This is a genomic window from Streptomyces sp. NPDC001920 (assembly GCF_053594495.1).
Map to the genome: position 1 here is coordinate 1 of NZ_JBSFEP010000008.1, position 56,618 is coordinate 56,618.

General features: G+C 71.8%; 50 protein-coding genes and 1 pseudogene (1 of these 51 running past the window's edge). 31 read left to right on the forward strand and 20 right to left on the reverse strand.

Annotated elements, in window-relative coordinates; all coding sequences use genetic code 11:
• Positions 1-88: 88 nt before the first annotated feature.
• The 7 genes and pseudogenes from ACWCPI_RS15070 to iolC all read right to left on the reverse strand — a co-directional run bounded on the left by ACWCPI_RS15070 (position 89) and on the right by iolC (position 9,558).
• Positions 89-955, reverse strand: a complete 867-nt coding sequence (locus ACWCPI_RS15070) for an ABC transporter permease (protein ID WP_451038535.1) — start codon at positions 953-955, stop codon at positions 89-91.
• Complete coding sequence (locus ACWCPI_RS15075; protein WP_451038536.1) at positions 952-3,609, reverse strand: CocE/NonD family hydrolase; 2,658 nt, start codon at positions 3,607-3,609, stop codon at positions 952-954. Before ACWCPI_RS15075 ends, ACWCPI_RS15070 begins: the two co-directional genes overlap by 4 nt.
• A 239-nt stretch (positions 3,610-3,848) precedes the next feature.
• On the reverse strand, positions 3,849-5,351 hold the full coding sequence (gene mmsA / locus ACWCPI_RS15080; RefSeq protein WP_451038537.1) for a CoA-acylating methylmalonate-semialdehyde dehydrogenase: 1,503 nt from the start codon (positions 5,349-5,351) through the stop codon (positions 3,849-3,851).
• A 14-nt stretch (positions 5,352-5,365) separates the two neighbouring features.
• Positions 5,366-7,249, reverse strand: coding sequence for a 3D-(3,5/4)-trihydroxycyclohexane-1,2-dione acylhydrolase (decyclizing) (gene iolD, locus ACWCPI_RS15085; RefSeq protein ID WP_451038538.1), 1,884 nt, complete (start codon positions 7,247-7,249; stop codon positions 5,366-5,368).
• A pseudogene (locus ACWCPI_RS15090) lies at positions 7,246-7,680 on the reverse strand (5-deoxy-glucuronate isomerase); the annotation flags it as partial. The gene iolD and the pseudogene ACWCPI_RS15090, both read right to left, overlap by 4 nt.
• 37 nt (positions 7,681-7,717) lie before the next feature.
• Positions 7,718-8,611, reverse strand: a complete 894-nt coding sequence (locus ACWCPI_RS15095) for a Cgl0159 family (beta/alpha)8-fold protein (RefSeq protein ID WP_451038539.1) — start codon at positions 8,609-8,611, stop codon at positions 7,718-7,720.
• Positions 8,608-9,558, reverse strand: a complete 951-nt coding sequence (gene iolC, locus ACWCPI_RS15100) for a 5-dehydro-2-deoxygluconokinase (protein ID WP_451038540.1) — start codon at positions 9,556-9,558, stop codon at positions 8,608-8,610. The genes ACWCPI_RS15095 and iolC overlap by 4 nt, the downstream gene beginning before the upstream one ends.
• Before the next feature lie 123 nt (positions 9,559-9,681).
• Here iolC and ACWCPI_RS15105 point away from each other — a divergent pair, with 123 nt between their 5' ends.
• From ACWCPI_RS15105 to ACWCPI_RS15120, 4 genes are all read left to right on the forward strand, one after another.
• A complete protein-coding gene (locus ACWCPI_RS15105; protein ID WP_451038541.1) occupies positions 9,682-10,599 on the forward strand; it encodes a sugar phosphate isomerase/epimerase family protein in 918 nt (305 codons plus the stop codon).
• 132 nt (positions 10,600-10,731) lie between these two features.
• Positions 10,732-11,667: a helix-turn-helix domain-containing protein gene (locus tag ACWCPI_RS15110; protein ID WP_451038542.1), complete on the forward strand. Its 936-nt coding sequence runs from the start codon at positions 10,732-10,734 to the stop codon at positions 11,665-11,667.
• A gap of 458 nt (positions 11,668-12,125) precedes the next feature.
• Positions 12,126-12,326, forward strand: a complete 201-nt coding sequence (locus ACWCPI_RS15115) for a helix-turn-helix transcriptional regulator (RefSeq protein WP_388799766.1) — start codon at positions 12,126-12,128, stop codon at positions 12,324-12,326.
• Positions 12,327-12,392: 66 nt separating this feature from the next.
• Entirely contained in the window at positions 12,393-12,983 is a 591-nt protein-coding gene (locus ACWCPI_RS15120) for a GNAT family N-acetyltransferase (RefSeq protein WP_451038543.1), read from the forward strand.
• A 3-nt stretch (positions 12,984-12,986) separates the two neighbouring features.
• Here ACWCPI_RS15120 and ACWCPI_RS15125 read toward each other — a convergent pair whose 3' ends face one another.
• Together ACWCPI_RS15125 and ACWCPI_RS15130 are read right to left on the reverse strand one after the other, a co-directional pair.
• A complete protein-coding gene (locus tag ACWCPI_RS15125; RefSeq protein ID WP_451038544.1) occupies positions 12,987-14,030 on the reverse strand; it encodes a zinc-dependent alcohol dehydrogenase family protein in 1,044 nt (347 codons plus the stop codon).
• 146 nt (positions 14,031-14,176) lie between these two features.
• A complete protein-coding gene (locus ACWCPI_RS15130) occupies positions 14,177-16,405 on the reverse strand; it encodes an MMPL family transporter (RefSeq protein WP_451038545.1) in 2,229 nt (742 codons plus the stop codon).
• 161 nt (positions 16,406-16,566) lie between these two features.
• Between ACWCPI_RS15130 and ACWCPI_RS15135 the strand changes: the two genes are divergently transcribed.
• The 3 genes from ACWCPI_RS15135 to ACWCPI_RS15145 all read left to right on the forward strand — a co-directional run bounded on the left by ACWCPI_RS15135 (position 16,567) and on the right by ACWCPI_RS15145 (position 20,123).
• Entirely contained in the window at positions 16,567-17,238 is a 672-nt protein-coding gene (locus ACWCPI_RS15135) for a TetR/AcrR family transcriptional regulator (protein ID WP_451038546.1), read from the forward strand.
• 324 nt (positions 17,239-17,562) lie between these two features.
• Positions 17,563-17,802 carry a heavy-metal-associated domain-containing protein gene (locus ACWCPI_RS15140; protein WP_451038547.1) on the forward strand — a complete coding sequence of 80 codons (240 nt, stop codon included), beginning with the start codon at positions 17,563-17,565 and terminating at the stop codon, positions 17,800-17,802.
• 8 nt (positions 17,803-17,810) lie between these two features.
• Positions 17,811-20,123 (forward strand): heavy metal translocating P-type ATPase, encoded by a 2,313-nt coding sequence (locus tag ACWCPI_RS15145; protein WP_451038548.1) that lies wholly within the window; start codon positions 17,811-17,813, stop codon positions 20,121-20,123.
• Positions 20,124-20,760: 637 nt separating this feature from the next.
• Here the strand turns inward: ACWCPI_RS15145 and ACWCPI_RS15150 are convergent.
• Both ACWCPI_RS15150 and recD2 read right to left on the reverse strand, forming a co-directional pair.
• On the reverse strand, positions 20,761-22,050 hold the full coding sequence (locus ACWCPI_RS15150; RefSeq protein ID WP_451038549.1) for a citrate synthase: 1,290 nt from the start codon (positions 22,048-22,050) through the stop codon (positions 20,761-20,763).
• Positions 22,051-22,314: 264 nt separating this feature from the next.
• Complete coding sequence (gene recD2 / locus ACWCPI_RS15155) at positions 22,315-24,564, reverse strand: SF1B family DNA helicase RecD2 (protein WP_451038550.1); 2,250 nt, start codon at positions 24,562-24,564, stop codon at positions 22,315-22,317.
• 527 nt (positions 24,565-25,091) lie between these two features.
• Between recD2 and ACWCPI_RS15160 the strand changes: the two genes are divergently transcribed.
• Positions 25,092-25,262: a hypothetical protein gene (locus ACWCPI_RS15160; RefSeq protein WP_019756725.1), complete on the forward strand. Its 171-nt coding sequence runs from the start codon at positions 25,092-25,094 to the stop codon at positions 25,260-25,262.
• A 91-nt stretch (positions 25,263-25,353) separates the two neighbouring features.
• Here ACWCPI_RS15160 and ACWCPI_RS15165 read toward each other — a convergent pair whose 3' ends face one another.
• Positions 25,354-26,226 carry an alpha/beta fold hydrolase gene (locus ACWCPI_RS15165; protein ID WP_451038551.1) on the reverse strand — a complete coding sequence of 291 codons (873 nt, stop codon included), beginning with the start codon at positions 26,224-26,226 and terminating at the stop codon, positions 25,354-25,356.
• Between the two features lie 123 nt (positions 26,227-26,349).
• On the opposite strand from ACWCPI_RS15165, the gene ACWCPI_RS15170 reads away from it, so the two are divergent.
• On the forward strand, positions 26,350-26,799 hold the full coding sequence (locus tag ACWCPI_RS15170; RefSeq protein WP_451038778.1) for a MarR family transcriptional regulator: 450 nt from the start codon (positions 26,350-26,352) through the stop codon (positions 26,797-26,799).
• Between the two features lie 315 nt (positions 26,800-27,114).
• Here ACWCPI_RS15170 and ACWCPI_RS15175 read toward each other — a convergent pair whose 3' ends face one another.
• Positions 27,115-27,480 (reverse strand): hypothetical protein, encoded by a 366-nt coding sequence (locus ACWCPI_RS15175; protein ID WP_451038552.1) that lies wholly within the window; start codon positions 27,478-27,480, stop codon positions 27,115-27,117.
• A 231-nt stretch (positions 27,481-27,711) separates the two neighbouring features.
• Between ACWCPI_RS15175 and ACWCPI_RS15180 the strand changes: the two genes are divergently transcribed.
• From ACWCPI_RS15180 to ACWCPI_RS15250, 15 genes are all read left to right on the forward strand, one after another.
• On the forward strand, positions 27,712-28,728 hold the full coding sequence (locus ACWCPI_RS15180; RefSeq protein WP_451038553.1) for a LacI family DNA-binding transcriptional regulator: 1,017 nt from the start codon (positions 27,712-27,714) through the stop codon (positions 28,726-28,728).
• Positions 28,725-30,254, forward strand: a complete 1,530-nt coding sequence (locus ACWCPI_RS15185; protein WP_451038554.1) for a sugar ABC transporter ATP-binding protein — start codon at positions 28,725-28,727, stop codon at positions 30,252-30,254. The genes ACWCPI_RS15180 and ACWCPI_RS15185 overlap by 4 nt, the downstream gene beginning before the upstream one ends.
• Positions 30,244-32,199, forward strand: coding sequence for an ABC transporter permease/substrate-binding protein (locus ACWCPI_RS15190; protein WP_451038555.1), 1,956 nt, complete (start codon positions 30,244-30,246; stop codon positions 32,197-32,199). Before ACWCPI_RS15185 ends, ACWCPI_RS15190 begins: the two co-directional genes overlap by 11 nt.
• Positions 32,200-32,318: 119 nt before the next feature.
• Complete coding sequence (locus ACWCPI_RS15195) at positions 32,319-33,308, forward strand: ribokinase (protein WP_451038556.1); 990 nt, start codon at positions 32,319-32,321, stop codon at positions 33,306-33,308.
• The gene (gene rbsD, locus ACWCPI_RS15200; protein ID WP_451038557.1) at positions 33,305-33,694 is read left to right on the forward strand and encodes a D-ribose pyranase; all 390 of its coding nucleotides are present in this window, start codon (positions 33,305-33,307) and stop codon (positions 33,692-33,694) included. The genes ACWCPI_RS15195 and rbsD overlap by 4 nt, the downstream gene beginning before the upstream one ends.
• A 254-nt stretch (positions 33,695-33,948) precedes the next feature.
• The gene (locus tag ACWCPI_RS15205; protein ID WP_451038558.1) at positions 33,949-34,380 is read left to right on the forward strand and encodes a DUF937 domain-containing protein; all 432 of its coding nucleotides are present in this window, start codon (positions 33,949-33,951) and stop codon (positions 34,378-34,380) included.
• Between the two features lie 44 nt (positions 34,381-34,424).
• Positions 34,425-34,754 carry a gas vesicle protein GvpO gene (locus tag ACWCPI_RS15210; protein ID WP_451038559.1) on the forward strand — a complete coding sequence of 110 codons (330 nt, stop codon included), beginning with the start codon at positions 34,425-34,427 and terminating at the stop codon, positions 34,752-34,754.
• Positions 34,755-34,801: 47 nt separating this feature from the next.
• Positions 34,802-35,275, forward strand: a complete 474-nt coding sequence (gvpJ, locus tag ACWCPI_RS15215) for a gas vesicle protein GvpJ (RefSeq protein ID WP_451038560.1) — start codon at positions 34,802-34,804, stop codon at positions 35,273-35,275.
• A gap of 8 nt (positions 35,276-35,283) precedes the next feature.
• The gene (locus tag ACWCPI_RS15220; protein ID WP_451038561.1) at positions 35,284-35,997 is read left to right on the forward strand and encodes a GvpL/GvpF family gas vesicle protein; all 714 of its coding nucleotides are present in this window, start codon (positions 35,284-35,286) and stop codon (positions 35,995-35,997) included.
• Positions 35,998-36,046: 49 nt separating this feature from the next.
• The gene (locus ACWCPI_RS15225) at positions 36,047-36,313 is read left to right on the forward strand and encodes a gas vesicle protein GvpG (protein ID WP_451038562.1); all 267 of its coding nucleotides are present in this window, start codon (positions 36,047-36,049) and stop codon (positions 36,311-36,313) included.
• Between the two features lie 57 nt (positions 36,314-36,370).
• Complete coding sequence (locus ACWCPI_RS15230; protein WP_451038563.1) at positions 36,371-36,898, forward strand: ABC transporter substrate-binding protein; 528 nt, start codon at positions 36,371-36,373, stop codon at positions 36,896-36,898.
• A gap of 77 nt (positions 36,899-36,975) precedes the next feature.
• A complete protein-coding gene (gene gvpJ / locus ACWCPI_RS15235) occupies positions 36,976-37,488 on the forward strand; it encodes a gas vesicle protein GvpJ (RefSeq protein WP_451038779.1) in 513 nt (170 codons plus the stop codon).
• Positions 37,485-38,375 (forward strand): GvpL/GvpF family gas vesicle protein, encoded by an 891-nt coding sequence (locus ACWCPI_RS15240; protein WP_451038564.1) that lies wholly within the window; start codon positions 37,485-37,487, stop codon positions 38,373-38,375. The genes gvpJ (ACWCPI_RS15235) and ACWCPI_RS15240 overlap by 4 nt, the downstream gene beginning before the upstream one ends.
• Positions 38,376-38,467: 92 nt before the next feature.
• Complete coding sequence (locus ACWCPI_RS15245) at positions 38,468-38,677, forward strand: gas vesicle protein (protein ID WP_451038780.1); 210 nt, start codon at positions 38,468-38,470, stop codon at positions 38,675-38,677.
• Positions 38,661-39,059 carry a gas vesicle protein K gene (locus ACWCPI_RS15250; protein WP_451038565.1) on the forward strand — a complete coding sequence of 133 codons (399 nt, stop codon included), beginning with the start codon at positions 38,661-38,663 and terminating at the stop codon, positions 39,057-39,059. Before ACWCPI_RS15245 ends, ACWCPI_RS15250 begins: the two co-directional genes overlap by 17 nt.
• 57 nt (positions 39,060-39,116) lie before the next feature.
• Here the strand turns inward: ACWCPI_RS15250 and ACWCPI_RS15255 are convergent, their stop codons facing one another.
• Positions 39,117-40,163 (reverse strand): LacI family DNA-binding transcriptional regulator, encoded by a 1,047-nt coding sequence (locus tag ACWCPI_RS15255; RefSeq protein ID WP_451038566.1) that lies wholly within the window; start codon positions 40,161-40,163, stop codon positions 39,117-39,119.
• A 272-nt stretch (positions 40,164-40,435) separates the two neighbouring features.
• On the opposite strand from ACWCPI_RS15255, the gene ACWCPI_RS15260 reads away from it, so the two are divergent.
• The 3 genes from ACWCPI_RS15260 to ACWCPI_RS15270 are packed head-to-tail and all read left to right on the forward strand — an operon-like array spanning position 40,436 to position 43,601.
• Entirely contained in the window at positions 40,436-41,593 is a 1,158-nt protein-coding gene (locus ACWCPI_RS15260; RefSeq protein WP_451038567.1) for a Gfo/Idh/MocA family protein, read from the forward strand.
• Entirely contained in the window at positions 41,590-42,741 is a 1,152-nt protein-coding gene (locus ACWCPI_RS15265) for a dihydrodipicolinate synthase family protein (RefSeq protein WP_451038568.1), read from the forward strand. Before ACWCPI_RS15260 ends, ACWCPI_RS15265 begins: the two co-directional genes overlap by 4 nt.
• Positions 42,742-42,800: 59 nt before the next feature.
• Positions 42,801-43,601, forward strand: coding sequence for a sugar phosphate isomerase/epimerase family protein (locus ACWCPI_RS15270; protein ID WP_451038781.1), 801 nt, complete (start codon positions 42,801-42,803; stop codon positions 43,599-43,601).
• A 77-nt stretch (positions 43,602-43,678) separates the two neighbouring features.
• On the opposite strand, the gene ACWCPI_RS15275 is transcribed toward ACWCPI_RS15270, so the two are convergent.
• Positions 43,679-44,257 carry a TetR/AcrR family transcriptional regulator gene (locus ACWCPI_RS15275; RefSeq protein ID WP_451038569.1) on the reverse strand — a complete coding sequence of 193 codons (579 nt, stop codon included), beginning with the start codon at positions 44,255-44,257 and terminating at the stop codon, positions 43,679-43,681.
• Positions 44,258-44,470: 213 nt separating this feature from the next.
• Between ACWCPI_RS15275 and ACWCPI_RS15280 the strand changes: the two genes are divergently transcribed.
• Positions 44,471-45,079, forward strand: a complete 609-nt coding sequence (locus tag ACWCPI_RS15280) for a dihydrofolate reductase family protein (protein WP_451038570.1) — start codon at positions 44,471-44,473, stop codon at positions 45,077-45,079.
• A gap of 256 nt (positions 45,080-45,335) precedes the next feature.
• A complete protein-coding gene (locus ACWCPI_RS15285; protein WP_451038571.1) occupies positions 45,336-46,136 on the forward strand; it encodes a sugar phosphate isomerase/epimerase family protein in 801 nt (266 codons plus the stop codon).
• 15 nt (positions 46,137-46,151) lie between these two features.
• On the opposite strand, the gene aroA is transcribed toward ACWCPI_RS15285, so the two are convergent.
• Positions 46,152-47,390 carry a 3-phosphoshikimate 1-carboxyvinyltransferase gene (gene aroA / locus ACWCPI_RS15290; protein WP_451038572.1) on the reverse strand — a complete coding sequence of 413 codons (1,239 nt, stop codon included), beginning with the start codon at positions 47,388-47,390 and terminating at the stop codon, positions 46,152-46,154.
• Between the two features lie 414 nt (positions 47,391-47,804).
• On the opposite strand from aroA, the gene ACWCPI_RS15295 reads away from it, so the two are divergent.
• Positions 47,805-49,655 carry a glycoside hydrolase family 3 protein gene (locus ACWCPI_RS15295; RefSeq protein WP_451038573.1) on the forward strand — a complete coding sequence of 617 codons (1,851 nt, stop codon included), beginning with the start codon at positions 47,805-47,807 and terminating at the stop codon, positions 49,653-49,655.
• A 142-nt stretch (positions 49,656-49,797) separates the two neighbouring features.
• Complete coding sequence (locus ACWCPI_RS15300; protein ID WP_451038574.1) at positions 49,798-50,466, forward strand: hypothetical protein; 669 nt, start codon at positions 49,798-49,800, stop codon at positions 50,464-50,466.
• An 18-nt stretch (positions 50,467-50,484) separates the two neighbouring features.
• On the opposite strand, the gene ACWCPI_RS15305 is transcribed toward ACWCPI_RS15300, so the two are convergent.
• From ACWCPI_RS15305 to ACWCPI_RS15320, 4 genes are all read right to left on the reverse strand, one after another.
• Positions 50,485-50,874 (reverse strand): hypothetical protein, encoded by a 390-nt coding sequence (locus ACWCPI_RS15305; protein WP_451038575.1) that lies wholly within the window; start codon positions 50,872-50,874, stop codon positions 50,485-50,487.
• Positions 50,875-50,968: 94 nt separating this feature from the next.
• The gene (locus ACWCPI_RS15310) at positions 50,969-54,688 is read right to left on the reverse strand and encodes an ABC transporter ATP-binding protein (RefSeq protein WP_451038576.1); all 3,720 of its coding nucleotides are present in this window, start codon (positions 54,686-54,688) and stop codon (positions 50,969-50,971) included.
• 90 nt (positions 54,689-54,778) lie between these two features.
• Positions 54,779-55,810 carry an esterase-like activity of phytase family protein gene (locus ACWCPI_RS15315; protein WP_451038577.1) on the reverse strand — a complete coding sequence of 344 codons (1,032 nt, stop codon included), beginning with the start codon at positions 55,808-55,810 and terminating at the stop codon, positions 54,779-54,781.
• Between the two features lie 53 nt (positions 55,811-55,863).
• Positions 55,864-56,618: the 3' portion of a serine hydrolase gene (locus ACWCPI_RS15320; protein WP_451038578.1), read on the reverse strand. The gene runs 145 nt beyond the window's last position; 755 of the gene's 900 nt are visible here — the last part of the coding sequence; its start codon lies beyond the right edge, outside the window; its stop codon occupies positions 55,864-55,866.

Sequence of the window (56,618 nt, forward strand, 5' to 3'; positions counted from 1 at the left end):
CTCGTACTGGTTGTACGTGGGCTTTCGCCCGGTGCGGCGAGAGTGCGTGCCAGGCGTCGCGGGGCAGGCGGGACTTTGCGGACACGACCTAGGACACGATGTCCTTGCGGGCGAAACCGCGGAAGGCCAGCGCGAACAGCACGAGGGCGTACGTTACCGACAGGGACGTGCCCTGGATCATGTCGGACCAGTCCAGTCGGGGCCGTACGGCGTCCAGCCAGGCGTACTGCCAGTGGGCGGGCAGGAAGTGGCGCCAGTCGCCGAGGGCCGTCACCTCGTCCAGGACGTTGCCGATGATGGTCAGGAACACCGCGCCGCCGACCGCGCCGAGCGGGGCGTCGGTCCGGGTCGACAGCCAGAACGCCAGCGCCGCGGTGACCAGTTGGGACACCATGATGTACGCGACGACGATCAGCAGGCGCTGCGCCGCCGTACCGGTGTCCAGGGTGCCGCCGGTGGGCAGCTGGAGCGGACCCCAGCCGTAGGCCGCCGTGCCGACGGCGAGGGCGACGAGCGGGAGCAGGACGAGCGCGGCCAGGCTGAGGATCAGTCCGACGGCCAGCTTGGACCACAGCAGCCGGCCCCGGGGCACGGGCGCCGCGAGCAGATAGCGCAGGGACGACCAGCTCGCCTCCGAGGCGACCGTGTCCCCGCAGAACAGCGCCACGGGGATGACGAGCAGGAAGCCGGCGGAGGCGAAGAGGTTGACCGCCGCGAAGTTGGCGCCGGACACCGTGGCCGTGTCCATGAGGTTCATCCGGTCGTTGCCCTCGCCCGGGTCGCCGCCCACCTGGAAGGCGACGAGCAGGACGATCGGCAGCGCGAACAGGACGGCGCCCATCACGAGCGTGCGGCGCCGCTTCAGCTGCCGGACCAGCTCGACCCGGACGGGCAGGGTGCGGCCCGCGCGGTAGCCGTCGGCGACCTCGACGGGCGGCTCGGCGAGCTTGCTCATTCTTCGGCTCCGATCAGGGTGAGGAAGGCGTCCTCCAGGCGGCGGTGCGGACCGACCGAGCGCACCGGCACGTCGAGTCGTACGAGGTCGGCGACCAGGCGCTGCGGGGTGCCGTCGGCGTCGAGCTGGACCAGCAGGCCCTCGTCGGCGCGCACGGCGGAGGCGACGCCCGGCAGCGCTGCGACCTTCTCCACGACGGGTTCGTCCACGGGAGTGGCCGTGCCCACCAGGAGGGTGTCGCCCGAGCCGACGATGTCCTCGACCGGTCCGGCCTGCACGAGCTGTCCGTGGTCCATCACGACCAGGTGGGTGCAGGTCTGCTCGACCTCGGCGAGGAGATGGCTGGAGACGATGACCGTACGGCCCGCGGCGGCGTAGCGGATCATCACCTCGCGCATCTCGCGGATCTGGGGCGGGTCGAGGCCGTTGGTCGGTTCGTCGAGGATGAGCAGGTCGGGCAGACCGAGCATGGCCTGCGCGATGGCGAGGCGCTGGCGCATGCCCTGGGAGTAGGTGCGCACCGCGCGGGCGAGCGCGTCACCCAGGCCCGCGATCTCCAGGGCCTCTTCCATGTGCGCGTCCTCGGCCGGGCGGCCGGTGGCACGCCAGTACAGCTCCAGGTTCTCCCGGCCGGACAGGTGCGGCAGGAAGCCCGCGCCCTCGACGAAGGCGCCGACGCGGGAGAGCACCGGGGCGCCCGGCGCGATCGCGTGCCCGAAGACGCGGATCTCGCCACCGTCCGGCTTGATCAGGCCCATCAGCATGCGCAGGGTCGTCGTCTTGCCGGCGCCGTTCGGACCGAGCAGGCCGAGCACCTGGCCCTTCTCCACGCGGAAGGACAGGTCCTTGACGGCGTAGCGGTCGGAGGACTTGGCGTAGCGCTTGCTCAGGTCGGTGATCTGCAGCGGCACGTCGGCGAGCGCGGGGTCGGGGGCGGCGGGCGCCGCCGTACGGCGTCGGCCGGTCACCAGCAGCGCGAGCGCGACCAGCGCGCCGGCGAGCGGCAGCCACCACACCCAGGCGGGCAGCCCCGTCGGGCCGTCGCTGTCGCCGAGCGCCGTCGGCACCGACAGGTCGCCCTTCAGGGAGGCGGTGTACGTCGCCGGGGCCGTCGGGGAGGCGTAGCCGAGGTCGGTGGAGGCGAGGACCAGACGCAGACGGTGGCCGTCGTCGACCTCGTGGTCGATCGCCGGGAGGGTGAGGGTCACGTCCTTGCCGGCCTTCGCGTCCTCGACCCTGATCGGCTCGACGAGTTGCGAGGGCAGCACCTGCCCGGCCCGGCCGCCGGGTGCGACGTCGTACAGCTTGGCGAAGAGCACGGCGTCGTCGCCGCTGGACCGCACATGGACGGTGACCTTCGGCGACCCGGTGATGCGCAGGTCGTCGCGGACGGGCGCCGACTCGAACGCGGCGTACTGCCCGGGGAAGTCGAGGGACACGCCGATGCCGAGCGAGGACAGCTGGGCGAGACCGCCGGCGCTGCCGAGTCCGGGCAGGGCCGACACGGCGGGCGGGCTGGCACCGGCGGGGTTGGTGAAGCTCTGCTCGCGTCCGGTGAGGGCGATCGAACGCCGGCCGGCCTCCAGGCCGGGGTACTCGTCCGCGCTCACGCCGCTCAGCCGGGGCTCGCCGTCTCCGGTGCCGGTGCCCAGGGTGCGGGTGACGCGGAACGCGGGGCCGGTGTCGGCGCCCTTGTCGCCCTTGAGGTAGCGGTCGAACCAGGACGTGACGCGCTGCTGGACCCGGGCCGTCTCCAGGTCGCCGCCGTCGTGGCCGCCGGAGATCCAGTCGACGTCGACGGGCGCCCCGTTGGCGCGGATCGCCTTCGCCGCGGCGTCGGCCTGGTCCAGCGGGAAGAGGGAGTCGGACTGGCCCTGCATCAGCAGCGTGGGGACCTTGATGCGGTCGCCGACGGCGACCGGCGAGCGCTCCTCCAGCATGGCGCGGGCGTCGGCGTCCGGGACGCCGGACTCGGCGACCCGCTCGTACATCGCGCAGATCCGCTTCTCGAACCTGTCGCAGCCGCCGCCGGTGTTGACGAAGATGCCGGCCCAGAGCTTCTTGAACACACCGTTCGGGAACAGGGCGTCCGCGAGGTTCCAGTACGTGATCGCCGGGGCGATGGCGTCCACCCGGTCGTCGTGCCCGGCGGCGAGCAGCGCGATCGCGCCGCCGTAGGAGCCGCCCGCCATGCCGACCCGGGGGTCACCGGTCCTGTCGAGTTCCACCTGGGGCTGCTCGGCCAGCCAGTCGAGCAGCCGGGAGACGTCGGCGACCTCGCCCTTCGGATCGTTGAGCCCGATCTTGCCGGTCGACCTGCCGAAGCCGCGGGCCGACCAGGTCAGGACGGCGTACCCGTCCCGGGCGAGGTCCTCGGCCTGCCGCCGTACGTCGTCCTTGCTCCCGCCGAAGCCGTGCCCCAGCAGGACGGCCGGCCGGCGTCCCGAGGTGCCCGAGGTGAAGTACGAGGTGTCGACGCGCACCCCGTCCCCCATGTCCATGACCCGCTCGGTGCTGCGCACCGGCGGCGCGTCGTCGTCGGCGACGGCCGTCCACGTACCGGCACCGGCGAGGACGACGACAAAGGCCGCGGCGGCGATCCACCGGCGCGGCCTCCGTATACGCCCTCGCAGTCCGGGCAGTCGAAGATCCATGCTTCAACCGTACGGGGTGAACCTGTCGGGAAGTTATCGACCGAGGGCTGAATCGTGGGCCCTTCCCCGGGGGTACGGCGGGGTGATTTGTCTACCGCGTTCGTGGTAGGCGGTGCCGCACGGTTCCCCGCGCCGCCGGGCGTTTCACACGTCCGGGACGGACACACCGGCCGGCGGGTCTGCCCACCCGCTGAGCCTTCGCGCCCTACGGGAACCGCAGGGCGCGCCCTCGACAAACCTCAGTGGTTGCGCGGGAAGCCCAGGTCGACGCCGGAGGGGGCGTCGGCCGGGTCGGGCCAGCGGGTGGTGACGACCTTGCCGCGGGTGTAGAAGTGCGTGCCGTCGTTGCCGTAGATGTGGTGGTCGCCGAAGAGCGAGTCCTTCCAGCCGCCGAAGGAGTGGTAGCCGACGGGGACCGGGATCGGGACGTTCACGCCGACCATGCCGGCCTCGATCTCCAGCTGGAAGCGGCGGGCCGCGCCGCCGTCCCGGGTGAAGATCGCGGTGCCGTTGCCGAACGGCGAGCTGTTGATGAGGGCCACGCCGTCCTCGTAGGTCTCGGCACGCAGCACGCACAGCACCGGGCCGAAGATCTCGTCACGGTACGCCTTCGCGCTGGTCGGCACCTTGTCGAGGAGCGAGATGCCGATCCAGTGGCCGTCCTCGAAGCCGTCGACCGTGTAGCCGGTGCCGTCCAGGACCACCTCGCAGCCCTCGGCCGCCGCGCCCGTGACGTAGGAGGCCACCTTGTCGCGGTGCGCGGCGGTGATCAGCGGTCCCATCTCGGAGGCCGGGTCGTTGCCGGGGCCGATCTTGATCTTCTCGGCGCGCTCGCGGATCTTCTCCACCAGCTCGTCGCCGATCGCACCGACCGCGACGACCGCAGAGATGGCCATGCAGCGCTCGCCCGCGGAGCCGTAGGCGGCCGACACGGCGGCGTCGGCCGCCGCGTCCAGGTCGGCGTCCGGGAGGACCAGCATGTGGTTCTTTGCACCGCCGAGCGCCTGGACGCGCTTGCCGTTGGCGGAGGCGGTGGTGTGGATGTAGCGGGCGATCGGGGTCGAGCCTACGAAGGAGACCGCCTTGACGTCCGGGTGCTCCAGGAGGCGGTCCACGGCCACCTTGTCGCCGTGGACGACGTTGAAGACGCCGTCCGGCAGACCGGCCTCCGCCAGCAGCTCGGCGATCCTGATCGACGCCGACGGGTCCTTCTCGCTCGGCTTGAGCACGAAGGTGTTGCCGCACGCGATGGCGATCGGGAACATCCACATCGGCACCATCGCCGGGAAGTTGAACGGCGTGATGCCCGCGACGACACCCAGCGGCTGCCGGATCGAGGACACGTCGACGCGGCTGGCGACCTGCGTCGACAGCTCGCCCTTCAGCTGCACGCTGATGCCGCACGCGAGGTCCACGATCTCCAGGCCGCGCGCCACCTCACCGAGGGCGTCGGAGTGCACCTTGCCGTGCTCGGCGGTGATCAGCTCGGCGATCTCGTCGCGGTGGGCGTCCAGCAGCGCCCGGAACTTGAACAGGATCGAGGTGCGCTGGGCCAGCGAGGACTGCCCCCAGGTCAGGTACGCCTCCTTGGCGGCGGCGACCGCCGCGTCCACCTCGTCGACCGAGGCGAACGCGACCTTCGTGGTGACCGCGCCGGTGGCCGGGTCGGTGACCGGCCCGTACGTACCCGACGCGCCTTCGGCGGTCTTGCCGCCGATCCAGTGGTTGACGATCTTCGTCATGCCCAGATACTCCTTCACAGATGGCGGCGTCGGGTCGAGACGTGCCGTTCGTACAGCTCACGCGCCTTGACCGCCGACGGTCGGGTCGCGGTCTCGGCCACAGGAACATCCCACCAGGCCTGCGCGGGCGGCGCGCCCGACACAGTGTCTGCCGTTTCGGTCTCGACGTAGACACATGTGGGAGTGTCGGCGGCACGCGCCTCGGCGAGCGCCTCCCGCAGCTCCCGTACGGTCTTCGCGCGCAGCACCCGCATGCCGAGGCTCGCGGCGTTGGCGGCCAGGTCGACGGGGAGCGGGGCGCCCGTGAAGGCGCCGTCGTCCGCGCGGTACCGGTAGGCGGTGCCGAAGCGCTCCGCGCCCGTCGCCTCCGACAGTCCGCCGATGGAGGCGTACCCGTGGTTCTGCACGAGCAGCACCTTGATGGCGACGCCCTCCTGCACGGCCGTCACGATCTCCGTCGGCATCATCAGATAGGTGCCGTCGCCGACCAGCGCCCACACGGGCCGGTCCGGGGCGGCCATCTTGACGCCGATCGCGGCCGGGATCTCGTAGCCCATGCACGAGTAGCCGTACTCCAGGTGGTACTGGTCGCGTGAGCGGGCCCGCCACAGCTTGTGCAGGTCGCCGGGGAGCGAGCCGGCGGCGTTGATGATCACGTCCGTCTCGTCGACGATCGCGTCCAGCGCGCCCAGGACCTGCGGCTGGGTAGGCCGTACGTCCGGCTCGTCGGCCTCGTAGCAGGCGTCGACGCGCTGCTCCCAGCGCTCCTTGTCCTCGGCGTACTCGGTGACGTAGGAGTCGGCGACCCGGTGGTCGTGCATACCCAGCGCCTCGGTCAGCTCCATGAGGCCGCTGCGGGCGTCGGCGATCAGCGGCCGGCCGGCGAGCTTGTGTCCGTCGAAGGGCGCGATGTTGAGGTTGAGGAAACGGACGCCCGCCCCGGTGAACAGGGTGCCGGAGGCGGTGGTGAAGTCGGTGAAACGCGTGCCGACGCCGATGACCAGGTCGGCGGTGCGGGCGAGTTCGTCGGCGGTGGCGGTGCCGGTGTGGCCGATGCCGCCGACGTCCTGGGGGTGGTCGAAGCGCAGGGAGCCCTTGCCCGCCTGGGTGGAGGCGACCGGGATGCGGGTGGACTCGGCGAACTCGGCGAGCGCCGCCTCGGCACGGCTGTGGTGGACGCCGCCGCCCGCGACGAGCAGGGGCCTGCGGGCGGACCTGATCGTGCGCACGGCCTCGGCGAGTTCGGTCGGGTCGGCCCCGGGGCGGCGGATCACCCAGGTGCGCTCGGCGAAGAGGTCCTCGGGCCAGTCGTACGCCTCGGCCTGCACGTCCTGCGGCAGCGCGAGGGTGACCGCGCCGGTCTCCACCGGGTCCGTCAGCACCCGCATGGCGTGCAGCGCGGAGGGGATCAGGGCTTCGGGCCGGGTGATCCGGTCGAAGTACCTCGACACCGGCCGCAGGCAGTCGTTGACGGACACATCACCCGCGTACGGCACCTCCAGCTGCTGCAGGACCGGGTCGGCGGGGCGGGTGGCGAAGACATCGCCGGGAAGGAGCAGGACCGGGAGGTGGTTGATGGTGGCGAGGGCCGCGCCGGTGACGAGGTTGGTCGCGCCGGGGCCGACGGAGGTCGTCACCGCGTGGGTGGACAGGCGGTTCGACTGGCGGGCGTAGCCGACGGCCGCGTGCACCATCGCCTGTTCGTTGCGGCCCTGGTGGTACGGCATCTCGCCGCCGTACTCGACGAGCGCCTGCCCGATCCCGGCGACATTGCCGTGCCCGAAGATTCCCCAGGTGGCGCCGATCAGACGCCGCCGCACCCCGTCACGCTCGGTGTACTGGGCGGACAGGAAGCGGACGAGCGCCTGTGCGACCGTGAGCCTCGTCGTCGAGGTCATCGGTGACCCCCTGTGCCTTCTGCGTCATCCGGATGGAAGCGGATCCGCCGCCGGGTCTCACCCGGACCGGCCATCACCTTCAAGTAGTACATGTCGTGGCAGGGCCGGGCCATCGACGGGCCGTGGCGGCCACCGGGGGCCGGCACGGCGTCGCCGGGGCGGCGCCCGGCCTGCCGCGTGCAGGTGCCGGTGCCGCGGTGCTCGACGGGGACCTCCGGCGCGGGGCCGTAGCGGGCGGGGAGTCTTCGCTCGCACTTCGCTCCTGCCAAAGCAAAGCGGCCACCCGCGCCGGAGGCGATCTGTGCCCGGGCGTCCCGGGGAACGTACGCGAAGTCACTGACTCCACTGAACACGTTCTCCCGGCCCAGGAGTTGGAACTCGTCCTTCCCGTCGTCGTCGTGGATGCGGACCGTGCGTCCGCCGTTCAGCGGCCCCTCGGCGATGTGCGGCTCGCTGGTCATACGGCCCTCACAGCAGTCCTACGGCGGTGTCCACGGCGGCGGCCACGTCCCCGTCCGCCGGGTAGAGCAACGAGCGGCCCACCACCAGGCCCCGCACGGTGGGCAGTCGGAGGGCGCCGCGCCACTTCTCGTACGCCCCCTGCTGATCCTCGGCGGAGCCCCCCACCTCGCCGCCGAGCAGCACGGCGGGCAGCGTGGAGGTCGCCATGACCTCGGCCATGTCGTCGGGGTTCTCGGTGACCGGCACCTTCAGCCACGTGTAGGCCGAGGTGCCGCCCAGGCCCGAGGCGATGGCGATGGACTTGGTGACGGCTTCGGCGGACAGGTCGTTGCCGACCCTGCCGTCGGGGGTGCGGTGGCTGAGGAACGGCTCGACGAAGACGGGCAGTTGCCGTGCGGCCATCTCATCGATGGCGCGGGCGGTGGACTCCATGGTGGTGAGGGAGCCCGGGTCGTCGTAGTCGATACGCAGGAGCAGTTTGCCCGCGTCGAAGCGCAGGCGCTGGATGTCCTCGGGGCGGTGGCCGGTGAAGCGGTCGTCGAGTTCGAAGCTGGCGCCCTGCAGGCCACCGCGGTTCATGGAGCCCATGACGACCTTGCCGTCCAGGGCGCCGAGCAGCAACAGGTCGTCGAGGATGTCGGCGGTGGCGAGCACACCGTCGACGCCGGGCCGGGACAGCGCCAGGCAGAGGCGTTCGAGCAGGTCGGCGCGGTTGGCCATGGCCATGCTGCGGCCGCCGGCGCCGAGCGCGCCGCGGGCCGGGTGGTCGGCGGCGACGATCATCAGCCGGCCGGAGTCGCCGAGGAGGGGACGCCGGACACGCCGGGCGGCGGCCTCCGCGATCGCCTCGGGGCGCTGGGTGCGCAGGCGGACGAGGTCCGCGATGTCGACGACACTCACTGGACGGCCCCCGCGGCGATGGCGGCCTCGATCTCGTCCGGTGTCGGCATGGCGGAGGAGCACTCCAGGCGGGAGGCGACGATGGCGCCGGCCGCGTTGGCGTGCCGCATGGTCCGCTCCAGGTCCCAGCCTTCGAGCAGCCCGTGGCAGAGCGAGCCGCCGAAGGCGTCACCGGCGCCGAGGCCGTTGAGGACGTTCACCGGGAGGGGCGGCACCTCGGCCTCGTCGCCCTTGTCGTTCACGGCGAGCACACCCTTGGGGCCCTGCTTGACGACGGCGACCTCGACACCGGCCTCCAGCAGCGCCCGCGCGGCGGCCTTCGGCTCCCGGACACCCGTCGCGACCTCGACCTCGTCGAGGTTGCCGACGGCGACGGTGGTGTGCTTCAGGGCCTCGGCGTAGAACGGGCGGGCGGCCTCCGGGTCCTTCCAGAACATCGGGCGCCAGTCCAGGTCGAAGACCGTGATGCCGGACTTGGCGCGGTGCGCGAGGGCCGCGAGCGTCGCCGTACGGCTGGGCTCCTCGCTCAGGCCGGTGCCGGTTACCCAGAAGACGCGGGCGTCGCGGATGGCGTCGAGGTCGAGCTCGTGGGCGTCGATCTCCAGGTCAGGGGCCTTGGGCTGCCGGTAGAAGTACAGCGGGAAGTCGTCCGGCGGGAAGACCTCGCAGAAGGTGACCGGGGTGGGCAGGCCCGGGACCGGGGTGACCCAGCGGTCGTCGACGCCGAAGCCTTTCAGGGCCTCGTGGAGGTAGGTGCCGAAGGGGTCCTCGCCGGTGCGGGTGATCACCGCGGTACGGCGCCCCAGGCGGGCCGCGGCGACCGCGACGTTCGTCGCCGAGCCGCCGAGGAACTTGCCGAAGGAGGTGACCTGCGGCAGCGGGACGCCGGTCTGCAGCGGGTAGAGGTCCACTCCGATCCGCCCCATGGTGATCAGGTCGTACGCCATCGCGTTCCCTTCGTATCGGCTCTCCCGCTTTGTAGTCCGAGGCACGCAGCCCTGTCAATGTTTTGTCCAGACATTCGGACCAGACCTTGACAGCGCTTGCTGCGCGCGCCGAAGCTGACCGCCATGACGTCGTTGTCACCTCAGTCCTCACTGTCCCGCATCCGCATCGGCTCGGCTCCCGACTCGTGGGGTGTGTGGTTTCCCGACGACCCGCAGCAGGTCCCTTGGCGGCGCTTCCTCGACGAGGTCGCCGACTCCGGTTACGAGTGGATCGAGCTGGGGCCGTACGGGTATCTGCCGACCGATCCCGTGGTCCTTTCCGAGGAGACCTCACGGCGCGGCCTGAAGGTGTCGGCGGGCACGGTCTTCACGGGGCTGCACCACGGTGAGGCGGTGTGGGAGAAGACGTGGGCGCACGTGGCGGACAACGCGGTGCTGGCGCAGGCGATGGGGGCGAAGCACCTGGTCGTCATTCCTTCCTTCTGGCGGGACGACAAGACCGGTGAGGTGCTGGAGCCGGACACGTTGACTGCGCAGCAGTGGCGGAACCTCATCTCGCTGACCGAGCGGCTGGGACGGGAGGTGCGCGAGCGGTACGGGCTGAGGATCGTCGTCCACCCGCACGCCGACACCCACATCGACAGCGAGGAGAACGTGGTCCGGTTCCTGGACGGGACCGACTCCGACCTGGTGTCGCTGTGCCTGGACACGGGGCACTACGCGTACTGCGGCGGGGACAGCGTGAAGCTGATCGAGACGTACGGGTCGCGGATCGGCTACCTGCATCTGAAGCAGGTGGACCCGGAGATCCTCGCCGACGTCCGGGCCAAGGGGACGCCGTTCGGACCGGCCGTGGCGCAGGGCGTGATGTGTGAGCCGCCGGGCGGGGTCCCCGCGCTGGGGCCGGTGCTGGAGGCCGCGCAGAAGCTGGACGTGGAACTGTTCGCGATCGTCGAACAGGACATGTATCCGTGCGACCCGGACAAGCCGCTGCCGATCGCTCGGCGGACCCGGGCCTTCCTGAGGTCCTGCGGGGCGTGAGAGGTGCCCTTGAGCGCGCGGGGTGTGTGGGGGCGTGCGCCTGCGGGGTGTGTGGGGGCGTGCGCGTGCGGGTTCTGTGTGGCTTGCCGCGCGGTTCCCCGCACTCCTTGAGCGGCGTTGCAGCATGGGTCGATGACGAGTGCCGTGCGCGTTCGCTCGGGTGAGGGGCCCTGGGGATCCTGGGAGACGGCGGTGGCCCGGCCTGATCCACGGCTGCGGCCCGGGGTGATCGGCTACCGCGGGATGCGGCTGGCTCTGGACCGGCCCCGGGCGCGGCTGGAGGCGCCCATCGGGGCGGCGACCCTGCTGCTCGGGTTCGGCGAGCCGGTACGGATCTCGCGGGCCGGCCGGCCCACGGACACCCTGGTCCGCGTCTACTGCGGGCCGACGACCACCCCGGCCGTCGGCGAGCACGGTGGCCGGCTGGCCGCAATCGAGGTGCTGTTGATGCCCTGGGCGGCGTTCACGATGTTCGGGACGCCGCAGTACGAACTCGCCAACCGGACCGTCGACCCCGACGACCTTCCGCACGCCCTGGGGTCCCCCGTCGGGGAACTGGCCGCCGCGCTGGCCGCGTTGCCGACCTGGGAAGCCCGTTTCCGGCTGCTGGACGACGTGTTCGCCCGCTGGTCGGACGCCGGAACGCCGTGTTCGCAGCGGGTGGTGCGGGCCTGGGCGGAGCTGACGCGCACGGGCGGAGCGATACCGGTACGGCGGCTCGCCGACGACGTGGGCTGGAGCGTACGGCACCTGGAGAACCGCTTCCGGGAACAGATCGGGCTGGGTCCGAAGGCCGCGGCCCGCGTGCTGCGGCTGCAACGGGCGCGCACGCTGCTGGCGGCGGGGCGGGGACAGGCGGAGACCGCGGCGGTGTGCGGGTACTACGACCAGGCGCATCTCAGCAGGGAGTTCAAGGCGATGACGGGGTGCACCCCGCGCGAGTTCACCGCCGCCCGGCGGACGCCGGGCCATGTGCCGGCGCCGGACCGGCTGACGGGTGCGGCGACGAGTCTCGCGCTCGTATCCGAGCGGGGTGCGCTTTTTTCCAAGACCCGCGAGCTTGGCTGAATGCAGGCTGTGGCCCTCGGCGAACGAGCCGTTCGAGGCGGGGGAGCTGGTGGGTCGGGTCCGGCGCAGCGGGCCCGACCCACCGTTGCGTGACGGCCCGGTCCATCGTTGCCTGACGGCCCGGCCCACCGTTGCGTGACGGCCCGGTCCACCGTTGCCTCACAGCACGGGCAGCCGTCCGCGGGTCGGCCGGACGCCGGTCGCCCCGCCCCCGTCTGTCAACGCGCCGCGCCCTGCCACCGGCGTGCGCTTTTGCGGCAGCTGTGTCACAAGCGCAGCCTCCCTGTCACAGGTGTCGCATGTCCGCGGGCCTTGCGTCACACCCGCTGCACAGGCCCTGCCCGCGGTCACTGTGCGTCGTTGACCGGACACAGGCTTTGTGATCGCCAGCGCTGCGCACGGTCCCCCCGACGACCGCTCCCGGTCGCCACCGCGGCGCGCGCAGGGAGGTGCAAACGATGACCGACCGAATCCTCTGGTCCTACAAGGAGATCGCGGCGCACATCAAGGTGCAGCCGGACACCGTGCGGTCGTACCGCAAGCACGGGCTGCTGCCACCGCCCGACCACGTGGAGGGCGGCAAGCCCTTCTGGTACCCCGACACGGTCCGGGCCTGGGTGGCCTCCCGTCCGGGGAACCGGGGCCGCAGGTCGGGCTGACAGCCGGAAAAAATAACCGGAAAAAATAAGCTGTGCCCCACCCCGGATGTGGGGCACAGTCGCCCCATGAGCGACTTCTCCGTGAAACCCGTACTCCGCGGCGAGCGGGCGCTGTTGCGTCCCTTGGTGGAGGAGGACGCGCCCGTGATGGCCCGCATCCTCGACGACCCCGAGGTGATACGGCTGACCGGCAGCCCCGACGACAAGTTCGGGCTGGACCGGCTGCGCGCCTGGTACGGGAGCCGCAACGACCAGACCGACCGGCTCGACCTCGGCATCGTGGACCGGGCGAGCGGCGAACTCGTCGGCGAAGTCGTCCTGAACGACTGGGACGAGTACAACCGCAGCTGCAGCTTCCGCATCCTGATCGGCCCCGCGGGACGCGATCGCGGCCTGGGTACGGAAGCCATCCGGTTGATCGTGGGCCATGCCTTCGAGCAACTCGACCTGCACCGCGTCTCGTTGCACGTCCTGCCCTACAACCCACGGGCCCGGCGCGCCTACGAGAAGGTCGGATTCGTCGCCGAGGGCGTCAGCCGGCAGTCGGTGTGGCACGGGGGCGAGTGGATCGACGAGATCCAGATGGCGATCCTCGCCCCGGAGTGGGCCGCGCACCGCGGTCACCCCGACACCGCCGTCATGTCCGCCGCGTCCTGATCCTCACCTCCACGGCTCGATGACCGTCGCCCCCGCCCCCGGCGCCGTCCCCATCGCCGCCAGGGCCGAGGGCACCGCGTCCAGGCCGATCGTCGACGTCACCAGCAGATCCGGCCTCAGCACGCCCGCCCGGACCAGTTCCAGCATCGCCGGGTAGGTGTGCGCCGCCATGCCGTGACTGCCCAGCAGTTCGAGTTCGAGGGCGATGGCACGGGCGAGGGGCACCGGGGTCGTGCCGTCCGCCGAGGGCAGCAGGCCCACCTGGACATGTCGGCCCCGGCGGCGCAGACCGTTCACGGAGGCGGCGCAGGTGGTGGGTGAACCGAGGGCGTCCAGGGAGAGCTGGGCGCCCCCACCGGTCAGGTCGCGTACCGCGCCCGCGGTGTCCGGTGTGCTCGCCGCGTCCACGCACTCCGCCGCTCCGAACGTCCGCGCCAGGTCCAGAGCCTTCGGGGAGACGTCCACCGCGACGACTCGGGCGCCGGCCGCCGCCGCGATCATCACCGCCGACAGGCCCACTCCGCCGCAGCCGTGCACGGCGACCCACTCCCCCGCCGCCACCCGGCCCTGCTGCACGACCGCCCGGAACGCGGTGGCGAACCGGCACCCGAGCGAGGCCGCCGTCGCGAAGGACATCTCGGCGGGTACGGCGACCAGGTTGACGTCGGCGTGGTCCAGCGCCACGTACTGGGCGAAGGAACCCCAGTGGGTGAAGCCGGGCTGGGTCTGGCGTTCGCACACCTGCTGGTCCCCCGCCGCACACGCCCCGCAGCTGCCGCAGGCGCACACGAAGGGCACGGTGACGCGGTCGCCGGGACGCCAGCCCGTGACGCGGGCGCCCACCGCCTCCACGACCCCGGCCAGCTCGTGTCCGGGGACGTGTGGGAGGGCGATGTCCGGGTCGTGACCCTGCCAGCCGTGCCAGTCGCTTCTGCACAGGCCGGTGGCCTCGACGCGCACGGTCACTCCGTGGGATACGGGGCGGGGGTCGGGCACCTCACGCACCTCGGCCTCCTCCCCGTACCGTTCGAACACGACAGCCCGCATCCCGGTCTCCTTCGGTTCACGCTCCTTGCACGCAGATCATCGCGGACGCCGGACGCTGTGCCGTACGCGACCTGCGCCGTCCGGCCCGTCGGCGTGAGCTGCCGGGAGGTGCGCGGCCCCACGTCCCCAGGCGTGCTCCCGTGAGGTCAGCCCCGCGCGCTCACCTTTTCCCGCTCCTGTGCCGGCTCGGTCACCGGGGCCACCGCCGACTCCCCCTCGCTCAGCCCGAACCGCTGATGGAACCGCCGGAGCGGACCCGGCGCCCACCATGTCGCCCGCCCCGTCAGCCGCATCACGGCCGGCACCAGCAGGCTGCGGACGATCATCGCGTCCATCAGCACCGCCAGGGCGATGCCGAGGCCGAGCATCTTGGTGTTGGTGACCCGGGAGGTGCCTATCGCGACCATCACCACCGCGAGGATCACCGCGGCCGCGGTGATCAGCCCGCCGGTGCGTTGCAGGCCGTGGCGGACGGACTGGTCGTGGTCGCCGGTCGTGTCGTACTCCTCCTTGATGCGGGAGAGCAGGAACACGCCGTAGTCCATCGACAGGCCGAAGGCGACGCAGAACATCAGCACCGGAAGGGTCGTCTCGATCGAGCCGGGGCTGGTGAAGCCGAGCAGCCCGGACAGATGGCCGTCCTGGAAGACCCACACCACCGCCCCGAACATCGCCGTCAGGCTCAGCGCGTTGAGCACCACCGCCTGGACCGGGATCAGCACACTCCCGGTCAGCAGGAACACCAGCAGCAAGGTGACGACCGCTATGAAGGCCGCGGCCAGGGGCAGGCGTTCGGCTATGGCGTCCTTGGAGTCCACCAGGACCGCCGCGGCACCGGTCACCTCGGTGTCGAACGGCGCCCGGGCAGCACGCAGCTCGCCGACGAGGCGCTGGGCCGGCTCGTCGACCGCCTCGCCCTTCGGCTGCACCGTGAAGTACGCGTGCTCGCCCTTCACCAGGGGCCCGTCGACCCGGACCACACCGGGGAGGGCGGCGATCCGCTCCTTGTAGTCGGCGTACTGCGCCTGCGTCGCCCGGCCCTCGGTGAGCACCTCCAGGCCACCGCCGGGACTTCCCGGGAAGCCGTCGCGGATGTGTTGCTGCACCACACGGGACTCGGCGCTCGACGGCAGCTGGCGATCGTCGGCCGTACCGAACTTCACGCCCAGGAAGGGCAGTCCGAGCAGGACGAGGACGGCGGTGGTGCCCAGGGCGAAGAACGGGGCCCGGCGCATCACGAGGTTCGCCGTGCGGGTCCAGGCCCTGCCCTTGGGCGCTGCGCTCGCTCCGTCGGGCTCGGGCGACCTGCGTCCGCGCCGGAACAGTCGGCGCAGATCCAGGGAGTTGACCCGGTGGCCCAGCAGGATCAGTGCCGCCGGGAGCAGGATCAGCGCGGCCGCGGCGGCCAGCAGCACCACCGCGATGCCCGCGTAGGCGAAGGACCGCAGGAAGTACTGGGGGAAGAGCAGCATCGCCGCGAGGGACACCGCGACCGTGAGGGCCGAGAAGAGGACGGTGCGGCCGGCCGTGCGCAGGGTGGTGCCGACCGCTGTCAGGGGATCACCACCGGTGGCGAGTTCCTCACGGAAGCGGCGGACGATGAACAGGGCGTAGTCGATGGCCAGGCCCAGGCCGAGGGCCGTGGTGAGGTTCATCGCGAAGACCGACACGTCGGTGAACTCGGTCAGGCCCCGCAGCACCGCGTTGGTGCCGAGGATGGCGACGATGCCGATGCCCAGCGGCAGCAGGGCCGCCACCGCGCTGCCGAAGACCATCACCAGCAGCACCAGTGTGACCGGCAGGGCGATCATCTCGGCACGGAGGAGGTCCTCCTGGATGATCGTCTGCATCTCGTGCCGCACGGCGACCGGGCCGCCGACACCGACCTCCACCGGGCCGTGCGTGCCCCGGAAGGTGGGCGCGATCCGGTCCAGGGTCTCCCCCGCCTCCTTCTCGTCGCCTGTGATGCGGGCGGCGATCAGCGCCTCATGACCGTCCTGCGCGCGCAGGGAGGGCGATTTGGTCTGCCAGTAGGAACCGACCCCGGTGACGCCCTTCTCACCCGCCAGGCGCTCCGCGAGCCGCTTGGCCTCGGCGGCGACCGCGGGGTCGTCCACGGAGGCGCCGCCCGCGTCCACGAGGAGCAGGAGGTTGGGCTGGGAGGCGGGGAACTCGCGCTCCAGCGCCTTGGTCGCGTACGTCGACCCGGCGTGCGGATCCTCCCAGCCGCCGCTGCCCAGACGGTCGGCGACACCGCTGCCCGCCAGCACGGCGAGCGCGGTGAGCACCAGGGCCACGAGCAGCGACAGGCGGGGGCGGGCCGTGACGAAGCGGGTCCAGCCTCCGATCCCGGGTCGCCTGTTGACTTCGGTCATTGTGCGGTGTCCCCTTCACCCTGATCCATGCTGTGCGCAGCAGGGCAGCATGGAGCTGTCACTGCCATAGACTGACAAACACGAGAGATCGCTCGCGTTTCTCCAGAATGCGAGCGACTGCTCGCGTTTGTCAATCGCGTTCGGAGAGCTGGGGATAACGCGTGTCCGCCAACCGGGACAAGGCCGGCCAGGCCCATCAGGAGAAGGAGCAGCCGCGCCGCCGCCAGGCCCGCGGTGAGCGCCGTGTCGCCCAACTGCTCGACGCCGCGGCCAGCGTCTTCACCACCACCGGCTACACGGCCGCCAGCACCAACGCCATCGCCCGCGAGGCGGGCGTCTCACCGGGCACGCTCTACCAGTTCTTCCCGAACAAGGAAGCGATCGCGATCGAGCTGGGCACCCGGCTCATGCACGAGATGCGCGAGACCTACGGCGAGGCGCTCGCGCCGGTCGACCCCGCCACCCCGGTGGAGGAGGCGGTCGGCTCGGCCGTCGACCGGTTCATCGCCTTCAACTGCGAGCACCCCGTCTTCTTCGCGCTGATGCACGGCCCCGACATCCCCGGCCGCATCGCCGAGGAGCACGACGCCCTGCACGCGACCCTGCTCTCCCGCATCGAGGACCTGCTCTCCTCGCTCCTGCCGGACGCCCCGCCGGCCGACCTCACCCGCACCGCGCACATGTGCCTGGGGATGTACAAGGCGGGCCTGGAGCTGATCCTCGCCCACGAGGGAGCCGAGCGCGACGCCTATGTGCGGGAGCTGAAGAACGCCCTGATCCGCTACCTCGACCCACTGGTGGGCGACAGACTCGGGCACCTCGACTCGGCCTGAGCCGGCGGGGCCTGCCCGGAGAACACCACCCGCCCCGCCCCCGAAGACGCCCGCCCGCTCCGGACACCCGTCGATCCCGGCGAACTACCCACGCTCGGGGCACTCGTCCCCCCGCAGAACCACCACCCGCGCTCCGGGCCCCCACCCCACAGAATTGCCACCCGCGCTCCGGGCACCCGCCGACCCCGCAGAACCACCTCCCACCCCGAGACCCCGCAGATCCACGAAGACCCTTCTTGGATTAATACCCCGTAGGGGTATACCGTGGAATTCGGAGGGCCCCGCGGGCCCGTCAGCCCCACACGCCTCGACGAGGAGAACGACATGACCGCCCAGACCGACACCCCGGGTTCCGTCACCACCGTCTACAAGGTGAGCGGCATGAGCTGCGGGCACTGCGAGGGCGCCGTCTCCGGCGAGATCTCCGAGCTGCCCGGTGTCAGCTCGGTGAAGGCCGTCGCCTCGACCGGTGAGGTCACCGTGGTCTCGGCCACCCCGCTCGACGAGGAGGCCGTCCGCGCGGCCGTCGACGAGGCCGGCTTCGAACTGGTCGGCAAGGCCTGAGCCTGGCCATGTCCCGCACCACCGATCAACCGCCGATAGCCGGACCGGCCGGCAGGGCCGACGCAGCCGTGGCGCACGCCCCGGCCGGGTCCACCGGCACCGCTGAGGTCGAGCTGCTCATCGGCGGGATGACCTGCGCCTCCTGCGCCGCCCGCGTCGAGAAGAAGCTCAACCGCATGGACGGCGTCACCGCCACGGTGAACTACGCCACGGAGAAGGCGAGGGTCAGCCACTCCGCGGACGTCCAGGTCGCCGACCTGATCGCCACCGTGGAGAGGACCGGGTACACGGCAAAGGAGCCCCTTCCGCCGGAACCCGCCCCCCAGGAATCCCCGGACGCGTCCCGGACGCCCCCGGAAGACTCCGAACCGGCCGCCTACCGGCAACGCTTCACCGTCTCGGCCCTGCTCGCCGTCCCGGTCGTCCTGCTGTCGATGATCCCGGCGCTGCAGTTCGACAACTGGCAGTGGCTCGCGCTCACCCTGGCCTCGCCGGTCGTGGTCTGGGGCGGACTGCCCTTCCACCGGGCCGCCTTCACGAACGCCCGGCACGGGGCGGCGACCATGGACACCCTGGTCTCCCTGGGCACGCTGGCCGCCTACGCCTGGTCCCTGTGGGCCCTGTTCCTGGGCGACGCCGGCATGACGGGCATGCGCCACGACTTCGAGTTCACCGTCTCGCGCGCGGACGGCGCCTCGCAGATCTACCTCGAAGTGGCCTGCGGAGTCATCGCCTTCATCCTCCTCGGCCGCTATCTGGAGGCCCGGGCGAAGCGGCGCGCGGGCGCGGCGCTGCGCGCCCTCATGGAACTCGGTGCGAAGGACGTGGCCGTCCTGCGGGACGGACGCGAGGTCCGGGTCCCGGTCGACGGACTCGCCGTCGGCGACCGGTTCGTCGTACGGCCCGGCGAGAAGATCGCCACCGACGGCACCGTCGTCGAGGGCGCCTCCGCGGTGGACGCCTCCATGCTGACCGGCGAGTCCGTACCGGTGGACGTGACCGCCGGGGACGCGGTCGCCGGCGCGACGGTCAACACCGCCGGGCGCCTCGTCGTCGAGGCGACCCGGGTCGGCTCGGACACCCGGCTCGCGCGGATGGCGAGGCTGGTGGAGGACGCGCAGAACGGCAAGGCCGAGGTGCAGCGGCTCGCCGACCGCGTCTCCGCGGTCTTCGTACCCGTGGTGATCGTCCTCGCGGTCGCCACCTTCGGCGTGTGGTTCGGCGCCACCGACGACACCGTCGCCGCGTTCACCGCGGCCGTCGCGGTGCTGATCATCGCCTGTCCCTGCGCCCTGGGACTCGCCACACCCACGGCCCTCATGGTCGGCACGGGCCGTGGTGCCCAGCTCGGCATCCTCATCAAGGGGCCCGAGGTCCTGGAGTCCACGCGCCGCGTCGACACCGTCCTCCTGGACAAGACCGGCACGGTCACTACGGGCCGTATGACCCTTCAGCGGGTCCACGCCGCCGAAGGCGCCGACGAGGAGCAGGTGCTGCGGCTCGCGGGCGCCGTGGAACACGCCTCGGAACACCCTGTCGCCCGTGCCGTCGCGCTGGGCGCCGAGGAGCGGGTCGGTCCGCTGCCGCAGGTCGAGGAGTTCCGGAACGTGCCCGGGCGGGGCGCACGCGGGCGGGTGCAGGGCCATGAGGTGACGGTGGGGCGACTCGCCGAGCAGACCGCCGGGCTTCCCGCCGAACTCGCCCAGGCCAAGGCGGAGTCCGAGCGGGAGGGCCGTACGGCCGTCGTGGTCGCCTGGGACGGTTCCGTGCGCGGGGTCCTCGCGGTCGCCGACGCGGTGAAGGAGACCAGCGCCGAGGCGGTGCGCGAGCTGCGCGCGCTGGGCCTCACCCCGGTCCTGCTGACCGGGGACAACAGGGCCGTCGCCGAGTCGGTCGCGCAGGCGGTCGGTATCGATCAGGTGATCGCGGAGGTCCTGCCCGAGGACAAGGCCGAGACCGTACGGCGGCTCCGCCGCGAGGGCAGGTGCGTCGCCATGGTCGGGGACGGCGTCAACGACGCGGCGGCGCTCGCCACCGCCGATCTGGGTCTCGCCCTGGGGACCGGGACGGACGCGGCGATCGAGGCCGGCGACCTGACGCTGGTGCGCGGGGACCTGCGGGTGGCGGCGGACGCGATTCGGCTGTCCCGCAGGACGCTGGGCACGATCAAGGGCAACCTCGTGTGGGCCTTCGGATACAACGTCGCCGCCTTGCCGCTGGCCGCCGCCGGGTTGCTGAACCCGATGATCGCGGGGGCCGCGATGGCCTTCTCGTCCGTGTTCGTGGTCACCAACAGCCTGCGGCTGCGGACGTTCCGGTGAATTCGTAGTAAGAACCCCACCAGGCCCCTCTGGAGTCCCGCGCCCGGCTCACATAAGCTCTTCACAAGACTCGCGCATCGTCCTTACGCTGGAGTCTCGATCGCCGTATCGGGGCTCTTGCGCATCTAACGGACATATGCAAGAGACGCAGATCACAGTGATGTGAACGTAACCATCGAAGGGGTTCGAAGGTCTAAGTTGACGATGTCAGTCGGCGTCTTGGGGGGCGCCACCTGGCATCTGGGGATGTCTTGGGGGACTTCCTCAGAGTTGCGTCGCCGGGGCACGCACCTCGGGAAGCTTTGAGCGGCCCTCCCGAGCGTGCGCTGTCCCGGCAGATCGCACACCACAACCGCATACATGAGTACGTCGAGTTCTGCTCGTTTAGCTCAACAGCGATTTCAGGCGCTGACTTCACAGACGCCCGGCCGGATCCCGTGGGGGGAATCCGCACCGGGACATGGGAAGGCGCCCTGGACGTCGGCCCGTGGGGGGACCGGCGCCGGGGCGCCTTCTGTCATACGGGCACCCCCGCGAGGCCCCCGCCCCACGAGGCCCCCGCCCCCGCCGAGCCGCCCGCGCACACGAAAGCCCCGCACCCGGCCGACGCCGGACACGGGGCTCCTGGTGACGAGGCTCAGCGCTCCTCGACGGGAACGAAGTCGCGCTCCACGACGCCCGTGTAGATCTGGCGCGGGCGGCCGATGCGCGAACCCGGCTCCTTGATCATCTCGTGCCACTGGGCGATCCAGCCCGGCAGCCGGCCGAGGGCGAACAGGACCGTGAACATCTCGGTCGGGAAGCCCATGGCCCGGTAGATCAGGCCGGTGTAGAAGTCGACGTTCGGGTAGAGGCTGCGCGAGACGAAGTAGTCGTCGGAGAGCGCGTGCTCCTCCAGCTTCAGCGCGATGTCCAGCAGCTCGTCGGACTTGCCGAGAGCCGAGAGGACGTCGTGCGCGGCGGCCTTGATGATCTTGGCGCGCGGGTCGAAGTTCTTGTAGACCCGGTGGCCGAAGCCCATCAGGCGGACGCCGTCCTCCTTGTTCTTCACCTTGCGGATGAAGGAGTCGACGTCGCCGCCCGCGTCGCGGATGCCTTCCAGCATCTCCAGCACGGACTGGTTGGCGCCGCCGTGCAGCGGGCCCCACAGGGCGTTGATGCCCGCGGAGATCGAGGCGAACATGTTCGCCTGCGAGGAGCCGACCAGGCGGACCGTCGACGTCGAGCAGTTCTGCTCGTGGTCCGCGTGCAGGATGAGCAGCTTGTCCAGGGCCGAGACCACGATCGGGTCGAGCTCGTACTCCTGCGCGGGCACCGAGAAGGTCATCCGCAGGAAGTTCTCGACGTAGCCGAGGTCGTTGCGCGGGTAGACGAACGGGTGGCCGATCGACTTCTTGTACGCGTACGCCGCGATCGTCGGGAGCTTGGCGAGCAGGCGGATCGTGGAGAGGTTGCGCTGGCGCTCGTCGAACGGGTTGTGGCTGTCCTGGTAGAAGGTGGACAGCGCCGAGACGACCGAGGACAGCATGGCCATCGGGTGGGCGTCACGCGGGAAGCCCTTGTAGAAGTTCTTGACGTCCTCGTGCAGCAGGGTGTGCTGCGTGATGTCGTTCTTGAACGTCGAGAGCTCGTCGATGGTCGGCAGCTCGCCGTTGATCAGCAGGTAGGCCACCTCCAGGAAGGTGGAGCGCTCGGCCAGCTGCTCGATCGGGTAGCCGCGGTACCGGAGGATGCCCGCCTCGCCGTCGAGGTAGGTGACGGCGGATTTATAGGCGGCGGTGTTGCCGTAGCCGCTGTCCAGCGTCACCAGACCGGTCTGGGCGCGGAGCTTGCCGATGTCGAAGCCCTTGTCACCGACGGTGCTGTCAATCACCGGGTAGGTGTACTCGCCGTCGCCGTACCGCAGTACTACAGAGTTGTCGCTCACGTCTTCCCTCACCGACGTTGTGCCTCATCTTCGAGGTTGCCCTGACTGTCTCTACCCTCCCCCATTCGGCTCAGGAGAGTGCACTCGGGGTCGACCATTGGGCCTATTGGCGGCACTGAGTGCCGCCAACCTGTCATCCTGCCCGCTGTCTTGCCCATCTGGAAGTGCTCTGTGACCTTCACGACTCGTTTGATCGATCATTTTTTTGGCCGCCTCACGAACCGGCAGGTCAGAAGGGGGTGAGCGTGCGGGGCAAAATCCGGCTCACAAGCCCGCGAGCCGGAAGTCGAGCGCCGTGTGGCGCCGGCCCGCGGAGACCGTGCGCACCGCCTGACCGATCGCCTTGCGCGACCCCACGAGGACGACCAGCCGCTTGGCCCGGGTCACCGCCGTGTAGAGCAGGTTCCGCTGGAGCATCATCCACGCACCCGTGGTGACCGGGATCACCACGGCGGGATATTCACTTCCCTGTGAACGGTGGATCGTCACCGCGTAAGCGTGCGCCAGCTCGTCCAGTTCGTCGAAGTCGTACGGCACCTCCTCGTCCTCGTCCGTCAGCACCGTCAGGCGCTGGTCGACCGGGTCGAGCGAGGTGACCACGCCCACGGTGCCGTTGAAGACGCCGTTCTCCCCCTTCTCGTAATTGTTGCGGATCTGGGTGACCTTGTCGCCGACACGGAAGACCCGGCCGCCGAACCTCTTCTCCGGCAGATCCGGACGTCCGGGGGTGACGGCCTGCTGGAGCAGGCCGTTCAGGGTGCCGGCGCCGGCCGGGCCGCGGTGCATGGGGGCGAGGACCTGCACGTCCCGGCGCGGGTCGAGGCCGAACTTCGCCGGGATGCGGCGGGCCGCGACATCCACCGTGAGCCGTCCGGCCTCCTCCGTGTCGTCCTCGACGAAGAGGAAGAAGTCCTTCATGCCGTCGGTGACGGGATGCTGCCCGGCGTTGATCCGGTGCGCGTTGGTCACCACACCGGACTGCTGCGCCTGCCGGAACACCCGGGTCAGCCGCACGGCCGGGATCGGTCCGCCGTCGGCCAGGAGGTCCCTCAGGACCTCGCCCGCGCCCACGCTGGGCAACTGGTCGACGTCGCCGACGAAGAGCAGATGGGCGCCCGGCGGTACGGCCTTGACCAGCTTGTTGGCGAGCAGCAGGTCCAGCATGGACGCCTCGTCGACCACCACCAGGTCGGCCTGGAGCGGCCGGTCCTTGTCGTAGGCCGCGTCACCGCCGGGCTTGAGCTCCAGGAGGCGGTGGACGGTGGAGGCCTCGGCGCCGGTGAGTTCGGACAGGCGCTTGGCGGCGCGGCCTGTCGGGGCGGCGAGCACGACCCTGGCCTTCTTGGCGCGGGCCAGCTCCACGATCGAGCGCACGGTGAAGGACTTGCCGCAGCCGGGGCCGCCGGTGAGGACGGCGACCTTCTGCGTCAGCGCCAGCTTGACGGCCGCCTCCTGTTCGGGGGCCAGGTCGGCGCCCGTGCGGCCCTTCAGCCAGCCCAGCGCCTTGTCCCAGGCCACGTCACGGAAGCCCGGCATCCGGTCCTCGTCCGTGCGCAGCAGCCGCAACAGCTGGGCGGACAGGGAGAGTTCGGCCCGATGGAAGGGGACGAGGTAGACGGCGGTGACCGGCTCCGCGCCGCCGTCCGGGCCGGGGACCTTCTCCCGGACCACCCCGGGATCGCCGCCGTCCTCGGGAACCTGGGCCAGCTCCGCGAGGCACTCGATGACCAGCCCGGTGTCGACCTGGAGCAGCTTCACCCCGTCCGCGATCAACCGCTCCTCGGGGAGGTAGCAGTTGCCCTGGTCAGTGGCCTGCGACAGCGCGTACTGCAGTCCCGCCTTCACACGCTCCGGGCTGTCGTGCGGGATGCCGACGGACTGGGCGATCTTGTCGGCGGTGAGGAAGCCGATGCCCCAGACGTCGGCCGCCAGCCGGTAGGGGTGGTTCTTCACGACCGAGATCGAGGCGTCGCCGTACTTCTTGTAGATGCGGACCGCGATCGACGTGGACACCTCGACGGTCTGGAGGAAGAGCATGACCTCCTTGATCGCCTTCTGCTCCTCCCAGGCGTCGGCGATCTTCCTGGTGCGCTTGGGGCCGAGGCCCGGCACCTCGATGAGCCGCTTGGGCTCCTCCTCGATGATCTTCAGGGTGTCCAGGCCGAAGTGCTGGGTGATGCGGTCGGCGAAGACCGGACCGATGCCTTTGACCAGGCCGGAGCCGAGGTAGCGGCGGATGCCCTGGACCGTGGCCGGCAGGACGGTCGTGTAGTTCTCGACGGTGAACTGCTTGCCGTACTGCGGGTGGGAGCCCCAGCGGCCCTCCATGCGCAGCGACTCGCCGACCTGGGCGCCGAGCAGCGCGCCGACGACGGTGAGGAGGTCACCGCCGCCTCTGCCGGTGTCCACCCGGGCGACCGTGTAGCCGTTCTCCTCGTTGGCGTACGTGATGCGCTCCAGGACGCCTTCGAGCACCGCCAGTCGCCGCTCGCCGCTCCCCGCCTGATTGGACATGATCCGAACGCTACCGCCCGGGTACGACAGCCCGAGGGCGCGAGCCGGAACGGGCTCCCCGCAAAAGCAACCGATCAGTATGCGATCGGCCGCTCAGCTTTCACGGCGAATTCACAAGAAAGCCCGAAGATTTACAGTTCAAGCATCCAGGAGGCGCCTTTCGGGCTGCTTTCCCGTGCCAGAATCCAGGGGATTATCCAGAGGGGGAACGGAGTCGATTCCGGAGCGACCGTGATACCGATGCCTCCCCCGGGCCCGAACGCCCCTCGGCCCGCGTACACCGCCGGGAGGATGCTCGTCGGCCTGTGCGCGGTCGGCACGTTGACGCTGCTCGTGATGGCTCCGGCGCTTTCCGGTCATCACACGACCGTGGCTCCGGGACCGTCCGCGCCGAGCGGGAACACCTCCGGCGCCCCCCTTTCGACGCGCACACCCGGTTCGGAATTCCATGCCTTTCCGAGCCCGGGGCCGGATTGATTTCCACCCGTCCCGGCCCTTCCCCCCGAACACACGAGGACGAGGAGACGATGTCACCCCAGGCTCAGAGTGTCGCCCTGTGGATCCTGTCGCTGGCCATCAACGTCACGGCGGCGTGCGCGGGGATCGCGTGGGGGTGGGAGGTCTTCGCGCCCTTCCTGCTGCCGGCCTTCGGGTCGGTGGTCGGGGCGTCGCTGGTGAGCTACAGCCTGCGGCGGTGAGGCCGGCCGGCGGGCGGCCAGGCCCCGGGGCACCTCCGGCGGTCCGCCGGCCGGCGCGCGCGACCGGCGCCCTCGCGGGACGGGCCGGCGCTCAGCCGGTGGAGCGGGTGAGGAAGTCGGTGACACGGCGGCCCACCTCGGCCGGAGCCGCGAGCGGCAGGGCGTGGTGGGACACCCCCGGCAGCGTCGTCGCCGTGACGCGCGGCAGCAGCGCTTCGGCGCGGGCGGCCACCTCGGCGGGGTCATGGGCCCGGCTGCCTCCCGCGAGGAGCAGCAGGACCGGCAGCTCCAGGCGGCGCAGCGCGTCCGGCGCGGGGCGCGGTCCGGTCACCGGCCGCGGGGCGGGGAAGCCTGCGGCCGCCTCCTGCAGCCCGAGCCAGTCCTGGTCGAGGGGCGCACCTTGCGTCTCCCACTCCAGGAAGGCGCGGACCCGCCGGGGTGTGGGCCGCAGCAGCATCGGCAGCGCGTGCCACAGGTAGCGCGGCCTGAACCCGGCGAAGCACTGGGTCGGGTCCAGCAGGACCAGTCGGCGTACCCGTTCGGGCGCGCGCAGGGCGTGGTGCAGCGCGATCCAGGCGCCGTACGAGTACCCGCCCAGGTCGGTCGCGGTGAGGCCGAGGCCCTGGAGGAGGGCGTCCAGCCAGGCCGCCAGGTCGGCGAGCGTGCGCGGGTGGCGGTCGGCGGCGGGCGTGCTGCGCCCCGGGGCGCCGATCAGGTCGACGGCGTACAGCCGGTGGACTCGGGAGAGTTCGGCGGCCTGCCGGTACCAGGAGGCGGAGGTCGCGCCGCCACCGCCCGGCAGCAGGACGAGCGGGGGGCCGTCGGCCGGGCCGGACACGTTGACGTGCGTCACGCCGTGGGGCGTGGGCACGGCCGCGACCTCCACCGGCGCCGACCACGCGGACATGACCTGGTCGTAGGCGGCGTGAAAGGCGTGCCTGTCGTACGTACCGCGAGCGCTCATGAGCGGCAACCCCCTATTATCTCGCTCACCGAGATACTTGTTCAGCGAGATGATAGCCGGAGGCGGCACGTGTCCGACCAGGAGTTCGAGAAGCCCGTCGACCGGGCCGGCCGGGCGCCCGAGATGGAGATCGTCCATCTGCTGCGCGCGATGACCGTCGAACTGGGGATGCACAGCGCCCGGTTCGCCCAGCGCAACGGCATGCATCCCACGGACGTACGGGCGCTGATCGCCCTGATGGACGCCGCCCGCGCGGGCGAGGAGACCACCGCCGGACAACTGGGCGCAGCGCTCGGACTGAACTCGGCGGGGACCACGGCACTCGTCGACCGGCTGGAGCGGGCGGGACATGTGCGGCGGGTGCGCAGCGACCGGGACCGCCGCAAGGTCACGGTCACGGTGGACGAGCGGGCCGTCGCCCTCGGGTGGCAGCACTTCGGACCGCTGATCGACCGGGCGGTGGACCTGCTGCACGGGTACGACGCGCGGGAACTGGCCGCCATCAGGGGCTTTCTGACGGGGATGCGGGAGGCTGCCCAGGAGGACCGGGAGCAGGCGACAGGGGGCGCGTGACCGCGGGGCCACGACGGGCCATGCCGGAAGCCGTCGCGGGAGGAGGGCGGCGCACTCCCGTCGCGGGGGGAGGACGGCACACTCCGTCACAGGAAGCGGGCGACGGACTCGTCACCCGCCGACCCCGGGCGCACCGGGGGCGATCCCCTCACGACCCGCGACCTCGGCGCGGCCCGGCACTCCCCGGCGGAGCACTCCCCAGCAGAGCACCCCCCAGCGGAGCACACCCGGCGGAGCACTCCCCAGCAGAGCACCCCCCAGCGGATCACCCCCACGGATCACCCCCGCCGAACGAGAGGACGAGCCGCCCGGGCCTCACCCGCCCTGGGCCAGCACGTGTTCCAGCACCGTCTGGAAGTCCTCGGTAGGTGAGAACTCGACGAACTCGCAGTCCTCCAGGGCCACCGGGACATGGCCGGGCCCCCAGTAGTACGCCTGGCCCGCCTCGTAGTACTCCTCGCCCTCGGGCGTCAGCATCCGCAGCCGGCCCTTCAGCAGGTAGCCCCAGTGCGGGCACGGGCAGGCGTCGCCTTCGAGGCCCTTGAGCGCGGGGCCCATGTCGGTCCCCTCGGGCAGGCTGACGTAACCGACGGACATGCCGCCGCCGATCGCCTTGCTGCGCACCTCCACGCCGTCACCGCCGACGATGACGGGCGCCTCCTCGCGCCTGGCTGCCGTCATGACTCCTCCGCTCCGGCCTACGAGGACCTTCGCCGTACGACCCCCGCACTTCCAGCGTGGATCGGCTCATGGCGGGCCGCGACATCACGATCCGGTCTCGGGGCGTGGTTGAGGGCTTGATTAATTTCCATGTAATCGATTCCATCCTCCCTACATGTCGATGTAATCGATTCCACGAGCATCGGGTATCGGACATCGACCCCGAACGATCCACAAGGAGGTGGAGCGGGGATGGCGAGCATCAAGGACGTCGCCGCCGAGGCGGGCGTCTCCGTCGCCACGGTCTCGCGCGTCCTGAACGACCATCCGTCGGTCAGCGCCGAGGCACGCACACGCGTCCTGGCCGCCGTCGAGACCCTGGGCTACCGCCCCAACGCCGTCGCCCGATCCCTGCGCACCGACCAGACCCGCACCCTCGGCCTGGTCATCAGCGACGTGATGAACCCCTACTTCACCGAACTGGCCCGCTCCGTCGAGGAAGAGGCCCGCGCGCTCGGCTACAGCGTCGTCATCGGCAACGCCGACGAGCGGCCCGACCTCCAGGACCACCACGTCAGGACCCTGCTCGACCGCCGTATCGACGGCCTGCTGGTCTCCCCCACGGACGGCGGTTCCCCGCTGATGCTGGACGCCGCGCGGGCGGGGACGCCGATGGTGTTCGTGGACCGGTGGATCCCGGGTGTGGACGTGCCGGTGGTGCGGGCGGACGGGTGCGACGCCGTACGGGACCTCGTGGCGCATCTGCACGGCCTCGGCCACCGGCGGCTGGCGATCATCGCGGGACCGGCGGCGACCACGACCGGGCGCGAGCGTGTGGAGGCCTTTCGGGAGGCGCTCGCCGCTCTGGGGCTCCCACTCCCGGACGTCTACGTGGGCCAGGGCGACTTCCAGGCCGAGAGCGGACGGCGGGTCACCGAGGGCTTCCTCGACCTGCCGGAGCCCCCCGAGGTCGTTTTCGCGGCCGACAACCTGATGGCGCTCGGCGCCCTGGACGCCGTACGCGCGCGTGGGCTGCGTGTCCCGGACGACCTCGCGCTGGCCGCGTTCGACGACATCCCGTGGTTCGTGCACACCGACCCGCCGATCACGGCGATCGCCCAGCCGACGGGCGAGCTGGGCCGGGCCGCCGTGCGGGCCCTGGTCGACCGCATCGAGGGGCGGCCCCCCGCGTCCGTCACCCTCCCCGCCCGACTCGTCGTACGCCGCTCGTGCGGCGAGGACCCCGCACAGAACAGGAGCCAGAGGTGAGCGACGCGGACGAGTTGCTGCGCATCGAGGGCATACGGAAAGCCTTCCCGGGCGTGGTCGCGCTGGACGGCGTGGACTTCGATCTGCGCCGGGGCGAGGTGCATGTGCTGCTCGGTGAGAACGGTGCGGGCAAGAGCACCCTCATCAAGATGCTCTCCGGTGCCTGCACACCCGACGCCGGGCGGATCCTGGTCGGCGGCGAGGAGACTCGTATCCAGGGGGCGCGGGACTCCGAACGGCTCGGGATCGCCACCATCTACCAGGAGTTCAACCTCGTTCCCGATCTGACGGTCGCGGAGAACATCTTCCTCGGGCGGCAGCCGCGCCGCTTCGGAATGATCGACCGGAAGAAGATGGAGGCGGACGCCGAAGTCCTCCTCGCGCGCGTGGGCGTCGACGTCTCTGCGCGTGCGCGGGTCCGCGAACTCGGCATCGCACGCCTGCAGATGGTCGAGATCGCCAAGGCGCTCAGCCTGGACGCGCGGGTGCTGATCATGGACGAGCCGACCGCCGTACTGACCTCCGAGGAGGTCGACAAGTTCTTCGCGATCGTGCGCAGGCTGCGCGAGGACGGCGTGGGGGTCGTCTTCATCACGCACCACCTGGAGGAGATCGCGGCGCTGGGCGACCGGGTGACGGTGATCCGGGACGGCCGCAGCGTCGGGCAGGTCCCGGCCTCGACGCCGCAGGACGAGCTGGTACGGCTCATGGTGGGGCGCTCCATCGAGCAGCAGTACCCGCGGACGCGGTCCGATCGCGGCGCCGCGCTGCTGTCCGTCGAGGGGCTCACCCGGGACGGCGTCTTCCACGACGTCGGCTTCGAGGTGCACGCCGGTGAGGTCGTCGGTATCGCAGGGCTGGTCGGCGCCGGTCGCACCGAGGTGGTGCGGGCGGTCTTCGGGGCCGATCCGTACGACAGGGGCAGCGTCACGGTCGCCGGCGGCCCGGTCGCCAAGCACGACGTCAACGCGGCGATGACCGCGGGCATCGGGCTGATCCCCGAGGACCGCAAGGGCCAGGGGCTGGTGCTGGACGCGTCGGTCGAGGAGAACCTCGGGCTGGTGACGCTGCGTTCGGCCACGCGCGCGGGGCTCGTCGACCGCAAGGGGCAGCGTGCGGCGGCCGAGCGGATCGCCCGGCAGCTCGGGGTGCGGATGGCCGGACTCGGTCAGCACGTGCGCACCCTCTCCGGCGGCAACCAGCAGAAGGTCGTCATCGGCAAGTGGCTGCTCGCCGACACCAGGGTGCTGATCCTCGACGAGCCGACGCGCGGGATCGACGTCGGCGCGAAGGTCGAGATCTACCAGCTCATCAACGAACTCACCGCGCAGGGCGCCGCCGTGCTCATGATCTCCAGCGATCTGCCGGAGGTCCTCGGCATGAGCGACCGGGTCCTGGTGATGGCCCAGGGCCGGATCGCGGGTGAACTCACCGCCGACGAGGCGACCCAGGACGCCGTGATGGCGCTCGCCGTCAGTAACCCCACTCACGAGAAGACCGAAACGGAGGCCACCCGTGGCCACTGACACGCTCAAGAGCTCGACGGGCGCGCGTGGCGCCTCGGGCGGCCTGCGCCGCATCCTGCTCGACAACGGCGCGCTCACCGCGCTCATCGTCCTCGTCGTCGCGATGTCGGCGCTGTCCGGCGACTTCCTGACGGCCGACAACCTCCTGAACGTCGGCGTCCAGGCGGCCGTGACCGCCATCCTCGCCTTCGGTGTCACCTTCGTCATCGTCTCGGCGGGCATCGACCTGTCGGTCGGCTCGGTCGCCGCCCTGTCGGCCACCGTCCTGGCCTGGAGCGCGACGTCGCAAGGCGTCCCGGTCTTCGTCGCCGTGCTCCTCGCCATCGCGACCGGCGCGGTGTGCGGCCTGGTCAACGGCTTCCTGATCTCGTACGGCAAACTCCCGCCGTTCATCGCGACGCTGGCCATGCTGTCGGTGGCCCGCGGTCTGTCCCTGGTGATCTCGCAGGGCTCCCCGATCGCCTTGCCCGACTCGGTCTCGCGTCTCGGTGACGTGCTCGGCGGCTGGCTGCCGGTGCCCGTGCTGGTGATGGTCGGCATGGGTCTGATCACGGCGTTCGTGCTGGGCCGGACGTACATCGGCCGTTCGATGTACGCGATCGGCGGCAACGAGGAGGCGGCCCGTCTGTCCGGACTGCGGGTGAAGAGGCACAAGCTCGCGATCTACGCCTTCTCCGGGCTGTTCGCCGCCGCCGCGGGCATCGTGCTCGCCGCCCGGCTGTCCTCCGCCCAGCCGCAGGCCGCGCAGGGCTACGAACTCGACGCGATCGCGGCGGTCGTCATCGGCGGCGCCTCGCTCGCGGGCGGCACCGGCAAGGCGTCCGGCACGCTGATCGGCGCCCTGATCCTGGCGGTGCTGCGCAACGGCCTGAACCTCCTTTCGGTGTCCGCCTTCTGGCAGCAGGTCGTCATCGGCGTCGTCATCGCGCTGGCGGTGCTGCTGGACACCGTGCGGCGCAAGGCGGGGGCCACCGCGGCGCCGTCGGGTGCCGGTCAGAGCGGCGACAAGGGCAGGCAGGCGGCGACGTACGTCCTCGCGGCCGTGGTCGCGGCGGCGATCGTCGGTGCCACGTCCTTCCTGCACGGCGGCTCGTCCTCGGCGACGACGCGGAAGGTGGGCCTTTCGCTCTCGACCCTCAACAACCCGTTCTTCGTGCAGATCCGGGCCGGCGCGGAGGCGGAGGCGAAGAAGCTGGGCGTCGACCTGACCGTCACCGACGCGCAGAACGACGCCTCCCAGCAGGCCAACCAGCTGCAGAACTTCACGTCGGAGGGCGTCGGCTCGATCATCGTCAACCCGGTGGACTCGGACGCGGCGGGTCCGTCGGTGCGGGCGGCCAACAAGGCCGACATCCCGGTCGTGGGAGTCGACCGCGGCGTCAACGAGGCGCGGACGGCGGCCCTGGTCGCCTCCGACAACGTCGAGGGCGGCGAGCTGGGCGCCAAGGCGCTCGCCGAGAAGCTGGGCGGCAAGGGCACCATCGTGATCCTGCAGGGCCAGGCCGGCACCTCCGCCAGCCGGGAGCGCGGCGCGGGCTTCGCCGAGGGCCTCAAGGCCTACCCGGGCATCAAGGTGGTCGCCGAGCAGCCGGCCGACTTCGACCGCACCAAGGGCCTCGACGTCATGACCAACCTCCTCCAGGCCCACCCCGACATCGACGGCGTCTTCGCCGAGAACGACGAGATGGCGCTGGGCGCGGTCAAGGCGCTGGGGTCGAAGGCCGGCAAGTCGGTCCAGGTGGTCGGCTTCGACGGCACTCCGGACGGGCTGAAGGCGGTCGAGGCGGGCACGCTGTACGCCTCCGTCGCGCAGCAGCCCAAGGAACTCGGCAGGATCGCGGTCGACAACGCGCTGCGGGCGGCCGAGGGCAAGAAGACCGAGGAGATGGTGAAGGTGCCGGTGAAGGTGGTCACGAAGGAGAACGTGGCCGGTTTCGGCGGCTGACCGAAGGCGAACGGCGAACAGGCGGACGGCCGTTGCGGGAGCATGGGGCGGGCCCCGGCGCATACCGCACGGGGCCGTCCGCCTCACGTCACACGGGGACCTATCAGGGGAGCAACCTCATGTACGACTACGACCTGTTGGTCGTAGGGTCGGCCAACGCCGACCTGGTGATCGGTGTCGAGCGCCGGCCGGGGGCCGGCGAGACCGTGCTCGGCTCCGACCTGGCCGTCCACCCGGGCGGCAAGGGTGCCAACCAGGCGGTCGCGGCCGCCCGGCTCGGCGCCCGGACGGCCCTGCTGGCCAGGGTCGGTGACGACGCGCACGGCCGGCTGCTGCTCGACTCGCAGCGGACGGCCGGTGTCGACACGGTGGGCGTCCTGGTCGGCGGTGCGCCGACCGGCGTCGCGCTGATCACGGTGGACCCGTCCGGGGACAACAGCATCGTGGTCTCGCCGGGGGCCAACGGACGGCTCGCCCCGGACGACATACGGGCCGCCGCGAGCCTCTTCCAGGCGTCGCGGGTGGTCTCGGCCCAGCTGGAGATCCCGCTGGAGACGGTCGTGGAGGTGGTGCGCAGCCTGGCCGACGGCAGCCGCTTCGTGCTCAACCCGTCCCCGCCCCAGCCGCTGCCGACGGAGGTGCTGGCGGCCTGCGACCCGCTCATCGTGAACGAGCACGAGGCGAAGGTCATCCTCGGTGACTCCGCGGTGGGCGAGACCCCTCAGGACTGGGCGCGGATCCTGCTCGCCAAGGGGCCCCGGTCGGTGGTGGTGACCCTGGGGGCGCAGGGCGCGCTGGTGGCCGGCGCGGACGGGGTGACGCGGGTGCCGTCCGTGCGGGTGGACGCGGTGGACACGACGGGCGCCGGTGACGCGTTCACGGCCGCGCTGGCCTTCCGGCTCGGGGCGGGCGCATCCCTGGCGGACGCGGCGGCGTACGCGGCACGGGTCGGGGCGGCGGCGGTCACGAAGGAGGGCGCGCAGGAGTCCTTCCCGACGGCGGCGGAGGTCGAGGCGTCGTGCGGTGCCCCTGCGGGGGACACCTCGCGGCCCCCCGGCCGGGGGTGGGACGGCGCGCCCCGTGAAGGCCGGCGAGGGGGGTCCGAGTGAAGAAGGCCGGAATCCTCAACCGTCATCTCTCCGGCGCGCTGGCCGAGCTGGGGCACGGCGACGGGGTGCTGGTGTGCGACGCGGGCATGCCGATACCCGACGGTCCCCGGGTCGTCGACCTGGCCTTCCGGGCCGGGGTGCCGTCGTTCGCCGTGGTGCTGGACGGTCTGCTGGCCGAGCTGGCGGTGGAGGGGGCGACGGCGGCCTCGGAGGTCCGCGAGGCGAATCCGGCGGCGGCCGCCCTGCTGGAGCAGGAGTTTCCCGAACTGGAGCTGGTCACGCACGAGCGGCTCAAGGAGCTGTCGGCCGGGGCGCGGCTGGTCGTACGGACCGGGGAGGCGCGGCCGTACGCGAATGTGCTGCTGCGCTGCGGGGTGTTCTTCTGACGCCCGGTCCGCGCTGCGGCTCGGGCAGATGCCCGGCGATGCCGGAAGAGGTTTCGAGGGACCCGGTCCGTCGACCGGGCCCCTCGCGTTTTCCCCTCCCGTCGGAACCCCCGCGATCCCCCCAGATCCCCCTCCAAGAGTTCCGATGCCAAGTACGACCCGCCAGGCCCGGGAAGGGTTGCACGGTTTCCTGGAATTTTTTTCGGACCGCCCTCGGCGTGCCGGTGAATCCGGTCGGACGTAGCGTTTCAGACATGTCAGAGGTAGCTGAGAACCCCCTCACGAGCCTTCAGGACGATGTGCTCGACGAACTCGGCGACGAGCGGATCGGGCGCATCGCGAACCTGCTGGGCACGGACGAGACAGGGGCCCGGCAGATGGTCGGTACGACGGTGGCGGCGCTGTCCGGTGAGGCGGAGGCGGTCGCGACTCCGCACGACGCCCCGCTCACCGGGGTGGCCACGCTGGGCGGCTTCGCCACGGGCGGCCTGATGGCCGGGCTGCTGGCCGAGGAGGCCGAGCCGGTCGCCGGCGCGGTGGCGCGCAGGACGGGGCTGCCCTCCGGTGCGGTGACCCGGGTGGTGGAGATGGTGGTCCCGGTGGTGCTCGCGGTGCTCACGAAGCGGGCGGCGGGCAGGCAGCGCGCCGGGCAGGCGGTGCTGCGCCGTACGAGAGAAGTGGCGTGAGCTGCACGTGGGGCCGATGATGGAGGAACAGAGCGAGAAGGTGAATGATCACGAGCGATCGTGAGCCGCGCAAGGTGCGCTCCGAACGGCAGACGCCCGCCGAGCCGCGGGTGTCCGCCGCCGGAGCGATCCGGTTCGCGATCGAGCAGCTCGGTGAGCTGCTGGGGAGGGCTCCCGAGTCGGTTTCCGCACTGAAGCCGACGGATCAGGGCTGGGAAGCCGCCGTAGAAGTAGTAGAGCTGGAACGCATTCCCGAGACGACCAGCGTGATGGCCAGTTACCACGTGGTTCTGGGCCCGGAGGGGCAGCTGGTGTCGTACGAGCGTGGGCGTCGCTACACGCGCGCGCAGGTGGACCGGAGGGACGGCCGCTAGGTCGCCTCGCTCCCCGCACGGGAAGTCGGGCCGGAAGGGACGGCACCGTGACTGTGGTGCCACAGGGCAACGGTGGTGCCGGCGTACCCGGAGTCGCGGGCGGCGGGTCAGGGTCGGGAAACCTGTACGACGTACTGGAACTCGTGTTGGACCGGGGCCTGGTCATCGACGCGTTCGTACGGGTCTCCCTGGTCGGCATCGAGATTCTGAAGATCGACGCGCGCGTGGTGGTCGCCAGCGTCGACACGTATCTGCGCTTCGCCGAGGCGTGCAACCGGCTGGATCTGGAATCGGGCCGCAAGGCACCCTCCCAGCTCACCGACATCGTCGGTGACTCGGTGGAGAGCGGCGCCCGGGGCAAGAGCAAAGGGGCGCTGTCCGGCGCGGTCGAGGCGGTCAGCGACTCGCTCAAGGGGCGCGGCGGTGACGAGGAGGCGGAGCGCGAGCGCAGCCGCGAGAAGCGGCGTGAGCGCTCCGAGCACGGCTCGCAGCGCCGCTCGGCACGGGACCGGGAGGAGTGAGCGACCCGATGTCCGTGTATGTGTACGCGATCACCAAGGACTCCCATCCGCTGGACCTCGGCGACACCAAGGGCGTGGGCGATCCCCCCGGTGAGGTGCGCGTGGTGCGCGGCGACTCCCTGTGCGCCGTCGTCAGCGAGGCCCCCGACGATCTGTCGGTGACGCGGCGCGACCTTTCGGCGCACCAGGAGGTCCAGGAACGGCTCTGGACGGACGGCACCGTCCTGCCGCTGAGCTTCGGGTTCGTCGCCGCGGACGACTCCGCCGTGCGCGGCGTGCTGGAGGAGCAGGCGCAGGCGTTCACGCAACGCCTGGACGAGTTGGCGGGGCGGGCGGAGTTCAACGTCAAGGGCGTCGTCGACGAGGACTGGGTGCTGCGTGCCGTCGTCGAGGAGAACGCGCAGATCCGTGAGCTGAACCAGCGCACCCGTGAGGGCGGGGGGACCTACGAGGACCGGCTGGCGCTCGGCCAGATGGTGGCTCAGGAGGTGCAGGCCCGCCAGGACGCGATCGCCGCGGAGATCGTCGCCGCCCTGCGGCCGCTCGGAGTGGCGGAGAAGGTCGCCGAGCCGTCGAAGCAGTACGTCGTGAACGCCTCCTTCCTGGTGGAGGAGGACCGTACCGAGGAGTTCAACCGGGCCGGTCAGGATCTGGCGGAACGCTACGGCGAGGGTGTGGAGGTGCGGATGCGGGGGCCGCTGCCGCCGTACAGCTTCGTCTGAGGGACGCGCGGAGCGGCCGGGCCGGCCATGAGGAGCGCGAGGAGGTGCCGTGGGACTGGTCACCGGGATTCTGGGGCTGCCCTTCGCCCCCGTGCGGGGCATCGGCTGGGTGCTCGACAAGGTGGTGAAAACCGCCGAGGACGAGTACTACGACCCCGCTCCCGTGCAGGAGGGACTCGTGCAGCTGGAACGGGCGTGGACCGAGGGCCGGATCGACGACGAGGAGTTCGCACGGCAGGAGCAGGCACTCCTGCACCGGTTGGAGGAGATCAGGGCCTACCAGCTGCGCCGGTCCGGGCAGCAGGGCGGGCCGTGAGGGACCGGGTGCGGGACCGCGGGCTTTCGGCACCTGGGCGAAGGAAGAGGACGGGCCATGAACAACGCCGGGATCGGCGCCGCTCTGCTGGGCGGTTATGTGCTGGGGCGGAACAAGAAGGCCAAGCTCGCCCTCGGCCTCGGCGCGCTGCTCGCCGGATCACGGCTCAGGCCCGGCCAGGTCGGCAAGGCCCTCCAGGAGTCCCCCTCGGTGCACGACCTCACCCACCAGGTGCGCTCCGAGCTGACGGACGCCGGCAAGGCTGCGGCGACGTCGGTCCTGACGGCGAAGGCCGACAGCCTCGCCGACGCCCTCCACGAACGCACCGCGGGGCTGCGGGAGCGGACACAGACGCAGGGGCGGGCCGTGGACGAGGACGAGGACGAGGGGGACGAGAAGGGCGAGTGGGTGGAGGACGAGGAAGACGAGGAGGAGGAAGAGCGCGCGGGCGAGGACGAGGACGACGACGCGGACGGCGACATGGAGGACGACGCGGACGACGCGGGGGACGAAGACCGGGGGCCCGACGACCGCTACGACGACACCGACGAGGAACCCCGCGCGACGCGCCGGCGCCGTGGGTGACCGTAGGTGCTCCGGGAAACGAGGTCGAGAATGCCGTGACCGAACCCGTACCCACCGGTTCCGCACCGTCACAGGGGATGTACCCCTACGGCGGCGGGGGATCCAGTGCGAACCTCGCAGACATCCTTGAACGCGTGCTCGACAAGGGCATCGTCATCGTCGGCGACATCAAGATCAACCTGCTCGACATCGAGTTGCTGACCATCAAACTCCGCCTCCTGGTGGCCTCGGTGGACAAGGCCAAGGAGATCGGCATCGACTGGTGGGAGCACGACCCCGCGCTCTCCTCCCGCGCCCATCGCGGGCGCACGCTGGAGGAGCAGAACGAGCGACTGCGCGCCGAGGTGGAGGAGCTGCGCCGCAAGGTCGACAGGGCCGAGAAGGTGGAGAGGGCGGAGAAGGCCGCGAAGGTCGAGAAGGCCGGGAAGGCGCGGCCCGCGGGCGAACTGCCCGCACGCGGCTCGGGCGACCGGCGCCCGGCCTCCCGGTCGCGGGAGACCGACCGGGAGGCCGAGCGCAAGCCCGGCGCGGAGCCGCGCCGCGCCCGCCGCACGTCGGACGACGCCGAGGGCCGGGGCCGGGAGCCGTGAGCGGACAGCGGTTGAGGTACGCGTACGCCGTGGTCCGTGCGACCGGCTCGGCCAAGGAGTCGGCGCAGGCGGCGCTGTTCGGGGTCCGCGGTGTGGCGGGCGCCCCGGTCACCCTGGTGCGCTCGGGTCCGGTGGCCGCCGCGGTCAGCGCCGTTCCCGCAGAGGAGTTCTCCCAGGCGGCTCTGAGGGCCCGCCTGGAGGACCTCGCCTGGCTGGAGTCGACAGCCCGCGCCCACCACCTCGTCATCGAGACGCTCGCCGCCCGCACGACGGTCCTGCCGTTGCGGCTGGCCACGGTCTACCTCGACGAGAGCCGGGTCGAACGGATGCTGGGCGAACGGCAGGAGGCGTTCGCAGCGCTGCTCGACCGGTTCGACGACCGCGTGGAGTGGGGCGTGAAGGTGTACGCCGAGATCCCGGCCTCCTCCGAGCCCGCACCCCCGCCCGAGGCGTCCGGCGCCTCGGTCGCCGACCCGGCCCCCGGACGCGCGTATCTGCGCCGCCGCAGGCAGTACCACCAGGCGCACGAGGACATCCGGCAATCCGCTCAGGAGGCCGTGCGCCGCACGGAGGAGCAGGCGCGCGGGCTGGCGGTGGAACGCGCCCGGCACCGCCCCCAGCAGGGCTCCCTCGCCCGCCCAGGCAGCGAGAACCTCGCCAACGACGCCTACCTCGTCCCTCGCCACCTGGCCGAACGGTTCCGCGACCGGATGCTGCACGCCGCCGACGACCTGCCCGGGGTACGGGTGGAGGTCACCGGTCCCTGGGCGCCGTACTCCTTCACCGAGCCGCCCGAGAGCGGCGCGCCCTCCCGGGGCACCGCACGCGCTGGGGGCACCGCGCCCACCGGCGGCACCGCACCCCCGGAAGGGGCGCGACAACGGTGACCGAGCACGAGGCGCACGGCGCACACCGGGCGAGCGGATCCTACGAAGCCGCCTACGACGACGACCGCCCCCTCAGCGGCCGCCAGGTCGCGCTGATCGACCTGCTCGACCGGTTGCTGAGCGGCGGTGTCGTGCTCACCGGCGACCTCGTCCTGTCGATCGCCGACATCGACCTGGTGCGGATCTCGCTGCGCGCGGTGGTGATCGCCGTCCGCGAGCAGATGGAGGAGCAGTGGGCGCCCGTCCTCCCGGACCGGACGTCGCCCGTCGCGGACGAGGACACCGGTGACCGGCCCGGCTGACCGCCCGCCCCCCGACCGGCTGCGGGAGGTCGCACAGGCCGCCCACCGCGCGTTCTCGCTGCTGCCCGCCCGGCCGGACGACATGGTTCCGCCGCCCGCGGGCCAGAGTGCCGCACGCCGGTTGCGCACCGACCCCGACACGGTGGAACGGGACCTGGTCAAACTGGTCCTGACCATCGTCGAGTTGTTGCGCCAGCTGATGGAGCGCCAGGCACTGCACCGCGTCGACCAGGGCGACCTGACCGAGGAACAGGAGGAACGGCTGGGCCTGACCCTGATGCTCCTCCACGACCGGATGACAGAGCTGTGCGACCGCTACGGCCTCACCCTGGACGACCTCAACCTCGACCTGGGCCCACTGGGACCCCTGCTCCCGCCGTGAGACGCCCACCTGCGCCCATGGGGCGGTGAGCGGACGGTGCCGCGGCCGTACCCCCGCTCAGTCCCGAGGCCCTGCGGACGACCCCCGCACCATCAGCTCCCCCCGGATGGTCGCGATCCCCCCTGGCGGCGGCTCCTCGCGCCCCATGGCGATCCGCCCGGCCCGCGCCCCCGCCTCCGAGAGCGGCAGCCTCACCGTGGTCAGCGAAGGCACCGCGTCGATGCTGAACGGAAGGTCGTCGAAACCGGCCACCGAGACGTCCTCCGGGATCCGCAGCCCGGAGTCCCGCAGCGCGGCGCACGCGCCCAGCGCCACGGAGTCGTTCGCGGCGACCACGGCCGTCAGTGTCGGATCGCGGCGCAGCAGCTCAAGCGTCGCCTCGTAACCGGACTGCCGGTCGTAGCGGCCGTGGACGGTCCAGCGCTCGTCCTCCTGGACGCCGTGCGCGTGCAGCGCGGCCCGGTGGCCCTCCAGCCGGTGCCGGGTCGTCGTGCGCTCCTCCGGGCCCGCGATGTAGCCCAGCCGCCGGTGGCCCAGGCCGATCAGGTGCTCGGTGAGCTCACGGCCGCCCCCGCGGTTGTCGAAGGTCAGCGCGATCGCGCCGGTGTCCCGCGCCGGCGGGCGTCCGCACAGCACCACCCGGGTCCCGGCGTCCGTCAGCTTGCGCAGTTTCGCCGCCATCGCCGCCGCGTGCGGGGCGTCCTCCATGGCGCCGCCGGTCAGCACGACCGCGGCGGCCCGCTGGCGCTGGAGCAGGGTCAGATACGTCAGCTCACGCTCGGCAGAGCCCCCGGTGTTGCAGACCACGGCCAGCCGTTCGCCGCCCGCCCGCCCGCCCGGGCCGCCGATCTCCGACTGGATCGCGCTCGCCATGATCCCGAAGAAGGGGTCGGCGATGTCGTTGACCAAGATGCCGACCAGGTCGGAGGTGGCCGCGGCCAGCGCACTGGCCGGCCCGTTCAGTACGTAGTCCAGCTCGTCCACCGCGCGCAGCACCCGCTCCCGGGTGGAGGCGGCCACGGGGTAGTTCCCGTTCAGTACGCGCGACACCGTCGCGGGGGAGACCTGGGCGCGTGCCGCCACGTCCGCCAGGGTCACCGTCATCTCGTCTTCCTCCGGTCGCGCATCTCGTCGAACCACCTCGTACGTGCTCGTAGACAGGCCACCGCGGCCCGCGGTTCCAGGTGTGTCGAGCTGACCTTAAGGCCATAACCCCCCTGTTGTTCGTCCCCTCGAACAACTCAAGCTGGTCACGGTCTTGTCCGGACCGACGCACAGAGGCTAGCTTCTCTGTATGTAGAAAGCGCTTGCTGTCACGCTCACCAGTTGGAGGACGGGGCGTACGCGGCGCAGACCCCGCGTACGAAGGGAATGACGTGACACGCAAGACGGTGCGTATCGCCATGAACGGTGTCACCGGGCGCATGGGCCACCGCCAGCACCTGGTCCGCTCCATCCTGGCCATCCGCGAGCACGGTGGCCTCGACCTCGGCGACGGCACCGTGCTGTGGCCGGAGCCGATCCTGGTCGGCCGCCGCGAGCACGCCCTGAAGGAGCTCGCCGAGCGGCACGGCCTGGACCCGGAGAACATCTCGACCGACCTGGACGCGGTCCTCGCCGACCCAAGCGTCGAGATCTACTTCGACGCCCAGGTCACCTCCGCCCGCGAGGAGGCGATCAGGAAGGCGGTCGCCGCGGGCAAGCACATCTACACCGAGAAGCCGACGGCGACGGGCCTTCAGGGCGCCCTGGAGCTCGCCCGGCTCGCGAACGAGGCCGGCATCAAGCACGGCGTCGTCCAGGACAAGCTCTTCCTGCCCGGCCTGCTCAAGCTGAAGCGGCTCGTCGACGGCGGCTTCTTCGGACGCATCCTCTCGGTGCGCGGCGAGTTCGGCTACTGGGTCTTCGAGGGCGACTGGCAGGCCGCCCAGCGCCCGTCCTGGAACTACCGGGCAGAGGACGGCGGCGGCATCGTCGTCGACATGTTCCCGCACTGGGAGTACGTCCTGCACGAGCTGTTCGGTCGGGTGAAGTCCGTCCAGGCCGTCGCCACCACCCACATCCCGCAGCGCTGGGACGAGAACGGCAAGCCCTACGACGCCACCGCCGACGACGCCGCGTACGGCATCTTCGAGCTGGAGGGCGGCGCCGTCGCGCAGATCAACTCCAGCTGGGCCGTCCGCGTCAACCGCGACGAACTCGTCGAGTTCCAGGTGGACGGCACGGAAGGCTCCGCGGTCGCGGGTCTGCGCAACTGCCGCGTCCAGCACCGCTCGCTCACCCCGAAGCCGGTGTGGAACCCGGACATCCCGGCCACCTACTCCTTCCGCGACCAGTGGCAGGAGGTCCCCGACAACGACGAGTTCGACAACGGCTTCAAGGCCCAGTGGGAGCTGTTCCTCAAGCACGTCTACGCCGGCGCCGACTACCACTGGGACCTGCTCGCCGGCGCCCGCGGCGTCCAACTCGCCGAGCTGGGCCTGAAGTCCTCGGCCGAGGGCCGCCGTCTCGACGTACCGGAGATCCAGCCGTGACCATCCGACTGCCCGACTCCCGGGGCGGCCTGCGGGCGTACGAGCCGCGCACCGAGCCGCTCGCGCTCGCCCCGGGCGCCCCCTTCACCTCCCGTACGGTCTTCTCCGCGGCCCACGTGGTCGCCGACCCGTACGCCGAGGTGTCGCCCGACTCGCCCGCCGCCGTCGACTGGGACGCCACCCTCGCCTTCCGCCGGCACCTGTGGTCCCACGGGCTCGGCGTCGCGGAGGCCATGGACACCGCCCAGCGCGGGATGGGCCTGGACTGGGCCGGGGCCGCGGAGCTGATCCGCCGGTCCGCCGCCGAGGCCAGGGCGGTCGGCGGCCGCATCGCCTGCGGCGTCGGCACCGACCAGATCGCCGCCGGCTCGCTCGCCGAGGTCCGCGCCGCCTACGAGGAGCAGCTCGCCGTCGTCGAGGAGAGCGGGGCGCAGGCGATCCTGATGGCCTCGCGCGCGCTCGCCGCGGCCGCCTCCGGCCCCGAGGACTACCTGGAGGTCTACGGGCACCTGCTCCGCCAGGCCGCCGAGCCGGTGGTCCTGCACTGGCTGGGCCCGATGTTCGATCCGGCGCTGGAGGGTTACTGGGGCTCGTCCGACCTGGACGCGGCCACCGACACCTTCCTGGAGGTCATCGCCGCGCACCCCGACAAGGTGGACGGCATCAAGGTGTCGCTGCTGGACGCGCAGCGCGAGATCGACCTGCGGCGCAGGCTGCCGCAGGGGGTGCGCTGCTACACGGGCGACGACTTCAACTACCCCGAGCTGATCGCGGGCGACGAGAAGGGCTTCAGCCACGCCCTGCTCGGCATCTTCGACCCGCTGGGGCCGCTGGCGGCGGAGGCCGTGCGGGTGCTGGACACCGGGAACGTCGCCGGTTTCCGTGAACTGCTCGACCCCACCGTCGAGTTGTCCCGCCATCTCTTCCAGGCGCCGACCCGCTTCTACAAGACGGGCGTGGTCTTCCTGGCCTGGCTGGCCGGCCACCAGTCGCACTTCACGATGGTCGGCGGCCTGCAGTCGGCCCGCTCCCTGCCGCACTTCGCGCGCGCCTACGAACTCGCCGACGGCCTCGGCCTGTTCCCGGACCCCGAACTGGCGCAGGAGCGGATGCGCAACCTGCTCGGCCTGTACGGAGTGGCCCAGTGAGCACCGTGAGCACCGTGAGCACCGTGAGCACCGGACTCGAACGTTTCTCCATCAACCAGATGACGGTCAAGCAGCTGTCGTTGCCGGACCTGGCCGAGGCGTGCGGACGGTTGGGCGTCGCGAACGTGGGCCTGTGGCGCGAGCCCGTCCGGTCCTACGGTCTGCAGGCCACTGCCAAGCTGGTCCGCGACACCGGGCTGACCGTCACCACCCTGTGCCGCGGCGGCTTCTTCACGGCCATCGACCCGGGGGAACGGGCCGCCGCGCTGGACGACAACCGCCGGGCGGTCGACGAGGCGGCGACGCTGGGCACCGACGTCCTGGTCCTGGTGTCCGGCGGGCTGCCCGCCGGCTCCAGGGACCTGCACGGCGCGCGGGAGCGGATCGCCGACGCCCTGGGCGAGTTGGGCCCGTACGCCGAGGAGCGCGGCGTGAAGCTGGCGATCGAGCCGCTGCACCCGATGTACGCCTCCGACCGCTGCGTGGTGTCGACCCTGGCCCAGGCCCTGGACCTCGCGGAACGCTTCCCTGCCCATCAGGTCGGCGTCACCGTGGACACGTACCACATCTGGTGGGACGACACCGCGCCCGCGCAGATCGCACGGGCGGGCGCGGGCGGCCGTATCCACACCTTCCAGCTCGCCGACTGGACGACTCCGCTGCCGCAGGGCGTGCTCACCGGGCGCGGTCAGATCGGGGACGGGGCGATCGACATGCGGGAGTGGAAGGCGTACGTGGAGACGGCCGGGTACGCCGGGGCCATCGAGGTCGAGCTGTTCAACGAGGGCCTGTGGGCCCGGGACGGCCACGAGGTGCTGGCGGAGACCGCGGAGCGGTTCGTGGAGCACGTGATCCGGTGAGAGCACGGGCGCGACCGGCACTCACCGCCCGTCGGGTGCAGGGGTCGTGGCCGCGGCGCGGGACTGTGCGCGGAGGTCTACTCCGCTGCCACGATCCGCTCGACCGCCGCCCTGACCAACTGCTCCCGCTCCGCCGCCGAGAAGACGTCCGGCAGGGTGAGCTGCTCGACGATCAGCCAGTTCAGGGTCAGCATGAGCAGCCTGACCGCCATGGTGTCGCCGGGGAGACCGGAGGCCTCGTGGTAGGCGACGTTGGCGTCGACGTCGGCACGGACCCGCTCGGTGAGGACCTTGCGCAGGGCGGGGCGGCGGGTCGCCTCCAGGCGGAGTTCGAGCAGCGCGAGATAGCCGGTGCGGAAGGCGGCCACACGGTCGACGAGCTCGCGCATCAGCCCGACGTACGTCTCCCGGTCGCGGTCGGCCGACTCCAGGCGGGCGATCGTGGCCTCGTCGGGCTGGAGCCGCTCGTAGACGCGGGCGCCGGCCTGGGTGAGCAGGTCGTCGCGGCTGGCGAAGTAGTTGGACGCGGTCCCGGCCGGGACGGCGGCCTCCTTGTCCACGGCCCGGAAGGTCAGACCGCGTGCGCCCTCACCCGCCAGCACCTCGATCGCGGCGTCGACGAGCGCGGCGCGTCGCTGGTCGTTCCGTCGGACCATGGGCGTTCACTCCCCCTGGGGTGCCGTCGGCACCCCCGTTCGGACCACTACAGGGAGAGTACTACGCGTGGAGTTATCGGCAGTGTCCGCAGTACCCCGGAACGCCTACCGAATCCCTCCTTCCGCATATAGGACTGGCCTCACCGATGAGTTTCCGGCCCCGTCCCGGTCTCTCATGCGTCCTCACCCGAGCGAGACACAGGAGCGCCGGACATGCGCATCGTCATCACCGAGTTCATCAGCCTCGACGGCGTCGTCCAGGCCCCGGGCGGCCCTCAGGAGGACACCGACGGCGGCTTCGCGCACGGCGGCTGGTCGCACCCGTACTTCGACCCGGAGGTGCTCGGCGGCGCCTTCGACGCGGGGCTGGGGAGCGCCGAGGCGCTGCTGTACGGGCGGCGCACGTACCTGACGATGGCCGCCGCCTGGCCCGAGCGCGCCGGGGACCCGTTCGCCGACCGGCTGAACGCCCTCAAGAAGTACGTCGTGACCGACACGCTGACCGACGACGAGCTGACCTGGAACAACACCACCCGCATCCCGGGCGGCGAGGCCGTCGCCCGGATCCGCGAGCTGCGCGAGAGCGAGGGCGGCGACCTGGCGATGATGGGCAGCCCCACCCTCGTGCGCACCCTCCTCCAGGAGGGCCTGGTCGACGAACTCCAGCTCATCGTCATGCCGGTGCTGCTGGGCGGCGGCAAGTCGATCTTCCCGACGGACGGCGGCAAGCGGCCCTTCGAGCTGGTCTCCACCACCACCGCCAAGACCGGCGCCCAGGTCTGCGTCTACCGGCCCGCCACCGAGGGCCAGGACAGCGCCTGAGCTCGGCCTCACCGGCGTCCGTGACCGGGTCGGGCAGCCGGATTCCGCGGGGCCGCGCGAGCGGCCCCGCGGGGAGCCTTCGGGCAGGACCACGGCCCTTCAGGACGTCCGCGCCTGCGACCGCTTCCACACGATCGTCACCGCCGCACCGCATCCGCCATGCGTCCGGACCCGCACGGCACACCGGAGCGACACCGCCGGCATCCCGTCGCCGTACCCATGTGTGTCCCCGCGTTTCCCTGGCAAGGTGGAACCCATGAAACTGGCGTTCTCCACCCTCGGCGTCCCCGGTCTCCCCCTCCCCGACGTACTGCGGCTCGCGACCGCGCACGGCTTTCACGGAGTCGAGTTGCGCACGCACCCCGAGGAACCGGTGCACCTCGGCCTCTCCCCCGCCCAACGGGCCGAAGCGGTGGGCGAGTTCAAGGCGGCCGGCATCGAACTGCTGGGCCTGGCCGGGTACACCCGGGTCGCCGCGCCCGGTGACGACGCCCCCGTGATCGAGGAGATCCGCGCCCTCGTCGACCTGGCCCACGACCTCGGCACCGGCTTCGTCCGGGTGTTCCCCGGCGCCGACCCCGAGCAGAGTCCGCAGGAGGCGGACGCGATCGCCGCGCGGCGCCTCGGCACGGCCGCGCAGCACGCCGCCGACATGGGCGTTCGGATCCTGCTGGAGACCCACGACTCGCACCGCACCGCGGCCGACGCGATCCGCGTCCTCGGCCTGGTCGGACATCGCCAGGTCGGCTCGCTGTGGGACGTCATGCACACCTGGCTGGGCGGCGAGCAGCCCTCGGAGAGCTACGCGGCCCTCGCCCCCCACCTCGGCTACGTCCAGGTCAAGGACATCGCCTCCGCCGACGACACGACCCCGCTCCCCCTCGGCACCGGTGTACTCCCGCTGGCGGAGTGCGTCGAGGTCCTCTCCCGGCACGGCTGGGACGGCTGGCTGTGCTGGGAGTACGAGAAGCGCTGGTACGAGGCGGCCGCCCCGCTCCCGGAACTGCTGGACGCGGGACGCGACCACCTCGCCCGTCTGCTCAACGACTCGGCGTAGCCCGGCGGGCCGGTCTCACCACCGCGCGCTCAGCGCCCCGAACTCCTCGTGGAAGGCGGGGAAGGTCTTGCGCACGCACCCCGGGTCGTCGAAGGAGACACCCGGCGTCCTGAGCCCGGTCACCGCGAAGGACATGACGATGCGGTGGTCGCCGTAGGACTTGATCTCGGTGCCGGCCGGGCCGCCGGGGCCGGCCGGCCGGATCTCGATCCAGTCGGGGCCCGTCCGTGTCTCGACGCCGAGCCGCCGCAGGTTCTCCGCGCACGCCTCCAGCCGGTCGCACTCCTTCACCCGCGTGTTCGCCACGTCCTCGATCCGCACCGGCCCGGAGGCGAACGGCGCGATGGCCGCGAGGGTCGGCATGGTGTCGGAGATGTCCCGCATGTTGACGGTGAGGCCGCGCAGTTCGCCCGTCCCCCGCACGGTCGTGGCCGCGGCACCCACCGACACCCGCGCGCCCATCCGCCGCAGTACGTCGACGAAGGCCAGGTCCCCCTGGAGCGCCCGTTCGCCCAGGCCGGGGACGGTCACCTCGCCGCCCGTGACCGCCGCCGCCGCGAAGAAGTAGCTTGCGGTCGAGGCGTCCGGCTCGACCGCGTAGGTGGTGGCGCGGTAACCGCCCGGCGGGACCGTGTAGGTGTTCCCCTCCTGTCGTACCTCCACCCCGAAGGCCCGCATCATCGCGATCGTGATCTCGACGTACGGCACCGAGACGAGGTCGGTCACGGTGATCCGCAGGCCCTTGCGGGTCAGTGGCCCGAGCAGCAGCAAGGCCGTCAGGTACTGCGACGACTGGCCCGCGTCCAGCGTCACCTCCCCGCCCTCGACGCCGGCCGCCGCCACGGTCAGCGGATGGTGGCCCTCCCGCTCCTCGTGCCGCAGGTCCACGCCCAGGTCGCGCAGGGCGCGGGTCAGGGGCAGCAGGGGGCGGCGGCGCATCTGGGGCGAGGCGTCGAAACGGTAGGTGCCGTGGCCGGTGGCCGCCAGGGTGGGCAGGAAGCGGGCGGTGGTCGCGCCGTCGCGGCAGTGGACGTCCGCCTCGGCGACCGCCGGCCCCTGCGGGCGGCCGTCGACCTGCCAGGCGTCCGGGGTCCGGCCGACCCGGTAGCCGAGCCGGGTCAGGCCCTCCGCGAAGCCCTCAGTGTCGTCGGAGCGCAGCGGCCGTACGAGGGTGGTGACACCGTCGGCCGCGGCCGCCAGGAAGAGGGCGCGGGCGGTGATGGACTTGGAACCGGGGATGTCGACCAGGGGCATGCCGTCATGATCGCCCGAGGCCCGTCGCCCCTGCCGGGGCGTCCATGGGATGGACCGGCACCGGACCCTTGCGCGTTGCCCGTGCGTCACTTGGGCCCCGGGCATCCCGACTTCGCCGATTCCGGCCATCCCCGGGAACCCGGTCCCGCCCCCGCTCGTCCAATCCGCAAGCTGCCGGAGAGTCACCGCGGTGCGGTGTCGGCCCTCGCTGCTGGCTGCGATCGCTGACCCACCCTCTCCGCCGTACCGCGGCCGGCAGCACGCCGTCATCGGCGCGCCCCCCTCCAACTGCGCCGATGGCGGCCCCTTCCCGCGCGGTGGTCGCGGCCCGTTCCCTTGACTGGCAGAAACTTCCCGGTTATTGGTGACTTCTCGGAAGTTTCCTTCAGCGCACCACCTCCGGAAGGAGCGCACGTGCCCGACTCCAGCACGGGAAGCACGGGAAACACCGCACCACCTTCCAGACGTACGGTCCTCACGGCCGGCGCCGGCCTCACCACCTCCCTGGCGCTCGGCGGCACCGCCCACGCCGGCGCCACCCCTGCCGACGACCGCGGACTGCGCGCCCTCGTCGCCCGGATGACGCTGCCGGAGAAGGTCGGCCAGCTCTTCGTGATGCGGGTCTACGGCCACTCCGCGACCGCCCCCGACCAGGCCGACATCGACGCCAACCTCAGGGAGATCGGCGTCCGCACGGCCGCCGAGCTGGTGAGCCGGTACCGGGTGGGCGGCATCATCTACTTCACCTGGGCGCACAACACCCGCGACCCCCACCAGATCGCCGATCTGTCGAACGGCATCCAGCGGGCCTCCCTCACCCAGCCCCGCGGCCTGCCGGTGCTGATCTCCACCGACCAGGAGCACGGCATCGTCTGCCGCGTGGGCGAGCCCGCCACCCTCTTCCCCGGCGCCATGGCCATCGGGGCCGGCGGCTCCCGCTCCGACGCCCGCACCCTCGGCCGGATCGCGGGCCGGGAACTGCGCGCGATGGGCATCCGGCAGAACTACTCCCCCGTGGCCGACGTGAACGTCAACCCCGCCAACCCGGTCATCGGCGTGCGCTCCTTCGGCGCCGAACCGGCCGCGGTGGCCGCCATGGTCGCCGCCGAGGTGACCGGATACCAGCGCGGCCGGCAGGTCGCCGCCACCGCCAAGCACTTCCCGGGCCACGGGGACACGGCCGTCGACAGCCACTACGGCTTCCCGGTCATCACGCACACCCGTGAGCAGTGGGAGGCCCTGGACGCGCCGCCCTTCCGGGCCGCGGTCCGCGCCGGCATCGACTCGATCATGACCGCGCACATCATGGTCCCGGCACTGGACGACTCCGGCGACCCGGCCACCCTCTCCCGCCCGATCCTCACCGGCATCCTGCGTGAGGAACTGGGGTACGACGGCGTGGTGGTCACGGACTCCCTCGGCATGGAGGGCGTACGGACGAAGTACGGCGACGACCGCGTCCCCGTCCTCGCGCTCAAGGCGGGCGTGGACCAGCTTCTCAACCCGCCCTCGCTCGCGGTGGCCTGGAACGCGGTCCTGAAGGCCGTCCAGGACGGCGAGTTGACCGAGGCGCGGCTCGATGAATCGATCCTGCGGATCCTGCGGCTGAAGGCGAAGCTGCGGCTGTTCGACGAGCCGTACGTCAGCCAGGGCGGGGTGGACCGCCACGTCGGCACCGCGTCCCACCTCAGGACCGCCGATCGCGTCGCCGACCGCACGACGACCCTGCTGGTCAATCAGGGGGCCCTGCTCCCGCTGTCCCGCCGCAGGCACCCGGGGCTCCTGGTGGTCGGGGCCGACCCGGCCTCCCCGTCCGGTACGACGGGCCCACCGACCGGCGTCCTCGCCGCCGCCCTGACCGAGCTGGGCTTCACGGCCACCGCCCTGTCGACCGGTACGGCGCCCTCGGCGGCCACGATCGCGCGGGCCGTGGCGGCGGCGCGGGAGGCGGACGCGGTGGTGGTGGGCACGTACAACGTCACGGCGGGCAGTGCGCAGAAGACGCTGGTCGAGCACCTGCTGGCGACCGGGAAGCCGGTGGTCGCGGTCGCGATCCGCAACCCGTACGACGTGGCCCACCTGCCCGCCGTCCCCGCCTACGTGGCGTCCTACTCGTGGACCGACGTCGAACTGCGGGCCGCCGCGCGGGTCATCGCCGGGCGGGTGGCACCGCGCGGAAGGCTGCCGGTGCCGGTGCAGCGTGCCGACGATCCGACGCGGGTGCTGTATCCGATCGGCCACGGACTGTCGTACGGACGCGGTTAGCAGGACGTGGCACTGCGGGCGTATCGCCCGTACGCCATATATCTGTCGCACTCACCCCCGACATACGCAAAGAACCCCGTACGCCTGGCGTGCGCCCGCTGCGGCGGGCCACGCTGGACGGGGGTGTACCGGGGGGAGTGCGATGCGTGGGAGCAATGGCGTGGGGGTGGCGTGTGCCGTGCTGGCGCTGCTCGTCGCCTCGGTGGCGGGATGCCAGAGCCCGGCGGGGCCGGCGCAGGAGGACGGCCGGCTGAGCGAGAGCACGAGCGCGAGCAGGGCGGGAACCGGGGACGGGCAGCGGGTGACGCCGACCCGGCCGGCCGGCTACGGGGCGGTGTTCCTCGGCGTCGACGAGTGCAGTTCCTTCGGGACGACGAGCTTCACCGAGGTGTCCTGCACCGGCGAGCGGGCGGCCGCGCGGGTCGTGGCCCGTCATGACGGCAAGGTGGGCGACGGGCCCCCGTGCCCCGGCACCACGGACTTCGTCCTGCACATCAGCGAACAGAGCCGCACCTCCGACGAGGACGGCGACGGCGCCGTCCCGCAGGGCTACGCCTGCATGCGCAACCTGACCCCGCCCCACCCCGGCGACCCCGGCGGCGGAGGCGGCCCCCGCACGATCGTCGGCGACTGCGTCTACGACTTCGGCGACGGCCGGGTCCGTGAGACGTCCTGCGACGGCAAGGGCGAGCACAAGCCTCAGTACAAGGTCACCAAGGCCGTGGACAGGCGCGCGAAGTGCCCTGTGTCGACGGCCCTGTACGTCCGGCTGGGCGGCGAGAAGCCGGTGGGGTGCGCACGGCCGGTGTGAGCGCCGGCGCGGCACCGGTCAGCACAGGATCCACCCCTTGCTCACCGACCCCCGCCCCACCCTGCCCTCGACCCGCACACACCGCTGCCCGGCGTGCACCGTCACCGGCCCCGCCTGGTAGCGGTAGTGCCTCTGGTCCACGACGGGGTTGGCGCGGCGCGCCTGGACACTGACCATCATCCACTGCATGCGGCCGGGGTTCTTGGCCTTGGTGATGGCGCAGACGTAGCCGCGCTTCTTGTAGACGTACAGCGTGCCGGTGGAGAACGGGTACGTCTTGACCTTGCGGCCCTCGCAGCGCGTGGGCGCGGCCTGCGCCTGGGCCGGCGCCGCGACCGCGAGCAGTCCGGACGCGGTCAGCACCGCCATGCCGATCGCCAGTCGTCGGCGTATCGCACCTCTGTCCACTGTGTTGTCCTCCCCGTACCCCGGTCAACGAGCGTACTGGTGTACGGACGCACGACGTATGCCGGATGGTTGCGCCGGGGGCGCGAACAGGCCCTCACCGGGACGCGCCGACCGGTTCCTCCGGCTCGGCCCGGCCGAGGAAGGTCCGCCACAGTTCGGCGTAGCGGCCCTCGCGCGCCAGCAGCTCGTCGTGCGTGCCGTCCTCGGCCACCCTTCCGTGGTCCATCACCACGACCCGGTCCGCACGGGCGGCCGTGGTCAGGCGGTGGGCCACCACGAGCGTGGTGCGCCGACCCGCGATGCGGTCGGTCGCCTGGTTGACCTGGGCCTCAGTGGCCAGGTCCAGGGCGGCCGTCGCCTCGTCGAGGAGCAGGATGTCGGGGTCGACGAGTTCGGCGCGGGCCAGCGCGATCAGCTGGCGCTGCCCGGCGGAGAGGTTGCGGCCCCGCTCGGCGACCTCGTGGAGGTAGCCGCCGTCGAGGGTCGCGATCATCTCGTGGGCGCCCACCGCGCGAGCCGCGGCCTCGACCTCGGCGTCCGTCGCGTCCGGGCGGCCGTACGCGATGGCGTCGCGGACGGTGCCCTGGAAGAGGTACGCCTCCTGGGGGACCACACCGAGCCGGTGGCGGTACGTGGTGAGGTCCAGGTCCCGCAGGTCCGTGCCGTCGACCGTCACCCGGCCGCCGGTCGGGTCGTAGAACCGGGCCACCAGCTTCACGAGCGTCGACTTGCCCGCGCCGGTCTCGCCGACGAACGCGACCGTCTGACCGGCGGGGATCCGCAGGTCGATGCCGGTCAGCGCCTCTTCGTCGTCGCCGTACTTGAAGTGCACGTCCTCGAAGGCGACCTCGCCCCGCAGCGACAGCACCTCGCGCGGCTCCTCGGCCGCCTTCGTCGACGTCGGCTCGCGCAGCAGCTCCTGGATGCGGCCGAGGGAGACCGTGGCCTGCTGGTAACCGTCGAAGACCTGGGAGAGCTGCTGGACCGGGGCGAAGAACAGGTCGATGTAGAGCAGGTACGCCACCAGCGCGCCGGTCGTCAGCGTCGCGTCGTCGATCCGGGCGCCGCCCGCGATCAGCACCGCCGCCGCGGCCGTCGACGACAGGAACTGCACGAAGGGGAAGTAGACGGAGATCAGCCACTGGCCCCGGATCCGGGCCCGGCGGTAGCTGTCGCTGCTCTCGGCGAACCGCGCGCCGCCGTCGCGCTCGCGTCGGAAGGCCTGCACGATCCGCAGCCCGGCGACCGACTCCTGCAGGTCGGCGTTGACCACCGACACCCGCTCACGGGCGAGTTCGTACGCCTTCACGCTCGCCCGGCGGAAGAAGTACGTGGCGACGATCAGTGGCGGCAGCGTCGCGAAGACGACGAGCGCGAGCTGGAGGTCGATCACCAGCAGGGCGACCATGATGCCGAAGAAGGTGACGACCGAGACGAAGGCGGTGACCAGGCCCGTCTGCAGGAAGGTCGACAGCGCGTCGACGTCGGTCGTCATCCTGGTCATGATCCGGCCGGTCAGCTCGCGCTCGTAGTAGTCGAGCCCGAGCCGCTGGAGCTGGGCGAAGATCTTCAGACGCAGGGAGTACAGGACGCGTTCGCCGGTGCGTCCGGTCATCCGGGTCTCGCCGATCTGGGCCGCCCACTGGGCGATCACGGCGAGCAGGGCGAGCAGGGAGGCCGCCCAGACGGCGCCGAGGGCCGCCGCCGAGACGCCTTCGTCGATGCCGTGCCGGATCATGACCGGCAGCAGCAGGCCCATCCCGGCGTCCACGGCGACGAGCCCCAGGCTGATCAGCAGGGGTGCCCCGAAGCCGCGGAGCAGTCGCCGCAGTCCGTACGACTCCTCCGGCCGGACCGCGCGTGCCTCGTCGACGTCGGGGGTGTCGGTCGCCGGGGGCAGCGCCTCGACCTGCGCGAGGAGTTCCGGGGTGGCCGGGGAGTCGGCGAGGGCCAGGTCCTTGCGTTCGCGGTCGCCCGTCCACAGCCTCGGCGTCACCCCGCGCTCGGCGTCGAACTCGGCGTCCAGTTCGTCCCGTAGGGAGGTGTCCTCCTGCGGGCAGGAGGGCTGGGCGTGGCCGGGTGAGACGCCGCCGAGTTCGTCGGGGTCGGTCAGGAGGCGGCGGTAGAGGGCGGAGCGCCGCTGGAGTTCCTCGTGGGTGCCGATGTCGGCGAGCCGGCCGGCGTCCAGGACGGCGATGCGGTCGGCGAGGCCCAGGGTGGAGCGCCGGTGGGCGATCAGCAGGGTCGTCCGGCCCTCCATGACGCGTTTCAGCGCCTCGTGGATCTCGTGCTCGACACGGGCGTCCACGGCCGAGGTGGCGTCGTCGAGGACGAGGAGGCGCGGGTCGGTGAGGATCGCGCGGGCGAGCGCGACACGCTGGCGCTGGCCGCCGGAGAGGGTGAGGCCGTGTTCGCCGACCTTGGTGTCGTACCCCTCGGGCAGCTCGGCGATGAAACGGTCCGCCTGGGCGGCACGGGCGGCTGTGCGGATCTCCTCGTCACTCGCGTCGGGCCGGCCGTAGGCGATGTTGTTGCGCACGGTGTCCGAGAAGAGGAAGGAGTCCTCGGGCACCAGCCCGATCGCGGCCCGCAGCGAGTCGAAGGTCAGCTCGCGGACGTCGTGGCCGCCGACGAGGACGGCACCGCCCGTGACGTCGTAGAAGCGCGGCAGGAGAAGGGAGACCGTGGACTTGCCGGAGCCGGAGGAGCCGACGACCGCGAGGGTCTCCCCGGGGCGGATCTCGAAGCTCAGCCCGTCGAGGACCGGGCGCCCGTCGTCATAGCCGAAGGACACGTCGTCGAACTCGACGGTCGCGGGGGCGTCGGCCGGGAGGGTCTTGGTGCCCTCCTTGATCGACGGCTCGGTGTCGATCAGCTCCAGGACGCGCTCGGTGCCCGCGCGGGCCTGCTGGCCGAACGTGAGGACCATGGCGAGCATGCGGACCGGGCCGACGAGCTGGGCGAGGTAGGTGGAGAAGGCGACGAACGTGCCCAGGGTGATGTGCCCGCGCACCGCCAGCCAGCCGCCGAGCGCGAGCATGGCGACCTGGCCGAGCGCCGGGACGGCCTGGAGCGCCGGGGTGTACTTGGAGTTGAACCGGATGGTCCGCAGCCGCCCCGCGAAGAGCCGTCGGCTGACCTCCCTGAGCTTGCCGGTCTCCTGCTCCTCCTGCCCGAACCCCTTCACCACGCGCACACCGCTGACGGCGCCGTCGACCACGCCCGCGACGGCCGCGGCCTGGGCCTGGGCGTACCAGGTGGCCGGGTGCAGCCGGGCCCGGCTGTACTTGGCGATCCACCACAGGGCGGGGGCGACCGCGAGGGCGACCAGTGTCAGCGGCAGCGACAGCCACGCCATGACGACCAGGGAGATCAGGAAGAGCATGAAGTTCCCGATGGTCATCGGGAGCATGAACAGCAGACCCTGGATCAGCTGGAGGTCGCTGGTGGCCCGGCCCACGACCTGCCCCGTGGACAGGTCGTCCTGGCGCCGCCCGTCCAGCCGGGTGATCGTCCCGAACATCTCGGTCCGCAGGTCGTGCTGGACGTCGAGGGCGAGACGGCCGCCGTAGTAGCGCCGGATGTAGGTGAGGACGTACACCGCCAGGGCGGCGGCGATGAGCAGGCCCGCCCAGATGGCCATGTCCCGCGTGTGGTCGGTGATGACGTCGTCGATGATCACCTTGGTGATCAGGGGGACGACCGCCATGACGGCCATGCCGCCCAGGGAGGAGCCGAGAGCGAGTATCACGTCCTTGGGGTAGCGCCAGGCGTAACCCCACAGCCGTCTTGCCCACCCCTGCTCCGCTGCCACGCCGGTGCCCTCCGTTCGTCCTGATCTACCGGAAGGCACCAACGCGGGCAGGAGCGGATTTCATCCCTCCGTAACAGATCGGGTCCGGTCTCAGACCCGTACCCGCAGGTGGTAGAAGCGCGTGGTCTGCACCTGGTTCTGGTTGTCGTCGCTGACCAGCAGCACGCGCAGCCGATCGCCCGTACGGCCGGTGATCGCCATGCCCTCGATGTTGTCGAGCAGCGGGTTCGGCTGGGGCTGCTTCGCGGTCGCTCCCAGTGACGGACAGTTCACGAGGTCGGCGAGGAGCGTCTTCTCGATGAGGCGGACACCGTCCTGGCCCGTGAGCTTCTCGATGCCAGCGGTGTCGGTGGCCCGGCGCGGGTCGGCCAGGTAGAGGCGGACGGTGTTGCCGACGCCCGGGGTGAAGCCGCGCTCCAGCACGAGGAGACGGCCGTCGCCGGTGGCCTGGACCTCGGGGACGCCGAGCCCGGTGTCGGTGCGGTAGGCGTACTGCCGCCCGAGCGCGTACTGCCCGCTCCCGGTCTTGCGCCAGGTCTGGAAGCGGACGATCCCGGCGCTGTCGCCGGAGAGGGCGTACTCCATCGAGGCGAGCAGGGTACGGCCGCCGGGGAACAGGGTGAGCCCCTCGAAGGTGCCGTTGGAGACCGCACGGCCCGCCGGGGCGACCCTGAGCGCGTCCGGCACCGGCAGCCGGTCCAGGATCCTGCCGTCACGGGAGTAGCGGCGCACCGAGGGCTCGGTCTCGGAGGAGACGAGCCGGGTGCCGTCCCGTTCGACGGCCAGGCCCTCGGAGTCGAGGGCGGCGCCGGACTCGTCGGCGAGCGGGACGACCCCCTCGGGGGCGAGGGTCTCGCCGTCCAGACGGAAGAGGGAGGAGCGGTCGGAGACGGCCGCGAGGGAGCCGTCGCGGTCCACGGCGAGCCCGGAGAGGTTCCCGACGAACGTTCCCTCGTACGTCGTCTTGTCGAGCGCGTCGGAGAAGCGGTCGATGGAGACGGCGGCCGAGCAGGCGTGGCCGCCCCGCGGGTCGGTGTGGGCGTTCGCCGGGCCGGCGGCGGTGAGGCAGGTGGCCGCCGCCAGGCCCGCCGTGGCGGTCGCGAGTACGGTTCTCAGACTCATGGGGGTCACCGTAGGGCGGGTCGGTGACGCGGGGTGGGCCGCCGCGTGAAGCGTCAGCTCGCCGCGAGGTCCCGGTGGATGACCTTGGCGACGCCCTGGATGGTCGTGATGCCGTAGTTCATGGTGCTGTTGCCGTGCGTGAGCACCGTGATCATGTAGTCGTGGCCGCCGCCCTTGAACGCGCCGACGCTGTGCACCCGCCAGCCCTGGGTGGACCGCTGCAGCCAGCCGTTCTTGACGGCCACGGTGACACCGGACGGCACCCCGTACGGCGTGCCCCAGCGCTGCGAGGAGACGACCTGGCCCATCAGCTTCAGGATGTAGGCGCGGGAGTTGTCGCTGAGCACCGAGTTCCTGGCGGTGATGAGCTTGAGCAGCTTCTGCTCGTCGGTGACGGTGATCTGGGTCAGGCCCCAGTAGCCGTTGGCGCCCGGCTTGGTCTGGGTCATGCCGGCCGCGGCCAGGAAGCCCTTGATCTTCGTCATGCCCAGCTGCTTCCACAGCTTGCTGGTCGCGTCGTTGTCCGACTTGGTGATCACGGCCTTGGCGAGGGCCACCTCACGGTCGGTCAGATACCGGTCGTGCTTCTTCGCGTCCCACAGCAGCGTGGCCAGCACGGTCACCTTGACGACACTGGCGGAGTCGAAGGCGCTGGACGCCCGCAGGGTGCAGGTGGTGTTGGTGGAACGGTCGTACAGCCCGACCGCGATCGTGCCCTTGCGGTTGGCCAGGGCGGCCGTGATGTCCCTCTTCAGCTTGTCGGCCAGTCCCGCCCTGGCGGACGTGCAGCTGACGGTGGGCGCGGCCG

What these genes read in the sequence shown, in the direction of transcription:
- recD2 (WP_451038550.1), bottom strand. Translation starts at nt 24,564, where the DNA reads ATGTCCAATCAGGCGGGGAGCGGCGAGCGGCGACTGGCGGTGCTCGAA.
- ACWCPI_RS15165 (WP_451038551.1), bottom strand. Translation starts at nt 26,226, where the DNA reads ATGAGCGCTCGCGGTACGTACGACAGGCACGCCTTTCACGCCGCCTAC.
- ACWCPI_RS15140 (WP_451038547.1), top strand. Translation starts at nt 17,563, where the DNA reads ATGACCGCCCAGACCGACACCCCGGGTTCCGTCACCACCGTCTACAAG.
- ACWCPI_RS15130 (WP_451038545.1), bottom strand. Translation starts at nt 16,405, where the DNA reads ATGACCGAAGTCAACAGGCGACCCGGGATCGGAGGCTGGACCCGCTTC.
- ACWCPI_RS15180 (WP_451038553.1), top strand. Translation starts at nt 27,712, where the DNA reads ATGGCGAGCATCAAGGACGTCGCCGCCGAGGCGGGCGTCTCCGTCGCC.
- ACWCPI_RS15280 (WP_451038570.1), top strand. Translation starts at nt 44,471, where the DNA reads ATGCGCATCGTCATCACCGAGTTCATCAGCCTCGACGGCGTCGTCCAG.
- ACWCPI_RS15275 (WP_451038569.1), bottom strand. Translation starts at nt 44,257, where the DNA reads ATGGTCCGACGGAACGACCAGCGACGCGCCGCGCTCGTCGACGCCGCG.
- ACWCPI_RS15175 (WP_451038552.1), bottom strand. Translation starts at nt 27,480, where the DNA reads ATGACGGCAGCCAGGCGCGAGGAGGCGCCCGTCATCGTCGGCGGTGAC.
- ACWCPI_RS15120 (WP_451038543.1), top strand. Translation starts at nt 12,393, where the DNA reads ATGAGCGACTTCTCCGTGAAACCCGTACTCCGCGGCGAGCGGGCGCTG.
- ACWCPI_RS15075 (WP_451038536.1), bottom strand. Translation starts at nt 3,609, where the DNA reads ATGGATCTTCGACTGCCCGGACTGCGAGGGCGTATACGGAGGCCGCGC.
- ACWCPI_RS15210 (WP_451038559.1), top strand. Translation starts at nt 34,425, where the DNA reads ATGATCACGAGCGATCGTGAGCCGCGCAAGGTGCGCTCCGAACGGCAG.
- ACWCPI_RS15220 (WP_451038561.1), top strand. Translation starts at nt 35,284, where the DNA reads ATGTCCGTGTATGTGTACGCGATCACCAAGGACTCCCATCCGCTGGAC.
- ACWCPI_RS15145 (WP_451038548.1), top strand. Translation starts at nt 17,811, where the DNA reads ATGTCCCGCACCACCGATCAACCGCCGATAGCCGGACCGGCCGGCAGG.
- iolC (WP_451038540.1), bottom strand. Translation starts at nt 9,558, where the DNA reads ATGGCGTACGACCTGATCACCATGGGGCGGATCGGAGTGGACCTCTAC.
- ACWCPI_RS15110 (WP_451038542.1), top strand. Translation starts at nt 10,732, where the DNA reads ATGACGAGTGCCGTGCGCGTTCGCTCGGGTGAGGGGCCCTGGGGATCC.
- iolD (WP_451038538.1), bottom strand. Translation starts at nt 7,249, where the DNA reads ATGACCTCGACGACGAGGCTCACGGTCGCACAGGCGCTCGTCCGCTTC.
- aroA (WP_451038572.1), bottom strand. Translation starts at nt 47,390, where the DNA reads ATGCCCCTGGTCGACATCCCCGGTTCCAAGTCCATCACCGCCCGCGCC.
- ACWCPI_RS15205 (WP_451038558.1), top strand. Translation starts at nt 33,949, where the DNA reads ATGTCAGAGGTAGCTGAGAACCCCCTCACGAGCCTTCAGGACGATGTG.
- ACWCPI_RS15125 (WP_451038544.1), bottom strand. Translation starts at nt 14,030, where the DNA reads ATGCGGGCTGTCGTGTTCGAACGGTACGGGGAGGAGGCCGAGGTGCGT.
- ACWCPI_RS15285 (WP_451038571.1), top strand. Translation starts at nt 45,336, where the DNA reads ATGAAACTGGCGTTCTCCACCCTCGGCGTCCCCGGTCTCCCCCTCCCC.
- ACWCPI_RS15070 (WP_451038535.1), bottom strand. Translation starts at nt 955, where the DNA reads ATGAGCAAGCTCGCCGAGCCGCCCGTCGAGGTCGCCGACGGCTACCGC.
- ACWCPI_RS15315 (WP_451038577.1), bottom strand. Translation starts at nt 55,810, where the DNA reads ATGAGTCTGAGAACCGTACTCGCGACCGCCACGGCGGGCCTGGCGGCG.
- mmsA (WP_451038537.1), bottom strand. Translation starts at nt 5,351, where the DNA reads ATGACGAAGATCGTCAACCACTGGATCGGCGGCAAGACCGCCGAAGGC.
- ACWCPI_RS15230 (WP_451038563.1), top strand. Translation starts at nt 36,371, where the DNA reads ATGAACAACGCCGGGATCGGCGCCGCTCTGCTGGGCGGTTATGTGCTG.
- gvpJ (WP_451038779.1), top strand. Translation starts at nt 36,976, where the DNA reads ATGTACCCCTACGGCGGCGGGGGATCCAGTGCGAACCTCGCAGACATC.
- ACWCPI_RS15300 (WP_451038574.1), top strand. Translation starts at nt 49,798, where the DNA reads ATGCGTGGGAGCAATGGCGTGGGGGTGGCGTGTGCCGTGCTGGCGCTG.
- ACWCPI_RS15170 (WP_451038778.1), top strand. Translation starts at nt 26,350, where the DNA reads ATGGAGATCGTCCATCTGCTGCGCGCGATGACCGTCGAACTGGGGATG.
- ACWCPI_RS15160 (WP_019756725.1), top strand. Translation starts at nt 25,092, where the DNA reads ATGTCACCCCAGGCTCAGAGTGTCGCCCTGTGGATCCTGTCGCTGGCC.
- ACWCPI_RS15270 (WP_451038781.1), top strand. Translation starts at nt 42,801, where the DNA reads ATGACGGTCAAGCAGCTGTCGTTGCCGGACCTGGCCGAGGCGTGCGGA.
- ACWCPI_RS15115 (WP_388799766.1), top strand. Translation starts at nt 12,126, where the DNA reads ATGACCGACCGAATCCTCTGGTCCTACAAGGAGATCGCGGCGCACATC.
- ACWCPI_RS15105 (WP_451038541.1), top strand. Translation starts at nt 9,682, where the DNA reads ATGACGTCGTTGTCACCTCAGTCCTCACTGTCCCGCATCCGCATCGGC.
- ACWCPI_RS15195 (WP_451038556.1), top strand. Translation starts at nt 32,319, where the DNA reads ATGTACGACTACGACCTGTTGGTCGTAGGGTCGGCCAACGCCGACCTG.
- ACWCPI_RS15255 (WP_451038566.1), bottom strand. Translation starts at nt 40,163, where the DNA reads ATGACGGTGACCCTGGCGGACGTGGCGGCACGCGCCCAGGTCTCCCCC.